This is a genomic window from uncultured Algoriphagus sp. (assembly GCF_963974835.1).
Classification (GTDB): domain Bacteria; phylum Bacteroidota; class Bacteroidia; order Cytophagales; family Cyclobacteriaceae; genus Algoriphagus.
This window is the reverse complement of record NZ_CAXBET010000002.1, coordinates 115,343-173,013: the sequence shown is the minus strand read 5'-3', so window position 1 is coordinate 173,013 and position 57,671 is coordinate 115,343. Positions and strand designations below refer to the sequence as shown.

Sequence of the window (57,671 nt, the reverse complement as noted above, 5' to 3'; positions counted from 1 at the left end):
CATCGGTGATTGTCAGATCAGTCGCATCGCTTTGACCATTGTTGGTCACGGAGATCGTGTAGCTGAATTCACCTCCAGCAAGAACTGTTAAAGCGCTTGCAGTTTTGGTGATAGTCAGATCAACATCTTTCTCTACAGTCACCACTTCAGGATCAGATTCTTTTGGAGAATCAGGATCATCAGGACTGGAGACAATTGCCACGTTGGAGATTTGGGTTCCAGAGGCCACATCTGCATTTACCATTACAGTAAGGGTCAGATCGATGCTCGCTCCAGCTCCTAAAGTTGGAACAGTCCAGCTAATCGTTCCTGCATTATTAACTCCGCCGTTGTCAGCTGAGATAAAGCTCAGACCTACAGGCAATGCATCGGTGATTGTCAGATCAGTCGCATTACTTTGACCGGTATTTGTCACTGAAATTGTGTAGCTGAATTCACCTCCAGCAAGAACAGTCGAAGCACTGGCAGTTTTGGTGATCTCCAAGTCTACATCTTTCTCTACTGTCACCACTTCAGGATCAGATTCCTTCGGAGAATCAGGATCGTCTGGGCTGGAGACAATTGCCACGTTGGAGATTTGGGTTCCAGTGGCCACATCTGCATTTACCATTACAGTAATGGTCAGATCTATGCTTGCTCCTGCAGCCAAGGTTGGAACAGTCCAGCTGATCGTTCCTGCATTATTAACTCCGCCATTATCCGCAGAGATAAAGCTCAGACCAGAAGGCAATGCATCTGTGATTGTCAGATCAGTCGCATCACTTTGACCGGTATTCATTACAGAGATCGTGTAGCTGAATTCACCTCCAGCAAGAACTGTCGAAGCACTTGCAGTTTTGGTGATTTCCAAGTCTACATCTTTCTCTACTGTCACCACTTCAGGATCAGATTCCTTCGGAGAATCAGGATCGTCTGGGCTGGAGACAATTACCACGTTGGAAATCTGAGTTCCAGCGGCCACATCTGCATTTACCATTACAGTAAGGGTCAGATCGATGCTCGCTCCAGCCGCTAAGGTTTGAATAGTCCAGCTAATCGTTCCTGCATTATTAACTCCGCCATTGTCAGCTGAGATAAAGCTTAAACCTGCAGGCAATGCATCGGTGATTGTCAGATCAGCCGCATCACTTTGACCGGTATTTGTCACTGAAATTGTGTAGTTGAATTCACCTCCAGCAAGAACTGTGGAAGCATTGGCAGTTTTGGTGATAGTCAGATCAACATCTTTCTCTACTGTCACCACTTCAGGATCAGATTCTTTCGGAGAATCAGGATCGTCTGGGCTTGAGACAATTGCCACGTTGGAGATTTGGGTTCCAGAGGCCACATCTGCATTTACCATTACAGTAAGGGTCAGATCGATGCTCGCTCCAGCTCCTAAAGTTGGAACAGTCCAGCTAATCGTTCCTGCATTATTAACTCCGCCGTTGTCAGCTGAGATAAAGCTCAGACCTACAGGCAATGCATCGGTGATTGTCAGATCAGTCGCATTACTTTGACCGGTATTTGTCACTGAAATTGTGTAGCTGAATTCACCTCCAGCAAGAACAGTCGAAGCACTGGCAGTTTTGGTGATCTCCAAGTCTACATCTTTCTCTACTGTCACCACTTCAGGATCAGATTCCTTCGGAGAATCAGGATCATCAGGACTGGAGACAATTACCACGTTGGAAATCTGAGTTCCAGCGGCAAGACTTGGCGAAGTAGAAACCAATACGGTAAGTTCAACAATCGAGTTTGCTGCAATTGTAGGAATGTTCCATGTTACTATCCCTGCATCAAACTGGCCAGAGTTACTCGAAGAGACATAAGATAATCTGTTATCTAATTCATCAGTAATTGTTACATCAGCTATATCAGTATTATTGGTATTAGTTATGGAAATAGTGTAAGTGAATGAAGCACCTGCATAAACCACATCATCTTCAGCAAGTTTTTGAATCGTTAATCCATCACCAGTATTACAATCTGTTAAGAATACCATTACAGGTGTTCTTAAAACACTTTCACAGTTGGTAGTTGGATCAGTTTGCGAAGCAAAATAGGTTGCACCATCTACCAACAGCATAGTCGGATTCAATGGAGTGATGCTGTTTTCTGAAGCGTACCAAAGAATTCCTTCACCTTCAATTTCAATCGAGCTCAATGTAGCATTATCAGAAGTACAGAAGCTTTGATTTGGATTGTTGGCAATTGGTGCATCTGTGACATTTACGGTAACAATTACTTCCGCTGCATCGCCAAGAGCGTTTTCACAGACTCCATCGCCACTAACTGTGACATAGTAAGTCGTAGTGGTTGCTGGGTTGACAGTCAGATCCGTGATCTCTGTAGTAAGAGCTTGACTTGTGTAGAATCTGAATATTGGATTCGTTACTGTGCTGCTGGTAGCAGAAAGCGTAAAGCTGTCTCCTTCGCAGATGGTGTCACCAGTTGCTTGAATATCTGTGGCAGCTGCTCTTGGATTGACGATTACCGTTACTTCCGCTGCATCGCCTGGGGCGTTTTCACAAACTCCGTCACCAGATACAGTCACATAGTAAGTCGTCGTGTTTGCTGGACTTACAGTCAGATCCGTTATCTCTGTAGTCAGATCCTGACTTGTATAGAATCTGAATATTGGATTCGTTACCGTGCTGCTGGTAGCAGAAAGTGTAAAAGTGTCTCCTTCGCATATAGTATCACCCGCTGCCTGGATATCTGTTGCTGTTGCTCTTGGATTGACCATAACAATTACTTCCGCAGCATCGCCAGGAGCATTTTCACAAACGCCATCACCACTAACTGTAACATAGTAAGTCGTAGTGGTTGCAGGGCTGACAGTCAGATCCGTGATCTCAGTGGTCAGATCCTGACTGGTGTAGAATCTGAATATTGGATTTGTCACCGTGCTGCTGGTAGCAGAAAGCGTAAAGCTGTCTCCTTCGCAGATGGTGTCACCAGTTGCCTGGATATCTGTAGCAGTTGCTCTTGGATTGACGGTAACCGTTACTTCCGCAGCATCGCCAGGGGCATTTTCACAAACTCCGTCACCACTAACTGTCACATAGTAAGTCGTCGTGGTTGCAGGGCTGACTGTCAGATCCGTGATCTCTGTAGTAAGAGCTTGACTGGTGTAGAATCTGAATATAGGATTCGTTACTGTGCTGCTGGTAGCAGAAAGTATAAAGCTGTCTCCTTCGCAGATGGTATCTCCTATGGCTTGGATATCTGTTGCTGTTGCTCTTGGATTGACGGTAACAGTTACTTCCGCTGCATCGCCAGGAGCGTTTTCACAAACTCTGTCACCACTAACTGTCACATAGTAAGTCGTAGTGGTTGCAGGGCTGACAGTCAGATCCGTGATCTCTGAAGTCAGATCCTGACTGGTGTAGAATCTGAATATTGGATTCGTAACCGTGCCGCTGGTAGCAGAAAGCGTAAAGCTGTCTCCCTCGCAGATGGTGTCACCAGTTGCTTGAATATCTGAGGCAGTTGCTCTTGGATTGACGGTAACAGTTACTTCCGCTGCATCGCCAGGAGCGTTTTCACAGACTCCGTCGCCTGAAACCGTTACATAGTAAGTCGTAGTGGTTGCAGGGCTGACAGTCAGATCCGTGATCTCTGTAGTCAGATCCTGGCTTGTGTAGAATCTGAATATTGGATTAGTCACCGTACTGCTGGTAGCAGAAAGCGTAAAGCTATCTCCTTCACAGATAGTATCACCTGTTGCTTGAATATCTGAGGCAGCTGCTCTTGGATTGACGATTACCGTTACTTCCGCAGCATCGCCTGGGGCATTTTCACAAACTCCGTCACCACTAACTGTCACATAGTAAGTCGTCGTGGTTGCAGGGCTAACTGTCAGATCTGTGATCTCTGTAGTAAGAGCTTGACTTGTGTAGAATCTGAATATTGGATTCGTTACTGTGCTGCTGGTAGCAGAAAGCGTAAAGCTGTCTCCTTCGCAGATGGTGTCACCTGTTGCTTGGATATCTGTGGCAGTTGCACTTGGATTAACAGTCACCGTAACTTCCGCTGCATCACCTGGAGCATTCTCGCAAACGCCATCGCCTGAAACAGTTACATAATAAGTCGTCGTGGTTGCAGGACTGACAGTCAGATCCGTAATCTCAGTGGTCAGATCCTGGCTTGTGTAGAATCTGAATATTGGATTTGTTACTGTGCTGCTGGTAGCAGAAAGCGTAAAGCTATCTCCTTCACAGATAGTATCACCTGTTGCTTGAATATCTGAGGCAGCTGCTCTTGGATTGACCGTAACAATTACTTCCGCTACATCCCCAGGAGCGTTTTCACAGACTCCGTCACCGGATACAGTCACAAAGTAAGTAGTCGTCATTGCCGGACTAACAGTCAAATCCGTAATCTCAGTGGTCAGATCCTGGCTTGTGTAGAATCTGAATACCGGATTTGTTACCGTGTTGCTGATAGCAGAAAGTGTAAAGCTGTCTCCTTCGCAGATGGTGTCACCTGTTGCTTGAATATCTATGGCAGTTGCTCTTGGATTAACGGTAACATTTACAGGGATCCTTACCGGATCCTCACAACCCTCACGCACCACGGCTATATAATAAGTCTTGATTCCCGCAGGTGTTAATGCCGGAGTAGTATAACTATTTCCAGAGGCAAGAAGAGTTCCTCCTGTCTCTACATCATACCATCTTAGGGTAGTCCCTGCTGCTGGTGTTGCTGAAAGTGTGGCAGTATCTCCTTCACATACCTCCTCATTTTCTGTGACAGCAGTTGGACCAGGATAATTGATTTCTGCCTGATAAATCCTCCATCCACTTTCCAAGGCTCCAAGCAATGGTGTATATTCAATCCTAACCCTGTCGAAGGATCCACTGGCTACAAATCTCACTTCTCCTTTGCTATTGCCTCCAATCAGAGATAAACTAACCAAATTATTATCAACTACTCCACCATCTCCATTTGCTGCAGCACCATTATAGGATTCAAAAGAAAGTCCGCTTAATACACCGAGGTCAAGTAGCGAACCTCCCGTTCCCAAAGTAATCACAATTGTATCCCCAGCTGCGCCGGTCTGATTGAAAATCAATTCCTGCCAAACTCCCCCAGTAACTGCAACCGGTGCTACAAATCTTGAATATGTATTAATGTCACCATCAACCGCATTACCAGGGTTTTCTACACTACATAGTACACAAATAGCATACGTACCGTTATTCTGCGCATTCGCTACAGTACAATCTCCATCTGTCGTCACTGGCTCAACAGTAACAGTTACAGCCGTAGTGTCGATTGACAAACAACCTGTGACTGTATTCCTGGTTCCGGCATAATAAGTATAGACTCCAACTGAAAGGATTCCAGTATTATACGACTCTCCTGTCGCTAATTCTGCTCCACCTTCCGCATACCAAACAATTTCCACATCTGCTGGCATTGGATCAATGGATGCCGTAAGCACAGTTCCAAATCCTTCTGAAATCGTAATATCAGAACTTGTAGATGGCACATCTGGAAGCTCGTTGACTGTGATAGAAGTTGTTGCAGCAGGAGTACTGAAACAATAACCTTCTGCTACCACCGTCACATAATAAGTAGTAGAGGCTGTAGGGCTCACTTCGTAATCAGCTCCTGCGAAATACGCTCCTGTCAAACTTGCATCCAGATACCATCTGAATTCAGCATTTGGAATACTGATTCCGTTTAGACTCGCATGCAAAATGGTCGACTCTCCAACACAGATTACACTTTGATCTGCTGTCAAAGTAATATCATCGGCATCTATTGTAGTACAGTCTGTAGGCATGGAATGCTGAGCTGTCTCTGATGCATTTCCTCCAACTTCATCTGTATAAAATGCTTCTGCATTATTTACGATTGGATCTGATCCTGTTACAGCATCCACTTGAACGGTAAAAATAAACTCCTGCATTGCACCAACTGCCAAAGAAGCAATATCAAAAGTCAGAGTTCCAGCACCTGCAGTTCCCCCACCATTATCAACTAGAATTGTATTTGCCGGGATCTGATCTACAACTGAGATATCAGAAAGTAACTTATTGCCAGTGTTTGTGACTGTCAAAGTATAAGTAATGATATCCCCAACAATTGCTTTACCATCAGAATCAGCATTATTACTCAATCCAATTTTATCAAAATCAATCGCATGAACAGGCGTAACATCCAACACTGTCCCAGGATCCGCTGCCGTATCCGGTTCGGTAGGATTACTGTTGTCTATCGGAGGATAGGATTCAATTGGAGCTGGTAAATCTGCGGAATTGGCAACTGCAATATTGATGATTTCATCTATTCCAGTAAGGTCAGCATCTACTGTTGCGGTGAAGGACCCGACGGTAGAAGTAGCTCCTACTGCCAATCCAGGCAATGAGAAGTTAACGTCATTCCCCACTAAAGTGCCCCCAGAAACGTACGTAATTCCATTTGGAAGTGCATCTGCAATTGACAGATCTGTCAAGTCTTGATTACCAGTATTTCTAATAAATATGGTATAGACCAAAGTCTCGCTACCGCTTACTGCTGTGACATTGGCATCGCCATCTACCATTACTGCTTTCCAGATTTCTGCTGAGAAAATAGGATCAACAGGAATATCCGTACCTGTATCTCCACTCTCATCTGGATCCGTTGGGTTTTCATTATCCAATGCCGGATATGTTTCAACTCCAGGGTCTTCAGGAAGAGACTTAACCAGTGCTACATTGGAAATAAATTCTACATCAGTTAGATTTTCATCCACCAAAACAGTGAAACTAACTGTGACTGTTTCTCCAGGAGCAATATTCAGATTTTCAAAAGTGACAACTCCCCCATTTTCAACACCTCCACTTACATAGGTAGTATTAGCTGGAATGGCATCAGTAATCAGGTAATCTGTCATAGGAACAGTCCCTGTATTTCTCACATGGATAGTATAAACTATTGTTTCACCACCTGAAACAGAAGTCAACGAAGGGTCACCATCAATGACATAACTTTCCCAAGCTTGAAAATCAGGAGTTTCACAATCCTGAAGGATATAATACAAGCGTACATTAGGAACAGCAGTGACTGAAACCAATGAAATAAGTCGAACTGCAATTTCATCAACGGCTACACCAGGAGAAATACGGATTTCTTCATTGGCTCCATTGTTAAATAGATCTACCAGATTCACATTCCCTAGAACCGCATTTTCCAGAGTCTCATCGTAAACTTCGACCCCATCCAAGTAACCCACCACTTCGATTCTTCCAAAGACATCTGCATCCAATACTCCGGCTCCAACCCCAAGTTTGATTTTAAATGCCCCTCCTGCAGGAATCGTTTGTCTGAACTGAATATTTTGTTGGATAGAACCGGCTACACCTAGGGTGCCTAAGCTGATTTCGGAGTAATCGTCATTGTTATTATTATCAAGAGCTCGTTCCGCATTGGTAACTCCATAACTACCAATCGAGCCTGCATCAACCGTAATCCCAGAACCATCAAAGGATGTAGTAAACCCTGTTGCACAAGCTTCCGCACCTGTATCGTAGCAAAGACCATAGATATTGATGCTATTATCTTCTCCAAACAATCCTCCATCCGTATGATCTTCTATAGTAATGCTATTGTAAGCTGCATTTGGCGTAATAGCCAAATAGTATCTACCAAGCGCATCCTGAACTACTTTCACCTGATCATTAAATCCAACAAAACTATTGTCGCTGCTAGCGGTGAAGAGTGGCGTCCCACTAGCGTCATTTGCGGAAACTGTGAAATAATGATCTCCAAGGACAACGGTATTCAACAAATCGCTCAAAACTCCGCCTACACTACCACCAAGTAGCGCATCCAGTAAGCTTGCATCTGTATCTATTCTCATGTATGAAGTAGTTCCTGCCGGTACTACTACACCGTCTCCATATCCAAGAGTTAAATGCCCGGAGTATGCTCCAATTCCAGTTAATAAAGCGCCTCCGCTGGAATTGATTGTAGCGAAACTGTTAAAGTTTCCATCAAAAAGATTTGCCAGATTATCGGCAAAAGACGCATCTATCAATTCCTCTGCACAGACTGGGCTTAAATATGGAGGATCAGCTAAATCAGAATCAGGACATCCATCAGAAATGCGGCTGATTCCATACAATCTAATCGGTGCACTGGTATTTATTGCAGCAATAGACTGAAGTCCAAAACTAACCCGATCATACACCACTCCCGGTTCGATCAAAAGCTCCTGAATTCCGCCCGAATTAAGAAGACCAAGTAGATCCAGGTTATTTATCAAGGCATCCTGAAGCGATTCATTGTAAACTTCATCGTTGCCATTGTAAAGAATCAAACGGTATGAACCTGCAAGATCCAAATTCAATATTCCCGGCTCGTTGAGTTGCACTCTGATTCGTAGTGCGTCCGTGGTCTGAGATTTTGTTTTGAAATAAATGTTTTGATAAACAGTTGCCCCTATTCCAGCTATTCCAAGATTGATTATAGAATAATTTGAACTGTTTCCGTCAATGGCATTTTGAGGGTTAAACACTCCTCCTTTTGTGATATCCAATAGGTCAACAGCAATTCCAGATCCATCAAAATCTGTAAAAGTCGCTTGCTCACAAAGATTAAATTCCGTCTCTCTACACATGCTGAACACATGCATGGTAGCAGTATTTTCTGCTCCTATTAAAGCTGTTAAAAAGTGATCAATCCTTACAGATTGGTAAGCCTGATCAGCGGTAAAGGCAATGTAGAATCTACCTGATTCGTCCTGAACAACTCTCACATCCTGGGTACCAAAACCTGCAGCACTGCTTGCAGTATAAATATCCGTTCCTCCGGCAGTTTTTGGAGTTACAGTGAAATAATGGTCACCAAGTGCCACTGACCCCAATAGATCCGCCAAATCTGAACCAAGACTTCCACCTAACAAGGCATTTAACTCATCATTTTCAAATTCTATGCGGACATAGGAAGTTTCTCCAGCAGCTACTGGTGCGGCATATTTTAATTCAATATGGCTACTGTAAGCCCCAAGCCCCAAAGCTGTACCAGCACTGGCAGATAATACGGCGTAGGAATCATTATTTCCATCCACTGCATTCAGTGGGAAATTGGTATTTGACCAATCGACAACTTCCGCCGCACAATCTGATGTATTAAACGGAGGGATAGTTTGAGGTGGATCTGCTAATTCCGGATCTGGACAAGCCGAACTAAATCGTTCGATACTGAATACTTTAACAGGATTCTGGATCACATTGGCACTCACCACAGATTCAATTCCTACAGCAACTTTATCAAATGCCAGACCTGGTCCAAATGGCAAATTGAGGGTACCACCACTTTGAAGTAGTCCCAATAAATCCAATCCTGAAATCAACCCGTCTCTAAGGTCTTGAGAGAACACTTCAGTATCCCCATCAAATGCCTTGATAACGATACTTCCAAGAACTTCTGCCGTCAGGGCATTTTCCCCTTCCATAGCCAGTTTCACTCTGAAGTGATCCGTAGGTGCAGAAAGTGAATGGAAATCCACATATTGATAGATACCCGAACCAAGTCCCGCAGCCCCAATGCTGATTTCAGATGCCGTTGACGGATCACCATCAATTGCAAATCCAGCATCGACTACACCTGCTGCTCCCAATCCAAGAAGATCCAAACTTATGCCTTGCGATTCAGCATAAGTAGCAAAAGCCTGTTCACAAGGCTCAAAACCAGTGGAAGTACAAACATGGTAGACATTCATGCTACGCACTTCACCTAAGCCCGCAACGGCACCCAAAGATTCTGTAATTCGGATGCTCGTATACGGGCTGCTTGGGGTGACAGCAACATAATAGTAATTGTTCTTGTCCTGAACGATTTTGACCGGCTGATTGAAAAAGCCATTATTGCTAGAGCTTTCCAAAACCTGCGATCCGTTATTCTTAACCTCTACCGTGAAGTAGTGATTCCCAAAAAGAACATTGTCTACTACTCCGCCCAGAAGTTGGCCAGCAGTTCCATCCAACAATCCCAAAAGTACTTCCTCATCAAAATCGATTCTAACATAGGAAGTGGTGCCGGCAGCTCGGGAATCGAATCCCAATTCTATAAATCCTTCATAATCTCCAATCCCTAAAGCAACCCCAGAACTGGCGTTTAGGGTGGAATAGGTGTCGTTATTTCCATCTACTGTATTAAGTGGGAAATTGGCATTCTCAAAAGCTAATACCGTCGCATCACAGGTACTATTACTCAGCATTGGATCTGTCGCGGTAGGCAAAGGAATTGGATCCGGATCTGGGCACGTAGCTCCGAAACGCTGCACATCATATAATCTAATCGGAGAATTAGAAAGTGCATTTAAGGAAACAACGGATGTGTATCCTACAGTAACTCTGTCAAATGGTACTCCCGGACCAAAAGGAAGAGTAACGGTACTTCCACTTTGAAGCAAACCAAGAACGTCCAATCCATTTATTAGTCCGCCGGAAAGCTTACGGATATAGACTAAGTCAGAACCATCATAAGCCCGGATTTCTATGCCTCCGATTAAATCTGCGGTCAAAGCTCCTGCATTGGCAACCCCCAATTTCACCTTGAAATAGTCTTCAGGTGAAGATGGGGTTTCATAATAAACCGACTGGTAAATCGCTGCTCCTACACCTAATGTGCCTATACTGATCTCGGAATAAGTGTCCAGATCTGAATCAATCGCATTTTCTGCATCCTCAACTCCTGCGCCTAACAAATCAAGTGAAATGCCCTCACCATCAAACGAAGTAAATCTGAAATCGCCACACGCATCATCTCCTGAGAGATAAAATGCATTGTATACGCCCAGCGTATATTCTACGCCTAATCCTGCAGCTGAGGTAGATCTATTAATCACTCGTATCCGATCGTAAGCAGCCGCTGGTTTGATTGCTAAATAATAGTTTCCAGATCCATTCTGAACCAATCTGACCCTTTCTGTATCAAATCCTTGCGTACTGTTTCTTACTAAAACAGTGGTGCCTCCGGAATTTCTAGCCTGAATCTCAATTTCTTGTTTACCTAAAAGTACTGCTCCTAAAGCATCGCCTAGCAAATCACCGAGGCTTCCACCTAATAAAGCCTGTAAAAGATTCTGATCTGCTCCTATTCTCACGTAAGACCATGTCTCGGCAGGTAAAGTTGCCGGAAATTTCAGTTCAAGTTCACCATCATAGGAAGCCAATCCCAAGGCTAAACCTGGGCTTGCGAAAAGTCTGGAAAATTGATTATTGTCAATTAAAGCATTTGATGGATTGCTAACTGATGCACCGTAGCATGGAAGCAGATTTCCTAATCCACAGCCCGTTACAGAAGTCATTCTGTCATTTGGACTAGTGAAGGTCACTTCATTCGCCAAAGTTTTGATCGCCTGAGCCTGACTATAGTGAAAAGGAATAAAGAGTATACATATAAATAATATTCCAAAATAGAAATTAGATCGTATACTACTAATTATCAATAAATTAAACCCACAGAATGTCTTCATAAGATTCTATTATTATTTTCTACCTGAATGAGTTTATATTTGGCACGGTCTTCAGTATTATTTTGGAATAAAATAAATTGACTGAAATACAAACAGAATAATTCACGCTGAACCTTATAATGAATTATTACATCGTATAAAAAATTAAGCTCAAGCTCTTGGAAAAACAAGCTTATAAAACTTACATCATCTATTCTTTGGAAGAAAAAATTATCAACCTGTCTTCTAAAGAAGATTTTAAGTAAATCAATAAAATAGTAAAAGTATCCGTGCTTCATAAATTTAATTTCAATTGTAAATTCTTTAACTATACCTAAATTATATATTTACTATTCATATGAAATAACATGTTATCAATCTGTTATTTTCATGTACCATTCTGTTATCTAATGGAAATTAAGGATCATTTATAGAGATATCATCCAACACCAAATATTGACATCTACTTATGCGGCTTTCATTTTTTGATCAAATGATATATAAATGACCGGCCATTTTCCTCGATAAGTAAAATATATCTTCCGGGTGAGTGAGCTTCTAATCCTTCGATTAGAATAGAAGTCTGAAGAGATATTTTGGTTGATCCACTTCTTAAAAGAGAGCCCTCACTGGTGAAGAGTGAGTAGGAAATTTTTTTATCGTGAAGTTCCGATGATCTGATGGAGAAAAAGTTTTGGAACTCATTCGGAAACACTACAAACGGCTTATTATCCCTCTCCGAAACAAAGACTCGTCTTAGATCAGAGGTGAATTCAGGTTCTCCATGAAAGTTTCTTACTTCCAATCTGTAATAATTTTCCCCAATCAGAGGGACAGTATCCAAAAAACTAAAATCTACGAATTCAGACTTCCTGTCTGTCCATATATCTTTAAAAATTAGATCATTTCCCGCTCTCTGAACAATCAAATCTAAATCTTGGTCAGGTTTATCGACCGCTAGCTGCCAACTAATTAAGACATTACCTTCGCTTGTGCTATGCGCTTGAAAGTCAAGTAAAGTAACATTAAGTATTCTTACGATAGAGCTTAGATCCAATTCCTTTACCTCATTAGGTCCGCACCCATCCTCTGGCACCCAATTGAGATAAAATTTATAAGGGTCTGTTTCGTCCCTAAACTTTAACCCAGTCATGGTCAGGACTCCCTCTTCCACTTCATATAATACTTCATCTATTACATCCCCATCTTCAAGTGGAATAGTCATATTTTCGTCCAAAAACCATTTAAAATCCCCTTCTCCGTCCCATTCCATCAAGTTTGGATTGAGTGTGACAGGGTTTATGCCTTCTACATACTTATACTTGCCATCTTCATCTATTCCTATTTCCCCAGATGGCTGAATGGAATAGTTTGCAGGAGTTGGAATTGGATTTACTTTAAGTTTAAATCTGGAAGGCTCACTTTCAGAGAAGCATGACGATCCGGTAGATTTTACTAAAAATTCATAGTCTCCAGGAAGAAGATCAATAGGTGGGCTATAAGTAGCAGATGATCCCAATGACATCTCAGAATCAGCCTCTACCCGATACCAATTCAAATTGCCCCCAGCAGTATTATTAGGAGTCACTGTAATAGTCTGTCCACAACAAACTTCGTAGAATCCCTCTTCAGGAACATCGGGAATTTCTGGTCTTACAGGTTCCACTGTAACTCCACTTATCTTCAAACTTCCCTCCAGCAAGCCTGCCCCAACCAAGGAAGATACCCTTATTCCGATTTGATCAATAGCTGAAACATCGCTGCTTATAGGAAACTTGAAAAATTCTCCCGACGCCAATAATCCCAACACATCTAGCTCAAGAAGAGAAGAAGCTGAGGTAACACTTACTACAGATCCATTATTATAAGCCACTAATTCTACATGATTCAAAAGTCCCAAATCCAGTAAGGAAGATCCTGTTGCCATACTAATCAGAACCTCATTGCCTGGCTGAACAGGCGAGTTGAAATAGATCATTTGCTCCACAGTGCCTGCAACTCCCACCACTCCTAATGATATTTCTGAGAACGTATTATCCAAATCGCTATCAATAGCCAGATTTAAGGATTCCACAGCACTATTAGCCTCCAGAACTTCCAAAGAGATCCCACTTCCATCATAGCTGGTAAAAATTGGCTGCCCTCCACAGGGATCAGGCGGATAGTAGAAAGCATGGTAAACATCCAACAGATAAGTTTTATTAAAGCCTGCAACAGAGGAAGCTTTATTGGTAATTCTGATCCGATCATAGGAAGCATTGGGCTTAATGGCTACATAAAAGTTACCGGATTCGTCACTCACTAATCTGACTCTGTTAGTGTCAAAACCATCAATACTTGAGCGTGATAATACTGGGTACGATGATGTACGGGCTTCAATAATTATCTCTTGCTGACCAAATAAGACAGATCCCAAAACTTCAGAAAGTAAATCCCCCAGGCTCCCTCCCAATAAAGATTGAAAAAGACTTTCGTCTCCATTAATTCTTATATATGTAGTAGTGTTGGCTGGAATAGTATGTCCAAACCCTAAATCTAAAACTGACTTATAGCTGCCTAAACCTGCAATTGCACCAGAGTTAGCATACATCCTACTATATAATCCATCATCTGCTTTAGCATTATTAGCATTTTCTACAGTATAATAGCTACAGTTTGATTCTACACACCTTCTATCACTACTTATTCTAGTAGCTGTAATAGGATATACAGGAGTTGAGGCTAAGCAATAGTTCAGCAAACTATTGATACTTATCAATAGTAATAAGAATAAAATTCCCTTAAACACAAAACCATTCCTCATCTTTCAATTCATCTAATTCAGGAAGCTAATTAGTTGAATATAACAATTAGCTTAAGTAATTAGAATTCAATTGAATCTAGGTGAAATAAGAAGTAGTGGGAATCGTTTTTTTATATATAAAAGACATTAATAAGTTAATGACTTGGTAGCTATAAGAGATTTATATAATAACAATGACAGCGTTATGCATTTGGATAACATATTATACCTGTTCCCTTACAACAGCTCATTAAAAAGTAAGATAAGTCAATTAAAAAGCAAATTAGATTGGAATTTGCACTTCTACACGAGTGCCTATATTCACATCAGATTCTATTTTGATGGTACCGCCATGAATTTCCACGAAATTTTTAACTGCCACAAGACCGAAGCCTGTTCCCTCGATACCTCTCACATTAGAGCCTCTGAAAAAGGGAGTAAAAATATAAGCTAATTCTTCTTTTTTGATACCGATTCCACGGTCTGAAACTGTAAATCCAAATTTCTGATCTTCAAAAAACAACCGTAAAGTAGGCTTAGAATCAGAGCCATACTTGATAGCATTTGTCATGATGTTTACCAAACTGGTTTCAATCAAAAACTTATCCAGCATGACCTCAAAACTATGCGAAACTTCCGGAGTGTATTCAATACTATTCAGCAAACCATATTTATTTAAACAATCCTCTATAAAGCCTCTGAAAGAAACTTTGGTTTTTTTTAGTTTAGCACCCTGGTTTGCAAATCGGTTGTAATCTAGGGAATGTGCTATTAACTGATGCAAATTATTAACTTCAGTCTGAATTTTTCTGCAGTGATATCCTATTCTAGGTAGGGAATGACTGGCCGAAGAATCAGATAAGTAATGCTGCGTAATTTCCAGGCTGGACATTATTGTAGCTAGTGGAGTCTTGAATTCATGCGAAACGGTGTTCATGAAATCACTGACAAAAGAATTGAACTCCCGCTCCTTTTTGAGCGATAATTTTAAGTTATCTTCTATCTGAACTTGAACTGAAACATCTCTGATAATCGCTATAAGCTTGTTTTCGTTGTTTTCCTCAATGAGACTTACCATCGATTCTAGCCATATTTTATTTCCCCCTTTTGTTCGAATTTGGAGCCTGGATTGGTAAAGATCTTTGGACACTTTGTACTTTTCCTGAAGGCTTTTTTTCAGTAGAGCGCGTACTTTTCTTGGAATCGCTGAATAAAGAACTCCTTTCTCCAAGAATTTCTCAGCTGCCTTGGAAATATATTCCAGCTCAAAATTCTCGTTCACCATTACGATTAAATCCGGTGAATAATCCGCTACTTTAGAGAGTATAAGAGCCTTCTCAAACGACTCCTTCTCATATTTAATTTTCTCCACTTCAAAGTTAAACGCTTCAATAATCACGGAGTAGGTTGACGCGAATGGTCGAAGGTCCTGAATATCTGATTCAGCAAAACCTCCTTCTTTATTACCAAGGCCAATCAACCCGATGACCTCATCTTTTTTGAAAATAGGAACACCTAGAAAATTGTTGATCTGAGGATGACCTGGAATTTTGTTTCCTTTTGTATGTGGATTGGACGGAGGGTTATTTTCTAAAATCACCTTTGATTCGGTAATGCACGCACCAAAAAGGTTGTCTAAATTCTGAAATAGAAAATCTTCTTTGAGATATTTGTGGTAAAGCTGCGCTGCAATATGTCCATCCGAAGAAATATCTGTAGCGGCATGGATTTTCAAAACTTTTTTGCCTTTATGATCTATTACTTCGCCTATAAATCCAAGGCTAGCTTCTATAACGCTTAGCATATTAGTGAGTAAAAGCTGGTAAGGTTTATCGCCAGATTCCTGAGCCAAAAAGTGCTTCTGGACCTCTACAATTTTGGTGAGTAAATTATTTGACCGCTTAAGTTTCAGCTGATCTGCTTTATCTTTATCAATGTCTTTTAATAAGCACAAAATACAATCCACCTCATCGATTCTTGCTTTAAAAAGATTGATATCAAACCAATTACCATTTTGGTTTTTCAAAAATAACTTTGCCTGAATTGTTAATCTGTTGTTTTTCTGATCATTGCACCAGTTCACCATCTTACTAAAAGCAGCTTTTTCAGCGAAAAAACTGTTTAAGGAAAATCCCTTCACCAACTGTGATATAGGCTGATTTAGTAATTCTATTATAGGTGCATTAGCAATAATTACCTTATTTAAGTCCTTGGTGAATAGAATAGCGGGACCGGGCATTTTATCCACGATTTCAATCATGGACTTTTCCGGAAGCTCAAAAACATTATTTTCAGAAACTAGGAAAATAAAGATATGAAGTGTCAATTCTTCCCTATCTACCCAAACTAATTCATTGAGGTTATAAATCTTATCGTTAAAAAGAATGGTAGACTCCAGTAAGAAATCGTTTCCCTCTCCTAGTTCTTTCCGCTCATATAGCTTATTCCCAACTGTGTATCTTGAAAAAATTTCCTGATATTGGTTTAATGAATTGATGCCATTGAATAGTTGAGAGTCCAGGAAGCCGCTTACTCTTTTATTGATTTTAAGTAATTTCCCAGATTTAAGTGAAAAAACTAAATCTTCATTCTCAAAAGCAGTCATAACTTTTTCAGCATCCATGATAAATAATATTTGGCAATTACTAAGATATATGAAACTTTATATGTAGTTTATCAATAATAATGAATTAACTAATATTTCTTATCAATCGAAAATTAGATTCAAAATGATTACAAAAACCAAAATTCTTTTGGTAGAGGATAATCAGAACCTTTCAGAAAACGTCAAGGAAATGTTGATAATCCAAGGATACGAGGTTTGCGGTATTCTTGATAAGGCTGAAGAAGCCTGTACCAAAATAGAAGCTGTTCTACCGGACCTTATCTTGATGGATATACAGCTCAAGGGGAAGAAAAATGGAATTGACCTGGCAGAGGAATTAAGGCAGACCATAGATGTTCCTATAGTTTTTTTGACATCCTCCTCCGGAAAAGATATTGTCAAAAAAGTAAACCATATCAGACCAGACGGTTTTATAACTAAACCTTTCACTTCCGAATCTATAATTACGAGCATTGAATTGGCTCTTCAGACATTCCGTCAATCAAATGAAAAAGCCTCGAAAATGATCGGTTCTCCTGACAAGCTTGATTCCGAGATTTTCATTAGGGAAAATGGATGGCTGAAAAAAATCATGGTCAATGACATCGAATGGATAAAAGCTGATGGTTCGTATACGCACATTTACGTAATGGGCCGACAGTACACTCTTAGAAATACTGTAAAAGAAGTAATTCTAAAATTGCCAGAAAATCAATTTGTCAGAATACACAAATCCTACATCGTCAATATGAAAAAAGTGGATGCCTTGAGTTCATCTGCTGTGAAAATCGAGGAAACTGAAATCCCAGTGGGAAGGAATTATTACCACAAGCTACTCCAAAACATTAATAAACTTTCGAATTGATCTGATACGCGTCAATCCGAAATTGATCTTTATTCGTAATTCATTTTCAGTTAGTATTGTTCATTTTAACTGTTAATGATATGAATGAGGGCTATTTTTCAGAATACGAAGAAAATTATTCTATTGATCCTTACGCAAAACTGAAATGGTTTCTTGCCACATTTCACCAAGACATATTGAACTTTGTAGATGATGAAAAAACTCAACTGTTCAAAATTTATCCTGAAGAAGCCAACGGTTCATCCAGAACTTTTACATACGGGAAGAACTCAGTTGTAATATTTACTTCTCTTGCTGCAGGCGAGATCATGCTATTTTTAACCTCCCTTTGTAGTCATAAGAACTTTGAGGTTTTGGATTTTCACCAGTCGTTCTTTCAGCAAGATTTATCCGGAGTGGAGAAACTTATAGAAACTGAAGAGGAAATTTTCATCAGAGAAAATGGATGGCTGAAGAAAATACTTGTTAAAAACATCAACTGGATCAAGGTCGAAGGAGTTTACACGCACTTGGCATGTCAGGAGCGGCTACATACACTCAGAATTACAGCGAAAAACCTTTTTCACAAACTTCCTGCAGGACTTTTCTATCAAATTCATAAATCCTATTACGTCAACAGAACTAAAATAGAAGCAATAAACAGCGACTCTGTAAAGATCGGAGGAAATATTTTACCAATTGGTCGGACCTTCCACAAGTCTATAATGAGTGATATTGTGCATGCAAGCTAACATTAGGAAACCTTGCTAGTCATTGAATGATTGGCGGAATTCCAATGGTGACATAGTAGTTTTCTTTTTGAAAAGTGTGCTAAAAGACTGGGAATGCTCAAACCCCAATGCATAAGCGATTTCGCTAATCGACAGATTAGTGGTGGATAGTCTTTCCTTAGCCTTTTCAATCAATTTTTCGTGGATGTGCTGCTGGGTATTTTGGCCAGTGTGCACTCGCAAAAGGTCACTTAGATAATTCGGGGACAGATTCATTTGCTTTGCTACATGCTGAACCGTCAATAGATCAGTTTGCTCATTTTCAAAAAACTTATTTAATAACTCTTCAAAGTTGATCAATAATTGATGATTGTTGTTTTTGCGGGTGATGAACTGACGCTCGTAAAAGCGTTTCGAATAATTCAGCAATAATTCAATTTGGGAAAGGATAATTTCCTGAGTATGCCTGTCGATTGGTGCACATTCTTTATCTATTTTGGTAAGTATGGTAATTAGATCATCTTCCTCTTCGGCAGATAGATGAAGAGCCTCATTGGTGGCGTAGGAGAAAAATCCGTATTTAGTGATGCTTCGGGCAAGAGGGTGCTTCATAAGGAAGTCCGGATGAAAAATCAAAAGATATCCTGAGCCGCATTCTATAGTCTGAAGATCCAAATGCTGAACCTGATTAGGTGCAGTGAAACTCAATACTCCCTTATCGTAATCGTAATGTTGCTGGCCATATTTTATTTTGCCCTTTGCTTCCCGTTTTAATGCCACACAGTAAAATCGATTTACAAAACCTTTCCAAACTTCATCTTCCAGAAAAATGCTTTCTGCAAGGTTAATCACGCTCACCATCGGATGCTTTGGTTCTTGCAAAGAAAGTAAGCGGTGAAATTCTGAGATGGATTTAATTGTATTCATGGTAGTTATCCATAAGGTGAATAATTGAGGAAAATCGGCTGCATTATGAAATGCAGCCGATTACAAAATTTAGTCTATTAGCCCCATGCTGAATTCATCGTATGGAAGGCCCGTATCGGTTCCCAAAGGAACTATACTTTCCAGCTTTGCCAGGTCCTCTTGACTCAGTTCTACGTCTACAGAAGCTATATTTTGCTCTAGGTATTTCCGACGTTTCGTGCCTGGAATTGGCAAGATATCTCGGCTAATAATCCATGCTAACGCGAGTTGCGATGAGGTAATTCCTTTTTCCTCAGCCATCGTTTCTATTAATTTGACCAACTCAATATTCTTATGAAAATGCTCTTCCTGGAAACGTGGGATTGCTCGACGAAAATCATCTTCCGGCAAATCATTTATACTTCGGATGTTTCCGGATAAAAATCCTCTCCCCAGTGGAGAATAAGCGACAAATCCAATTCCAAGATCTATTAAGGTCTGTAATACACCACGTTCCTCTACAGTACGCTCAAATAAGGAATATTCACTTTGAACTGCCGTGATCGGATGAACGGCATGAGCTCTTTTAATTGTTTCGGATGACACTTCAGAAAGTCCCAAATAGCCGACTTTCCCCTCTTCTACCAGTAAGCTCATCGCCGCAACAGTCTCTTCTATGGGAGTATTCTTGTCCAAACGATGCAAGTAATATAAGTCAATGTAATCTGTATTTAGATTTTTCAGAGATCGCTCTACCGCTTTTTTCACATATTCCTTTTTCCCGTTGATCGCCCAAGTCACTTTGTTATTATCATCTATTTCCCAACCAAATTTAGTAGCAATAAGATACTTATCCCGGCTACCTTCGATCGCCTTTGCTATAAGCTGTTCATTTTTCAGCGGCCCGTACAGATCTGCAGTGTCCAGAAAATTCCCTCCCAGTTCTAAAGATCTATGGATCGTTGCTATCGCTTCCTGTTCATCTGATTTTCCATACATATGGCCTTCTTCAAAGCCAGTCATTCCCATACATCCCAAACCAATTTTCGGAACTATAAGTCCCTGACTTCCCAATGCTATTTTTTTGATATCCATAAATCTTTGTTTTAATGATTATACAAATTTCAGGTAATTCGAACTTCGACATGTAATCAAACCCCCGCATCCTGTATGCAAATCAACGATGATGTCGAGCTTCGAATTTTTAGAAAGAATAATTGAGAGACTCTCAAAGTCTATAATTAATAGAGTTTGTCAAAAAGATAGAATGAATAAGGAATCACATCTCATTAAATCCCAGTTAAATACGATTGCCATACCAACAAAATACCTAGGAAGTTCAGCCCAGTATTGTTTGCCTTTTTTCAGACCCTTATTATTATGAACTAAAACATCATCAAGGGTAAGCTGTTTACTAGAAGTGCTTGCCTGATCATTGATCAGCTGAAGTTCTCATGGTTTATTTTAATTTTGAGCACCATTTTGTACTAATGTGGTAAATCCGTTTACCTGATTGGATCTAAATAAAAGTGACCTAAATATTCACTGGATTATTTTACTCAGTAATACGACCAGTGACGTTTACTAAAATCAAACTACTTAAATGATCAAAATAATAGCATTTGATGCGGACGATACACTTTGGGTGAATGAGCCTTTTTTCCGCGAAGCAGAGGAAGAATTCACCGCGTTAATGGAGAATTTTGTTCCGCAACATACTTCTCTTAAGGAGCTCTACCTTACCGAAGTAAGAAATCTGGAATTGTATGGCTACGGGATAAAAGGCTTTATGCTTTCTATGGTTGAAGCTGCAATGCGTATTTCCGACAATAGAATTTCAATCCAATCAATTGATAGAATCCTGGAAATCGGCAGGGATATGCTGGACAAACCTGTTGAATTGCTTCCCGGCGTAGAAGAGGTTTTAGCAGAACTTCAAAATGATTTCCGTCTAGTATTGGCTACCAAAGGCGATTTGGTAGATCAAGAGCGTAAGCTGAAGAAGTCCGGCTTGGATCATTATTTTCACCATATCGAGATCATGAGCGAAAAGAAAGAGGCAGATTTCACAAAACTGATCCGCCATCTTGACGTAACTCCTGAGGAATTTCTGATGATGGGAAACAGCCTAAAATCAGATGTCCTGCCAGTTTTAGGATTGGGTGGGCACGCCATTCACATCCCTTTTCACATTACCTGGGAGCACGAACGAATAGAACATGAAGTAGTCCACGATAATTTCTACCAAGCAGAGCATATTGCCCAGGTCGTCGAGATAATAAAAGGGATTTGATAAGTTGGACTTTCAATTGCGGATTGAGGATTTGCCGCCTTTCAAAATAAACGTTGATTGATAGGTTCCTTCTATTCAACCCACTTTCGCTTTATCCTTCCGGTAAAACTATTTAGTTTTGGTTATGGTATTAATACTAACAACATAGTACTGGAACATCACATTTCCATACTGATTAATTCTGTGTAAAGATCATAAAAACCTATATTCTCGACTGATAGGTATACAATTGAAAATACCTTCCTTCCAAAGCTATTAATTCATCATGTTGGCCTCGCTCCACGATATTGCCTTTCTCCACAACCAAAATTTGGTCTGCCTGGCGAATCGTACTCAACCGGTGAGCAATCACAAAAGTGGTTCGCCCTTTCATCAATTCTTTCAAACTAGCTTGAATCAATGTCTCTGATTCGGTATCCAAATTGGAAGTAGCTTCATCCAAAATCAAAATTCTAGGATCTGCCAAAATTGCTCTAGCTATCGCAATACGCTGTCTCTGTCCGCCGGAAAGCTTAACCCCTCTTTCACCTATTAAGGTATCCAGGCCATCTTCAAATCTATCCGAGAATTCCTGAACATGCGCAGCTACAACCGCTTTTTGTAAATCTTCCAAACTCGCATCAGGTCTAGGGAAAAGAATGTTTTGTTTGATTGTCCCTTCAAATAAGAAATCATCCTGAAGAACCACACCCAATCTAGAGCGAAATGACTCTAAGGTGATCGTCTGAAGATCGCTACCATCTAATGTAATTTTACCAGAATCTGGATTCAGAAAAGTAGCTGCCAATCCTGCAATGGTGGTTTTTCCGGATCCTGATGTTCCCACCAAAGCGGTCACTGAGCCTGCTGGAGCATGGAAGCTAACTCCTTTGATTACTTCTTTATCCTCCTCGTAAGCGAATGAAACATTCTCAAACTTAATATCTCCCCTAAATTCCTTCAATGCTACCGTTCTGGTGCGATCATCAGCTTCAAGTGGCGTATTCATAATTTCTTCGGTACGATCCAATCCAGCGAAAGCTTCCGTCAATTGACTACCTATGTTAGACATCTGTACAATCGGGGCAATCATAAATCCTAAATAAAGAGTGAAAGCCAAAAAGTCACCAAAGGTCATATCACCTTCCATGATCATATATCCACCTATCCCCATAATTCCTGCAGAGGCCAAACCCAATAGCAAAGCTCCCATGGAGGTGACAAAACTTGTGGCAGTCAAACTCGCTTTTACATTCTGAAAAAGCTCATCTACTCCTTTCGCAAACGTATTTATTTCCTGCTGCTCAGCGTTAAATCCTTTGATCACCCTTATTCCTCCCAGAGTTTCAGTGAGTCGTCCGGTTACCTGGGCATTGATTTTCCCACGCTCTCGGAAAATAGGCCGGATTCTCCCAAAAGCCTTTAAAGAAACCAATCCAAAGATCACCACGGGCAACAGCACATATAATGTCATCATTGGACTGATGCTGATCAAAAGAAACAGTGAAATGACTGCCGTCAAAATCCCTCCTATCATTTGAGCGAAGCCTGTTCCTACCAAATTTCTGACTCCTTCTACATCGGTCATAATTCTGGATACTAGCTCTCCCGTTTTTGCATTGTCGAAGAATCGAATCGGAAGTTTAATGATGTGTGCTTGAACCTGCGATCTAAGTTTAGAAATCAGATTTTGGGCTTCTACACTTAATATTTGTGTTAAAGCATATGATGTGACTGACTGCACCACTATTGCTAAAACCACCCCACCAATCAGCCATTTCAATTTGGTTAAATCGTTGGAAGGAATAACTTCATCAATAAGAATTTTGCTCGCCCCAGGAAGCACAAGACTTGCTAAGCGCGAAATAATGATTAAAAATAGACCTAAAAATAAATGCTTTCTTCTCGGCCAGATAATGGTCTGAAAGACCTGACCCATGGTCACTTTACGCTCTGCTTTTTTAGCCATGAAATAGTTTGTTAGGATTGGAGAACCCAATTATTTCCTACACAGTTCCAAATTTACTGCAACTTAAATGTTGGTTCAGATAGTTAATTTATTGCCGGAATATTTTTATTCCATTTTCTCACTCAAATACTTCCAATATCTTTTTGGAACATGTCGAACATGAAGTTTCATGTTTTTTCTAGACTGGATATTGGTGCTTTTGAAATAATCTTTCCACAGCGTTTGAAATTCCAATTCTTCATCCGCAAAATAAGCTGAAGAAGTTTGGGTAGCATTGAAATCCTCGGGGAGGGATAATTGGATAATGTCTACTCTCTCCAAATCGTAAAAAATACCATAATGACGCTTGAGGTCATAGATAAGCCATTTTTGATCCGCATATCTCTTTTCAAAATGTTTAGAAATAAGCGGTACCACGTTGAAGTCTGGGGATATAGTTGCGAAGTAAAATCCTTCTTTTGTCAATCTAAATCTCACAAAGGCTTCCATTCGGTGTTTTTCCCTACCTACACTTTTTGCTATCTGGGTGACTTTCAAAACATCCTCATTGCTGAAATCCGAATCAATCTGAATTTTACTTTTGAAAACATACTGAATGTACCTTAAAAGTAGATTCTCCACATCTGCTGTTTCACTTAAAAAAGCATAATAAAGGCGGGTCTTTCCAGAGGATGAAGTTTTCTTGGAAATACCTTTCCATACTCGATCTGCTTTTATGGGATCAGTGAATACCTCGCGAGTCTTTCCAAATAAGGACTCTTGGGTGATATCGTTTTTACGGATAGAAACCTGATTTAATTTCAATTCATAGACCTCAAAGATGCAGGTCAAAAACCCATCAAAACTTCCGTCATAAATCAATATTGAATCTTGTACATTAATCATTTACACAAACAAATTCATTTGGGAGCTTAGAATCTTTTGATATTTGCTAGTCGAATTTTGAAGAATAAGTGATTTCAACTGAGGCCCAGTTAAATCCCGACGTTCAAAATCATTGGAGGCACATACAAGAAAATATTTAGCTCTATTCAGTGCCACCCCCATTCGCTGAAGATGTTCCCAGTTCAAACTTCGAAAACGTCTGGCCTGAATGATTTTATGGACAGATTTCATTCCCAAGCCAGGAATTCTTGCAAGCATATTTTTATCGGCTTTATTTACATCTACCGGAAAATGCTCTAAGTTTCTTAATGCCCAACCTAACTTTGGATCTACATCCAAATCAAGATTTGGGTGTTCGTTATTTAAAATCTCTTGGACATTGAATCCATAAAACCGCATCAGCCAATCTGTCTGATATAATCTATTCTCCCGAAGCATCGGCACCTCAGTTCCTATTTGCGGAAGACGATTGTCATAACTAATAGGAATATATCCAGAGTAATACACACGCTTTAGATCAAATTTCTTATAGAAGTAATCTGAGGTCCACATGATCTGCTGATCGCTTTCTCCACTGGCACCAATGATCATTTGAGTACTTTGCCCTGCAGGAGCAAACTTCGGGGTGCTCTTGATAAGTTTCTTTTCTGAATTGTACTGAATGATTTCATTCTGGACTTTGATCATCGGTTTAATGAAATCTTCTCGCTTTTTCTCAGGAGCCAATAATTTCAATCCTTCTTTAGTAGGGATTTCAATATTTACGCTTAATCTATCGGCATAGAGTCCAGCTTCTTTCATTAATTCATCTGAGGCTCCAGGGATAGATTTGAGATGAATGTATCCGTTAAAATTCTCCTCCAGCCTCAACTTTTTAGCTACTGCCACCAATCGTTCCATGGTATAATCAGCGCTCTTAAAAATGCCAGAACTCAAAAAGAGACCTTCGATATAATTTCGACGATAAAAATTTATAGTCAAATCCACTACCTCCTGAACCTGAAACGCTGCCCGCTTAATGTCATTACTTTTCCTTGTTACACAATATGCGCAATCGAAAATGCAGTAATTGGTCAGCAAGATTTTCAATAAGGAAACACAACGACCGTCTTCTGTATAAGAATGACAGATTCCCATACCTGTGGCATCTCCAAGTCCTTTGGTAGTATTACTTCTATTGCTCCCGCTGGATGAGCAGGAAACGTCATATTTAGCCGCGTCTGCAAGTATTTTTAATTTCTCCTGTGTGCGTTCAAAGGACATATTCAGAATTTAACTAAGAAATTTCTTTGGGGTGATTCGCTGAAATATTCACAAATTGGATGAAATCAAAGATTGATTTGGGAATGATTTTATTAAAGTGATTTTATCAAATCAATCTTTATAGCTGCGAATAATCAAAACGATAACCTTGTATTTTTGGTTCTATCGAAAGTAAGTCTTCATTTATTTATTGAAGAAATAAGTTACTGATTACGACATAGAATGTCAGGTTTTAAAAACTTATAAAGACCTAAGTTTCCTAGGTGGAAGAAATGCCTTTTTAAAAATTCAATGAGTAGATGATAGTGATCTTTAGCTCATCTGATAATTTCTCTCTGCTTTTATCCTCTAGAGCAACTTCAAAGCGATATTAAGATTTTGAGTAATTCGGATTCAGATCCACAGATATTTTATGGATAGAAAATAAAAAAGCCTCCTGATTTCTCAGGAGGCTTTACTTGGTGGCTCTAACCGGACTATTTTGATTTTGGAAGAACGTTTGAAATCAGAGATACTTTTTCGATTGGTTCTGAAGCATTGGAGTAAACTCTCACCACAGAATTCTGCTTACCCATTTTTCCGGCTGAATTAAATGACACTTTGATTTCCGAAGTTTTACCCGGAGCAATCGGCTCTTTAGGCCAACTTGTAGCAGTACATCCGCAGGTTACGGCTACATTGGAAATCACTAGTGGTGCAGTACCAGTATTAGTGAGTTCGAAGGTATGGGAAACTTTATCTCCTTGGGTAATATCTCCGAAATCAATTGATTTTTCCTTGAAAGTGATCGCAGCACCACTTTGTTCCTGAGCATTGACATTAAATGCAAATACCAAAGCAAAGAAAGTGAATAGTAATCCTAATTTTTTCATATCCTTTTAATTTATTTTTTCAATTGTAACGTAGTCAGTCCCAACCTTACTCCGGGAGATCATCATTAACCATAATCATATTACTTAATGAAGATTCGCCTTAAGCTTGATTGCAGATCAACTATTGTTTCTTATTCAAATATTCAACATTTTGTATCAACTTCAAAATAACGAAGTTTAAAGATTAAGGATGTCATGAAGTGAAAATACCTTGCCAAAAAACTTATTGGAGTAAGATTAATAAGCACTAGAACTCTTTGTCTTCAATCTCCTTAGGCTTAACAAAAAACTTTGGTGCGAAATTCACAAGGTATAATTCCTCCGTGGCCCTAGTCATGGCTGTATAAAGCCAGCGTGTGAAGTCTTTGTTAACCTGATCTTCAGCCAAGTATCCCTGATCTACAAACACCGCTTTCCACTGCCCACCTTGAGCTTTATGACAGGTGAGCGCATAGGCAAACTTGATTTGCAAGGCATTTAAGAAAGGATCCTTTCTAATCAATTCCTTTCGCTCCACCTTACTTGCAACATCGGCGTAATCTTCAGACACCTGTTGATACAAATTCCTGTATTGCTCTCTTGTCAAAGAAGGGCTGGGAGAATAAAGTGTGTCAAGAATTACCTTGGCCTCGAAATGCGGTTCATCAGGATAATCCAACAGGCGAAGCTCCAGCGTAGCAAATCTGAGTCCGTAAAACTCCTCAAATGATCGAATTTTCATCACCTCTGCCATATCGCCATTTGCCAGGAAGTTCACGCGCTCGGACTCTGCCATGTAGGTATAATTATTTTTCACGATCATGAGTAAGTCTCCTGAGCTGATTTCATCATCAAAAAAATGAATAGTTCTTCGGATATAGAGATTGTATTGGACTGCAGCTTTGTTGGAACGGGTGATGATAGTAGTATTTTCAGTTTCATACTTATCGTAAGCGTATCTTAAACCATCCTCCAACCGCTCCCCTGTCATTTTGAACATATCCTTGAACTGACTTGTGCTGATTTGGATCTCTTGTTTTTCCAGCTGCAATTGATGGCGCAGATTGGTTGCGTTGAATAGAATACCGGATTCCAAACGCTGGCGCATGACTTCTGTCAATTCTATATAATCTGCTTCTAATCGAAAATGTCTTAACAGGTAATCAGCTTCCAGAGCAGGACTAAATTCAGAACCTACAGGAGGAAGCTGCGCGGTATCCCCTACCAAGAGTAGTCTGTTATTTTGCCCATGAAAAACAAAACTGATCAGATCTCCCAACAAATTGCCTGACATGCCACCATCGTCTGCCAGCATGGATGATTCATCTATTATAAATACAGTATCCTTGTAATAATTCTTTTGCAGGATAAATCCCCCTCCCAAACTTCCATCTTCTGCCTTAGGCTTATAAATAATTTTATGAATCGTATATGCAGCACGCCCGCTATAATTACTCATTACTTTTGCAGCACGGCCCGTAGGAGCCAGTAATAGTGAGCGCATGGATAATTTGGGAAGTACTTTCACCAGAGCAGAAATAACAGACGTCTTCCCAGTACCGGCATAACCGCGCAAAACGAAGGTTGGCTTTTTCTCAGGCTCCATCAGTAGGAAATAATCCATCTTAGAAAAAAATGCTGACTGACCGGATGTTGGCTCGAAAGGAAAATATTTGGTAAGTAATCCTGATGGCCTCGGCAATGACTCATTATCTTTACTCATACAAACGAATGTAAATGCCAAAAGACAAAATCAGCAAGGAAATCGAAGCAAAGTTTGGAAATCATCTCAGAACACGGGTTAATGGTATCCTGATTGAAGATAAAAAAATCCTGATGATCAAACATTTAATGGGAAATGGGGAGATTTTATGGTCAGTTCCAGGTGGTGGAATGCATTTTGGACAAAGCGCCGAAGAAAATTTAAAACGAGAGTTTTCCGAAGAAACTGGCCTAGATATAGAAGTAATAGCCTATCTTTTCGTTCACGAATACCTAGCAGCACCACTTCACGCAATGGAACATTTCTTTCGCGTGGAAAAAAAAGGAGGAAATTTGACATTGGGTACGGATCCTGAACTATATCCAGATTCACAAATCATAGAAGAGATAAAGTGGATGGGGATAAATGAAATCCGATCATTGCCTAAAGAAGCCCTTCATCAAATCTTTTGGGGAATAAAATCTCTAGAGGACTTAGTATTGTTGCGAGGATATTTTAATTTTGAAAATAATTCTCTAAAATAGCACGATTTATAACCTTCAACCTTACCCAGATTCTTAAAATTTTAGCAAATGAATTTATCAAAAGTACTATCCTTGGTCTTCTTCGTAGTGGCAATTGGTCTTGGCTACCTTCTCTGGAAAGGTGTTGACGACGTAGTTGAGGACGAAAAAAGAATTGCGCTTGTAGAAGCGGCAATCATCGAGAAATTGCAAATGCTCAGAGATGCTGAGTTGGCATTTCAAGCATCAAACGGAAGATATGCCGAGAACTGGAATGAATTGAAGTCATTTATCCAAAATGGTAAAATCTGGCTTATCCAAAGAAAAGAAACTACTAAAGTTCTGGATTACGGAGCGGAAGAAGTTACTGTTACTTTCGATACTCTTGGATCAGTGCCTGTGATAGATTCCTTGTTCAACGAAAGAAAATATCCTGACTTCAAACTTGATGGTCTTGCTGTAGTTCCAGGATCTGGAGGAAAACAATTCGAATTCTTTGCAGATAAAGTAGAAAGAAATGAATACGAAGTATCTGTATTTGAGATTAGAGATCCTGCTCCAATCAATCCAGCTAGAAGATTAAATAACAACGAAAAAGCCTTAAAAGTAGGTTCAAGAACAGACGCCTCAACTGAAGGTAACTGGAAATAAAACCTCCTATTTTGGAAAGCAATCTTAAAGTATTTAAAAGTGATAAGTTTGATGTGGAAGACACAGCAAGCTTATCACTTTTTTTGTATCCTGATTCCTTGTTCATCTTTGCGAAGGATAAGAATCAGACGAATATATGTATTCACGAATACATGAATTTTGATTGGAATTTGTTAGAACATCTGGTTATTTCAGATCATTTATTGAAAGTCGATGTTCCGGCTATTGTATACCTTCACCAAGCTGATTTTAGTCTGGTTCCTGGTGCTTTGTTTCAACCTGGTCAGGAATCAACCTATTTGTCTTTTGCTGGAGAGCAGAAAGATAATTTAAGCTTTTTTAACACACCATTGGACAGCAATAATCTTCAGGTGCTCTCGTCTATTCCCACTAAGATGAAGAAGTCATTGGAAGCTAGATTTTCCGAATTGGCCTTTCATCACGGAAGCGTATCCTTCCTTTCTTACCTTTTCAAAGAAAGATTTAATCTGATTTCACAAGAGATCTTAATCAGCGTTTTTGGAAATCACATTTATGCCGCAGCATTTTCAAATCAAGAGCTTGCCGCATTCAATATCTTTTCAATTGAAGCAAAAGAGGATATTTTGAAGTATGCGTTGATATTATGCGAGCAATTGAAATTTGATCGGAATCACGTACGCATCAGTATATTTGGTGCAGCTGAGGAAAGTGGAATTTCTGACACATGGGGTAAGGAATACTTCTATAACTTCCGCCTGATGGCCCCACATGCAAACCAAAATTATACACACGGATTCAAGCATTTGAAATCAGAAAATCTATTTGAAACCAATTGGCAATTCGATTAATAAAAAGGAATCGAGTTAATTGGAGCGTCTTGTAGATAACTTATTTCTGATCACTTCCATAGTTTATAAGGATGAACATTAAACACCTAATAACATTCAGATGAAAAAAACAGCCATTTTCCCAGGTTCGTTTGATCCTTATACACTTGGACATCATGACATTGTGATGAGAAGTCTCGATTTATTCGATGAAGTGATTATTGGAATTGGCTATAACTCCACTAAAAAATCCAGATACTTTGAGATAGAAGATATGGTCAAGAAGGTGGAAAGCGTATATGAAAATACACCTGGAGTAAAGGTCATTGTGTACAATGAATTGACCTCCACCCTAGCAAAAAAGCACAATGCCCAGTTTCTTATACGAGGATTGAGAAACACTACAGACTTCGAATATGAGAATACGATAAGTCAAATGAACCGTTATCTAAACGAAGAATTGGAAACAGTCTTTCTCATCACTTCACCGAGATACGCGGCTATCAGCTCCACTATTATCAGAGAAGTACATCGCTTTGGTGGAGATGTGACAGAATTTCTTCCTTACAATGTCTGAGGCTTCAAATGAGTTTTAATATACTGTTTGAAGAGATAACGCATGGATGGATATGAATTGATCAAAGCGATTTTTGCATCCGCTTCATAGAACCATCGGATATCCTCAATACCCTCTTCTTCCTGAGGGGTCATCTGCGAATCATTCAAACAAACCATTTCATACCAATAAGTTTTCTTCAGGATACTTTTTCTATTCTGTGAATAGGTATGCCAAGTATTGCAAATATGCTCTCCAGCTTTCACTTTCACAGCGCATTCCTCCTCTACTTCACGAACTGCACATTGCTTTGGGGTCTCCCCTTTTTCAAATTTTCCTTTAGGAAAATCCCACTTTCCAAGACGGTAGATCAGTAGTATTTTATCTTTTTTTGCTACAATTCCTCCTGCAGCTTTAATCGTGGAAAAGCGGCTTTTAACAAATTTCTTCAAAGCCGCTTTGTCCTTACTCACCAAAGTAATCGAATCCAGATCTTTTAGCTTTCGGGTCCGCAGGATATACAGCAAGCGGATAATCAGATCGTGTGAGGGTTCATGGAAGAGAATATCATCTTTCCAAGGCAAGTTCGCCGGTAATTCATCTAGTTGCTGATACACAGCCTCATAAGACTTTGAGGGATTCAATTCCTCGTAGCTTATCAGATCAAATGGTTTGTCATTCACGAAGATTCTCATGGGTGAATCAAAGGTTTGGCATTGTTGGAATTAATCAAAAGTGCATATTTTTTTTACTTGCTACAACCTTAGCCGAAGTTAATCTCTTATTTTTAGCCCATGGAAATTTTAGATGCTAACGTAGCTGCTGAAGTAGCTGACAAATTATTGGAAATCCAAGCGATTAGATTACAGCCTGAAAAACCTTTCACCTGGGCTTCTGGCTGGAAATCACCTATTTACTGTGACAATAGACTTTCCCTGTCTTTTCCTAAAGTCAGAACAATGATTAAAGAACAGTTAGTGAGAAGCATTCAGCATTATTTTCCAAATGTGGAAGCGATCGCCGGAGTAGCTACAGCAGGAATTCCTCAGGGAGCTTTACTTGCTAATGATCTCGATCTACCTTTCATCTACGTTCGCTCCAAAGCTAAAGGTCACGGAATGGAAAACATGATAGAAGGAAAAGTAGTGCCAGGTCAAAAAGTAGTCGTGGTAGAAGATTTAGTTTCTACAGGAGGTAGCTCTCTTAAGGCAACTCAAGACCTATTGGATGCTGGATTTGAGGTGTTAGGTATGGTGGCCATATTCAGTTATGGATTTGAAGTAGCACAGCAAAATTTTGAGAAAGCAGGTGTGAAACTTGTTTGCCTTAGTCACTACGAAGAAATGCTTCCTATGGCAGTAAGAAGAAAATACATCACAGATGATATGCTGGCATCACTTTCAGAGTGGCGAAAAGACCCTGCGGGTTGGAAACAATAAATGACAAAAAAATGGCAGTGATTTTTCACTGCCATTTTTTGTTTTAAAGCCTCTATACTACTTTTCAAAAAGACCAATTGATCCCCCAACCCAGTCTTTGTCCTTGTTAAATTTCACACCGATCATCTCTCCGCGACTTAGCCTTACCAGATTACCCACCAAGGTTGGCTTCTCATCTTTCTCAGGCCATAAAGCCAGTATTCTTACCTCAACTTTTACTTTGCCATCGGGAGATTGGATTACGGGAGCATAGAAAACCTTTTTCTGAAGTATATACAGATCCTTATCCTTCACGCTTTCTATGTCAGCTTTTTTGACATTGAAAATTACTCCTGAACCCGAAAACGAAAACAGAGGCTTCAATACATAATTTTCCAAATCCTCTGCAATTTCCTCCAATTCACTCAGAAGTTTGGTTTCAATAAAATACTTACCCTGAAGATGAGGTAGAATAAACTTGGAAATTCTTGTGTACCAATTAGGATGTCCTGCCCACTCCACATCCAGATTTTCCTCAAAGCTGAATTGCATCTTCAGATCCTTTCGAAGATTCAATTCATCAAATATGACACGATTATAGATGCGTCGAATTCGCACTTTCTCATTGGATTCATTCAAATAAAAAAGCTGATCCCCCTCCTTTATTATCTCCGTCACACATACAATCGGAATACCCAAGTCCCTTCGGCAGTAATAAAAGTCAATCTTCGTATTCTGCTTTTCCGGTTCTATTTCCAGAAGAATTACTTCCGATTCATCATATCCGCTTAGAATCACCTCCTTCAGCTTATTAAGATACTGCTGTTCATTCAAACCCGATAGATAAGGAGTAAGGTCTGATGTGAAAGGATATTGATTTTGAATCTTCTGAAAAAGATTGAATTGAAAATTAAAAACTGAAGGAAATCCCTGAACCTCTATAAGCTTGGGAATTATCTTACCATTTTCTTCACAGATTCCAAAGTCAATTGCCATAAACTGTGTATGTGCATCTTCGTTAGGAACATCAGTATTCAAATCTATTGCACGCTGTGTAATCGCTTTGAAGTTTGGCTTTCTGACAAAATCACAAACCTCTTCGCAAGCTTCTACCAGTTGTTGTTTTAATTCCTGAGGAATAAAAAAAGGAGTTTCAGCAACTCTGAAAGTCGGTAGGTAATTGAAATCCCCAGCTAAATCTTCTAGAAAAGCTTGGTATTTTCCTGAGGAAAATTCGGCATTGAATTGAGCTCTTCGGGATTCAATCATTTGAAATTAGATAAAGGTGAGCGATCGGGAGGTTTTTATTTTTAAAATAGCTTGCTCTAGAAAGTTAGGAATTAAGGTTTCATTCGTCTTATAGATCTTGTCTTCATCCGTCATATATTCCAGCATTTGCCGAAACTTCGTTTTGCCAATAAGCCCGATGATTTTCTCTTTGACTTCTAATTTTTTTAAATGGATCAAAAAGCTGACTGGATCTGCTTCCGGGTGAAATTGCGTCCCGACCATTTCAGGGGAAAAGCGAATAGCCATAATTGCACGTTCGTATTCAACATGATCGCGAATCTTTTCCATGGCAATAATTTTGGCACCCAAAACTTTAAATTTTTTAAGATCTGGTTGAACCACTTGGTAATCCCTAGAATCTACTGCCCAGAAAGGATTTTCCAGATTCTGAAGTAATTTATCCAACTGCCCATCCGCAGTCTTATGCACAGACATCACTCCAAAAGAAGTAGAATTTCGTTTGGTAATTGATCCTAACCCGAAATGCCTACAGGCCATCTGGAAAGAATGACAAATAAAGAGTATGTACTTTTTATGGTTATGGTTTTGATTCCATATCCAAATCTGATCAAGAAAATCAAAATATTTCAAATCCCAATTACCATCCCCATCCATCGGATTTCCAGGTCCTCCGGTAGATATAAACAGATCAAAATCACGGATTTCAGGAATTTCCGCTTTACCTCTCACGTCAAAGATTTTGTAGCTCAACTGGCTATCAAATCTAGCTACGATATCTTTGATACAACGCATTCCCTGGTTTGGCTCACCATCATACATATCCAAGATAGCCAGGTTCAATTTTTTCTTTCCCACGTTGCCTAATTTAAATTTCGCCCACAAAGGTAATGAAAGCCCTTAAATCCCTTCCGTAAACTTTGAAGTGATCATATCCACAACCTTTTTCAGGTCTTGAGTTTTGTCAAATACTGCCAGCTGCTGATCAGCGCCTGTACCATTCTTAAGGATTTGATGCACGTAGTTTATCTCTTCCCTACTGTCCAGTTCATCCACTACATCATCTACAAAATCCAACAGTTCCATGATCAATTCATGGGTGGGAACTTCTATCTTCCTTCCAAAATCAATAAGTTGCCCTTCAATCCCATTCCGCGCAGCTCGGAACTTATTTTCTCTGATTAATGCAATTCTGTAGATATTAAAGCTGGTATTGCTCAGCAAAAGGCGATACAATTTTGCAACTACCGCTTGTATTAAGGCAACTATGCAACTAGTCTCGTCAACCGTGAGGCACATGTCACATATTCGGAATTCTATCGTGCTGAAAAAGGGATGTATTCTCAGATCCCACCATATTTTCTTAGGATTATCTATACAATTGGTTTTCACCAAGGTCTCTAAATAATTATCATATGACTGAACTGAGTCAAAATATTCCGGTAATCCCGTCCTTGGAAATTTGGCAAAGACCTTTGCTCTGAAAGCTTTAAAACCAGTATTTCTTCCTTCCCAAAAAGGTGAGTTGGTCGTCAGTGCATAAATATGGGGTAAAAAATAGCAAGCTTGGTTCATCAGCTGAAGCGCAACTTCTCTATTGTCAATACCTACATGAACATGTAAACCGAAAATCAGGTTGGATCTTGCAATATCCTTAAGCTCATCGACGATTGTATGGTATCTAGGATCATCGGTAATTTCCTGATCCTGCCATCTAGCAAACGGATGTGTACTGGCAGCGCCTACAAGCAAATCCTGATTTCCGGCCAATTCCGCTATTTTATTTCTTAAGTATGAAACTTCCCTACGAGCCTGTGCGACATTTTCACATACGTTAGTCCCCACTTCTACTACTGACTGGTGCATTTCAGCCTTTACCTGCTCCTTCAGCGTGATTTTTCCTCCCTCCACTATTTTAGACATGTGAGAGCGAAGATCTCTAGTCTCTGGATCTATAATCTGATATTCCTCTTCTACACCAAGGGTAAACTTCGGGAGCTTTTTTAAAATTGAAGCCATGGGGTTATTCGTTAAGCTGAAAAATTAAAACCTCTTTGAACTGCCAACTGCATCTCTCATAAATGTACCCCATGTAAGGTTCATTTTACCTGGCTTTTGAGCTTTTGCATAGCTAATTGCCATTTTAGCAGATTCTTCAACAACCCATTCGAAATTTTCCTGTCCCACAGATTTTATATCCGCGTCCGGAGCCGGATTTCCAAAATCAATAGCATAAGGAATTCCATCTCTCACAGCGAATTCTACCGTATTGAAATCATACCCAAGTCCTTTACATAGACGGATGGTATACTCTTTAACTGTTGCCACCAACTTCTTGGATGCAGGCGGGCCATCCACCACATATCTTAGATGATGAGGATTTCTTGGTTCATAAGGCATTATTTTGACCGCTTTCCCTCCCAGGCAATAGACTCTAAAGTATTCTTCAAAGACAATTTCTTCCTGTAGCATCATTACAAGTTGACCAGTCTCAGGATGAGTTCTGAAAAATTCGTGTTTATCCTCAAGACGGTAAACATTTTTCCACCCTCCCCCAGCGTATGGCTTCATATAAGCCGGAAAACCAACATATTCGAAAATTCCGTCCCAATCCAATGGATGTACAAGGTTTCTGAACGATCTGCCTGTAGTATCATCCGGATGCTTTGAAGAGGGTAAAATCACAGTTTTGGGAAGGGGAACTTGTAGTTGATCTGCTAAGGCATTGTTGAAAAACTTATCATCAGCACTCCACCAAAATGGATTGTTGATAACGGCCGTTCCAGTCAGAGCTGCGTTTTTCAAGTAAGCTCTATAGAAAGGTACATCCTGGGATATCCTATCTATAATAACAGCGTACTCTGATAAGTGATTTTGAATTACTTTATCTATCTGCACAGATTCTGCAATTATTCCTTTTTCTCCTTTTTGATTAACCCGGTCAATAAATGCCTGAGGATACGTATCCTCCATTCCGAAAAGTATTCCTATTTTTTTCATAGCTATCTTGATAATAAGTTGACTTAGTTAAACTTGATTCTGCTGAGGTAATGAGGAAACATCTCTCTCCACACATCCCAATCATGCAGACGATTTTGACGAACATCAAACCAGTGATTTACTCCTTTTGCCCGTAATACCTCATGAAGCTTGATATTGGCATCAAAACAGATATCCCAATTAGATGTCCCTAATACAATATCCATTTTCCAAAGCTCCTGATCATTTAGGCCTGGCAGGTAATCAAGTGGATTATTGTAATAAATATCGTCGTGCTGATAGCCATCCATAAAACTTCGGATATCAAATGCTCCTGACATGCTAAACATGTGACTCACATATCCAGGGTGTCTGAAGGCAAAATTTGCAGCATGATATCCTCCAAAGCTGCAACCTGCCATTACTACTTTTGCTACCGGAGTATTGAGACGAATACGCTCCACCAATTCATGGCAAATCATTTTGTCGTATGCGACATGATGCTGAATCCGCTGGTGTGGATGAATACTTTTATTGTAAAAACTATCTGCATCGTTACTTAGCGGACAATAGATTTTAATTAGGCCTTGCTCTATGTACCATTGTGCAGACTTCACCAGTCCCATATCCCGATTTTCATGAAATGATCCTTTGGAAGTTGGAAAAATCACCACCGGATATCCTGCATGTCCAAACACCAACATTTCCACATCCCGTTGGAGAAAGGGAGAAAACCATTTTAAATACTCTTCTTTCATATATAAAATATCAACTAACTGTGAAAAATCAGAGGTTTTCTCTCACTTTCAAATACTAGTCAAAATTTCCTGAAAAGAAAAGGAAGTGGTATTAGCTTATTGATAAAAAATTTGACTTTATATTATCAAATTCATATCTGGTTGATTAATAAAGACATTCTCTAAAAAAATATTGCCAATGCATTAGATGGAAGAAAATAATTAGGACATAAAAGCAACATGATATTATGACAAGAATGTTACTACTAAATTGGAATATGCAGAAGTGAAATCCAGGTGAATGAAAAATCAATTTCAAGTCTGGAACCAGCTTGCGTACATAGGATAGTTTTTGGCTGTTCTGGTTATAACTGCCTCCATTTCCACACCAATATCTTTCACCTTTCTGGCAGGCATTCCTGCATATATCGAATTTGCCTCCACCACAGTATTGGCCAAAACTACTGCTCCCGCCGCAATCACTGCACCTGAATTAACTATCGCCCCATCCATCACGATTGCTCCCATCCCTATCAATACTCTGTCGTGAATGGTGCAGCCGTGGACTATGGCATTGTGGGCTATTGATACTTGATTGCCGATATAGGTTCCCGCTTTTTGGTAGGTACAATGGATCACTGCGCCATCCTGTATATTGGTATCGTTACCGATTCTGATCTCATTTACATCACCCCTGACCACAGCATTAAACCATACAGTGCAATTTTCACCCATTACCACATCACCTACTATGGTAGCATTTGGTGCCAACCAACAGCTTTGCCCAAAAGCAGGTTTTTTATTCTGAACTTCTATTATTAATGCCATATTTTCAAAATTATCTAGATTCCATTTCTCAAATTTTAATAAATAAAGTTTGACATTTTCTTTTTGATATTGAACTTTTTGACAAATTTTGAGTTTCCGTGTATATACATCTAAATTGAAATCAAACTCACAGCAATGAAAACTATCAAACAATCCGGCTTAATATTAGCTGCAGCACTTATGACTTTTGCTTGTAGCAAACCAGCAGAAACGGTAGAAGCCACTGAAGCTCAAGAAGTAGTAGCATCTGAAGGCACTACATTAACGATGGATCCAGCAGCATCTAAAGTATCCTGGATGGGCTATAAGCCAACTGGCCAACACACCGGAATTATTCCTGCTACCTCAGGTACGGTTACTGTAAACGGTACCGAAGTGACTGGTGGTACTTTCTCATTTGACATTACAGCACTTGAAATCCACGATATGGAAGCTGGTACTGAAATGCATGGCAAACTTCAGACTCACCTTCAATCAGAAGATTTCTTTGATGCGGCTAACCACCCAACTGCTACTTTTGAAATTACTTCTGTAGAGCCATTCACAGCTGATGATGTGATTACTGACGAAGAGCAATTTGCTTCTGACAATACTCCAAAAGCAAACAGCGAACTTGCTCCTGAATCCCCTAATTACTGGGTTAGCGGCAACCTGACTATGAGAGGAACTACAAAAAACATTAAATTCCCAGCTGCAATCAACGTAACTGATGGAGCTGTTACCGCAAAAGCTGGTTTCAACATCGACAGAACTGATTGGGGTCTTTCTTATGGCGACGAAGCTACTGCAGTGGATAAAGCAAAAGACAAATTTGTTTACAACAGTGTAGGTTTGGTATTGGATGTAAAAGCCAATTAATCGTAACAAAACTTATTTAAAAGAGGAATCCTGTTAGAATTCCTCTTTTTTTGTGCCATCAATGAAAAGCTCCTCTTACATCTACCCTATTCCGGAATCTAGATGGATCGAAAAACTATGTCGATGGGCAGATAAGAAGTTTGATTTTTTTGCTTTAACTGACGGAAACGATTACAACTATCCTAATGAGCCATTTAAATTCAGGTTTCTGGCAGGAAACAAAAGTATTACACCAAGCGAACTTTGGGATCCGAATCTGAAAATCACTAAGGTCGGCATAGTGGGATATGATTTCAAAAATAACATTGAGAAACTCTCTAGTAAGAATCCAGAATATTTTAAGCTTCCTGAACTTTGCTTTTTCAAGTCTGAGTTTTCATTGGAATTTCATCAGAATAAGATTCATTCCATGTGTCAATTAACTTCTACTTTTTGGGCGGAGGTAGAAGAATGCGCCATTCCCAACTCAGTAAATACTTATTGTGCGATTTCTGCACAAATCACAAAGGAGAAATACCTAAAAAGCGTCGAAACAATCCAAAATCACATCGTAGAAGGTGACACCTACGAAAGTAACTTTTGCCAATCATACTTTGGTTCATTTGAGGTTTGGGATCCAATTGCCGCTTACTTTCGACTGAAAGAACTTTCTCCCATGCCATTTTCTGCATTGTTCAAAGCCAAATCCCAGTGGCTAATATCTGCTTCACCAGAGCGCTATATCAAAAGAATTGGACGCCAAATCATAGCCCAGCCCATCAAAGGAACAATTAGAAGAGGACGTTCTATTTTAGAGGATGATGTGAATAGAGAAAAATTGGCAAATAGTGAAAAGGAGAAAGCAGAAAACCTTATGATCACCGATTTGATGCGTAACGACCTTTCAAAAGTATCAACAACTGGATCAGTTATCGTCAATGAATTATTTGGAATATATCCCCTACCAAGAATTTTTCAGATGATCAGTACGATCGAATCTGAATTGAAACACGGAATAAGCTTCTCGGACATTATACAAGCAACATTTCCAATGGGTAGTATGACAGGCGCTCCAAAAATAAGTACTATGGAAATTATCGACGAATTGGAGAGTTTTAAGAGAGGTTGGTTTTCAGGGGCTTTTGGAATAATTGAAGAAAATGGAGATTTTGATTTCTCTGTGATCATTCGCAGCATAATTGCTGATCTGGAAGTAAAAAAACTCTATTTTGGAGTGGGCAGTGCTATTACCTACGATGCTGATGCATCACAGGAATATGAGGAATGTGCACTAAAAGCCCAGGCAATTCTAGAAGTGCTCAGTGGAAAATGATCAAAATATATCCTCCCCTACTATACGCAAAATAATCCATGTGGACATGGATGCATTCTACGCATCTGTAGAGCAACTAGATCATCCTGAATGGAGAGGAAAACCACTTGTAGTAGGCGGAAATGCAGCGAGAGGAGTAATATCAGCAGCAAGTTATGAAGCGAGAAAATATGGGGTATATTCCGCAATGCCTTCCGTATTGGCTGCCAGAAAGTGCCCCCAGCTAATTTTTGCACCGGCGAGATTTGATAGGTACAGAGAGATTTCCGGTCAAATTCGTGAAATATTTCATGAATACACAGATTTAGTTGAGCCACTATCGCTGGATGAAGCATTTATGGATGTTACGGAAAACAAAATGGGCCTGAAATCAGCAATTTTGATAGCCAAGCAAATCCGCCAAAAAATTAAGGAACGCACCGGGCTGAATGCTTCTGCAGGAGTTTCCTACAATAAGTTCCTAGCAAAAATTGCATCAGATCTCAATAAACCCAACGGCCAGGCAGTAATCCTACCAGAAGAAGCAGAGGAGTTTCTTGAAAAACTTCCTATTAAAAAGTTCTTTGGAATAGGGAAAGTGACTGCTGAAAAAATGAGTGGGCTGGGAATTCACACGGGTAAAGAACTCAAGCAATTTTCCCTGCAATACCTCACCCGAAAGTTTGGCAAATCAGGTATCCACTACTTCAACATTGTCCGGGGAATTCATCTCTCTGCAGTTCAGCCGGATAGAATCCGTAAATCCCTCAGTGCTGAAAACACATTTGCAAATGACCTATCAGCTACAGAAGATTTACTTCTGGCATTGAAGCCTATAAGTGATGAATTAATCAGGCGAATCAAAAAATCAGGAATTAAAGGGCGTACTATTACACTGAAGATAAAGTTTTCCGACTTCACTCAGCAAACTCGCAGTAAAACACAAGAGCAATATCCCGATGAGGAAAATATCTGGGAAATTGCCAAAGAACTTTTGCTGCAGGAGCCTTTTGAAAATTCAATCCGTTTGTTGGGACTTGGAATATCTAACCTTAATAGTGTGGAAGAGCATCAGCATTTTGGAGAACAGTTGAAAATTCCTTTTGAGGAATAAGACAGTTTGTTAGTCTACACTTTTGGACATTTGATCCCTATTGAAGAGCCTAAAGTTATTTAACAAAATAAAGGAAGAGTCTTTCTGCCATTTTGTCCGCATTTTTGTAATTTCGCCATCCGAAAGAAGGAAAGAAGAAGTTACATGAATAATTTAATTACAGACATTGATATCATCTCAAGTGAAGAAGCACGAGCATGTGACTTCAAAACCACTATAGATGAGGATACTGGTAAGAAAAGAAAGCTTTATATCGAGAGCTACGGATGCGCCATGAATTTCGCAGATTCCGAAGTGGTTGCTTCAATCATGAAAGAAGGGGGTTTTGATACCACCTCAGATTTTTATCAGGCTGACGTGATTTTCCTCAATACTTGTTCAATCCGCGAAAAAGCCGAACAAACCGTGAGGAAACGCTTGTCGGATTTCCAAAGAGCTAAGAGAAGTAAGCCAGAAATGACTATTGGAGTTTTAGGATGTATGGCTGAGCGGCTTAAAGAGAAACTTTTGGAAGAAGAAAAAATAGTGGATATAGTAGTAGGCCCAGATGCTTACAGGGATCTTCCAAATCTACTGTCCATAGCAGAAGATGGACAAAAAGCAGTAAACACATTTCTTTCAAGAGAAGAAACATACGCAGATATCTCTCCTGTCCGTTTGAATTCCAATGGTATTACCGCATTCATTTCAATTATGCGGGGATGTGACAATATGTGTTCTTTCTGTGTAGTGCCTTTTACGCGCGGTAGAGAGAGAAGCCGTGATCCACATTCCATTGTTCGGGAGGCAAAAGATCTTTTCTCAAAAGGTTATAAAGAAGTCACCCTTTTAGGTCAAAATGTTGATAGCTACAAGTGGTCGCCAGAAGAGAACAATAAAGCCAGACTTAATAAAAAGGAACAGGAAGTAAGTACTGTCATCAATTTTGCCAACTTACTGGAAATGGTGGCTTTAGTGGATCCAATGCTTAGGGTAAGATTTTCCACTTCTCATCCTAAAGACATTACAGACGATGTCTTGTATACGATGAAGAAGTACGATAATATTTGCAAATACATCCATTTGCCAGCACAAAGCGGTAATTCCCGCGTGCTGGATATGATGAATAGAACCTATGATAGGGAATGGTACTTGGAGCGTGTAGCTAAAATCAGGGAGATTCTTGGCCAGGAGTGCGGCATTTCGTCTGACATGATTACAGGGTTTTGCAGTGAAACTGAGGAAGAACACCTAGAAACACTTTCCTTGATGGATATCGTACAATTTGATTTTTCTTATATGTTCTTCTATTCAGAAAGACCAGGAACATTAGCCGCAAAAAAATATCCTGATGATATTCCTTTGGAGGTGAAAAAAAGAAGACTTTCTGAAGTCATCAAAAAACAAAGTGAAACATCCCTAAACAGAAATAAGCTTGACTTAGGGAAAGAGCAAATTATCTTGGTTGAAGGTGCTTCGAAGAAATCAGCCGATGATTTTAAAGGTAGAAACTCGGCAAATAAAGTAGTGATTGTTCCTGCTGGTAACTTCTCCGGTGGCGATTATTTAAAAGTGAAAATCACGGATTGCACTCCTGCAACGCTTTTTGGTGAAGTGATTGAAATAAACCCGAAACATTAATGATTGAAAATCCGGAAATACAGAGCGTAAAACAACGCTTCGGTATCATAGGTAACAGTCCACTTCTGAATCATGCGATTCAAGTAGCTATGCAAGCAGCACCTACCGATATGACGGTGCTAATTACAGGCGAAAGCGGAAGTGGTAAAGAAAGTTTCTCAAAGATCATCCATTCACTCAGCCTTCGTAAGCATGGTAAATTCATTGCGATCAACTGTGGAGCTATTCCTGAAGGCACAATAGATTCTGAGCTATTCGGGCACGAGAAGGGATCTTTCACTGGTGCCCATGAAGCAAGAAAAGGATATTTCGAAGTCACTGACGGCGGGTCAATCTTTTTGGATGAGATAGGTGAAATGCCTCTGGGTACTCAGGCTCGACTTCTACGGGTTTTGGAAAATGGAGAATTCATCAAAGTGGGTTCCTCGAAAGTTCTCAAAACGAATGTTAGAGTCATCACTGCTACCAATGTTAAGCTTCTTAATGCCGTAGAAAAAGGCAGGTTTAGAGAAGATCTTTATTATAGGCTCAATACTGTTCCCATTTTTGTACCTCCCCTCAGAGAGCGTGGAGAAGACGTGGTTTTACTATTCAGAAAGTTTACATCAGATTTTTCTGAAAAATATAATGTTCGCCCAATTTCCTTGGATCGGGAAGCACAGGCAGCTTTAATGCGTTATTCTTTCCCCGGCAACATCCGCCAGCTGAAAAATATAGCAGAGCAAATTTCACTTTTGGAAAATGAGCGGGAAGTGGACGCGCATACGCTTTCGAAGTATTTACCTTCGGACAATTCCCGCCTTCCTATGGCTCTTCCTAGCATGTCAAAGGGCAGTGATGCTACTGACTTTTCCGAAAGGGATTTGCTGTATAAAGTTCTTTTTGATATGAAGAAAGACATGAATGAGTTGAAGAAACTCGTCTTGGAATCCTATCAAAATGGCGGGCTAAATCAAAACATCATTCAAAAACATCAGGGGCTTTTCGAAGACATGGACAGCGGATTTACTCCAAAAGAAAGTACGGAATCCAACCCTAGTTACGTTCCTTTAGTAATCGATTCTCAAAAATCCTCATCATCCAAAAATGATAATTATGAAGATGATGCCATAGAAGATATTATCCATGAAGAAGACGACAACTCCCTTTCTCTGGAGAAGAAAGAAAAAGAAATGATTCTCAGAGCTTTGCGCAAGCATAACAATAAAAGGAAATATGCTGCAAGTGACCTAGGAATCTCAGAAAGAACGCTTTACCGTAAGATCAAACAATATGAAATTGACCAATAAGCTTAAAACCATTGCACTTGGCTTGGTCATGATCTTTTTCCAAAGCTGCGCGGTAAGATACAGCTTCACAGGTACCAATATTAATTATGATGAGGTAAGTACTTTCACTGTGGAAAATTTCTTCAATGACTCAGGGGGAGGTCCTGCCAATATTGAGCAGAAATTCACTGAAGCTCTTAAAGAATACTATCAGCGTAATACCCAGCTTGAATTAGTAAGGTCAAATGGGGATTTACAATTTATGGGAGCTATCAGTAGATATACTTTGACCCCACAAGCCGCTGTATCCAGCGGTAATGCCAATCTACCAGACAGAGCAGGTAATATGCGTCTGACAATTAGTGTGGATGTAGAATACATCAATATGACCAACGAAGAGGAAAACCTAAAAAGAAGTTTTTCCTTCTTCAAGGATTACGATCCTAGGACTTCTACTTTTTTGGATGTAGAAGATGAGTTGGTTGAGGAGATTTTTACAAGTATAATTCAGGATATATTTACCAATACTGTTGCAAACTGGTAATTTGCCTATATATAAGCTAAAAAAAACATAAGTGAACGCAGTCCAATTTTTAGATATAGTCCATAAAGCCGATGCATTAGATAGCAGTGAAATAACTCAACTGCAAAAAGTGCTGGAGAATTTTCCCTATTTTCAGATTCCGCATGTGCTGATGGCCCGCTATGAATTTTTACAAAACGGAACTCAAAATATTCCTTCCTTAGGATTTGCTGCAATCACCAGTCCTGATAGAATCTGGCTTAAATCATTTATAGAAAAGCCAAAAGAAAGTATTGATTCTCCTATAATTGAACCATTACAGACAGAGGTATATACGGATGAAAAAATAGATATTTCCCCAAGTTCAGTAGAGAGAGAAGACAAAACCGAAGCTGAAAAGCCGAAGCCTAGGAGGAGAAAACTTCCTAAAGATGATCTGATTGAAACTATTAAGAAGAAGGAGAAAAAAGAAATAGTTGATGAGAAGAAAAAAGAACAAATAGACCTCATCAGGGCTTTTAGTAAAAAGTCAATCAAACTAGCCACGATCAAAGAGATCCAAGCAAACCAAAATACAGAAAATCTCGCTGCCTCAAGTACTAAGATCAATGATAATCTGATTTCAGAATCTTATGCAAAAATTCTAGCCAAACAGGGCAAAACGCAATTAGCTGCGGAAATTTATGAGAAGTTGGTATTGAAGTTTCCGGATAAAAGGACTTACTTTGCGGACTTGATCGAAAAACTGAAAGATTAACACCCACATTATATGTTTACTTTATTAATTACAATTATTCTGATTTTAGCTGTATTGCTAATATTGGTTATCCTAGGACAGAATTCTAAAGGTGGAGCTGGTGCAGCATTTGGAGGCAGTGCTTCTCAGATAATGGGTGTGACCCGAACTGGAAATGTCCTTGAAAAAGCAACCTGGGTTTTGGCTATTTCAATCTTGGTATTATCATTGGCATCCTCAGCTTTTTACACAGGGGCGCAGTCAAATCAATTCTCATCTCCAAATATTGAGAATGCTAAGCAGCAAGTAGTAGCACCATCCTTTGGTGAATCTGAAAACTTGCTTCCTGCAGCTACTGAAGAAACTCCAGCAGAGACTACTGATACTACTTCAGGTAACTAAGCAATAGCTAAAGATATTTTAAAGTCTGCTCTAAGAAGGGCAGACTTTTTTATTTTCAGCTTAGTAAAGTTTGATAAAAAGCTTTTTTGAACGAGTAGCTTATACCGAAACAGACTTTAATAAAAGACGCTTGCTTATAGGTATCAGTGTCTCTTCAATAGGAAATTCCTGATGGCTATGGATTCTCCAAGTAGCCGGATTTGGAAGTTCTTTTATTTCCCTGATCAGATCCATTTTGATCTTTTCTAGTGTGTTGACTAAGCTTTTCTGAAAAACACCTACCAACCACATGCTGATGCTACGAAACCTCTCTCCCGCAAACCGAAGTAAGCTTGATTTGTAACGGAACGCATGAACTTCATTTTTTTTCTCTCTAGACAGTAAAATGTAGCCTTCCTGATTATAAATAGGGACGATACCAACAGGTTCAAATTCGAGTTGATCTTCCACATAGTCATAAATTATCTTCCCCTCCTCTATTTGGGATACCAACTTTGGTAAGGCAAACTCTGTAATCAGGGAAAGCTCTTTCATTATTCCGTCATCATCTACCTTAGATTGGTAATTCAATTTTCCTTTTTGAAAGTCAATAGAATCCAATTTCTTCGGAAAGAGCTTAGTCAACTCAGAACTTCCTGATTTCAGATCGTTGAGGTACTTGTAATGATCGATCAATTCGCTGAGAGAGGGATAAAGCTTCATCTCATTGAAATGTTTATTAGTTTCCTGTAAATAGGCCAGCAATTGATACTTTTTGTATTCAAAATCGATGTGACCTTCGGTAATCCAGTTTTTAGGTAGAGATTTCATAGGATATAGGTTTGGAATTAAATTACGAATTTCTGACAATTATGAAGTACCGAAAGTAAAAATGGCAGTCAATCCTGTCAAAAAAATCACAACTATTGCGCATTTCCTTAACTAATAACAGCCGATTTGTCAGCCTTTGGCCTTAAACCTTCCTTGGCACAGGAAGTGCTAATAGGCAAGTACATTTTAATCTAACCTTAAACGAATTTATACTATGTCAAATGTGAACATCAAACCTCTTGCAGACAGAGTTTTGGTACAACCTGCTGCAGCTGAAGAAAAAACAGCTTCCGGTCTATATATCCCGGATACGGCTAAAGAAAAACCACAAAAAGGTACTGTAGTGGCAGTAGGAAATGGCAAAAAAGATGAGCCTTTAACTGTAAAAGTTGGCGATACAGTATTGTACGGCAAATATTCAGGTACTGAATTGAATGTAGAAGGTAGTGACTACCTGATCATGAGAGAGTCAGACATCTTTGCAATCCTTTAATTAATCAACCCTAAACGTTAACCAAAATATTTAACAATATGGCTAAGCAATTATTTTTCAACACAAGTGCAAGAGATCAGCTGAAGAAAGGCGTTGATGCACTTGCTGATGCAGTAAAAGTGACATTGGGTCCTAAAGGACGTAATGTGATTATAGACAAAAAATTTGGCGCACCTACCATCACTAAAGATGGTGTATCTGTAGCTAAAGAAATCGAATTGGCAGAGCCAATCGAAAATATGGGTGCTCAGTTGGTAAAAGAAGTAGCTTCCAAAACTGCTGACAATGCAGGTGACGGTACTACTACTGCAACTGTCCTAGCACAATCTATCTTCAGCGTAGGTATCAAAAACGTAGCTGCTGGAGCTAACCCAATGGATCTTAAAAGAGGTATTGACAAAGCAGTTTCTGCTGTTGTTAAGCAACTTCAAGCTGATTCTAAGCAAATCTCTACATCTAAAGAAATCGCTCAAGTAGCGACTGTATCTGCTAACAATGACGAGGAAATCGGAACAATGATTTCTAACGCAATGGACAAAGTAGGTAAAGACGGTGTGATCACTGTAGAAGAAGCAAAAGGTACTGAAACTGAAGTGAAAACTGTAGAAGGTATGCAGTTTGACAGAGGTTACCTTTCTCCTTACTTCGTGACTAACACGGAGAAAATGGAAGTAGAATTAGAGCAGCCTTACATCTTGATCTACGACAAGAAGATCTCTTCGATGAAAGAATTGCTTCCAGTTCTTGAGCCAGTAGCTCAGTCAGGAAAAGGTCTAGTAATCATTTCTGAAGATGTAGACGGAGAAGCTCTTGCTACTCTTGTAGTAAACAAAATCAGAGGTGCCTTGAAAGTGGCAGCTGTGAAAGCTCCAGGTTTCGGTGACAGAAGAAAAGCTATGTTGGAAGACATCGCTATCCTTACTGGCGGAACAGTAATCTCTGAAGAAAGAGGTTTCAAACTGGAAAATGCTACTATCGACATGCTTGGTAGAGCTGAGAAAATCAACATTGACAAGGACAACACTACTCTTGTGAATGGTGCTGGTGATGCAGCTGCTATCAAAGGCAGAATCGCTGAAATCAAAGCTCAGATTGACAAAACTACTTCAGACTACGACAGAGAGAAATTGCAAGAAAGACTTGCTAAACTTTCTGGTGGTGTAGCTATCCTTTACATAGGTGCTGCTACTGAAGTAGAAATGAAAGAGAAAAAAGACCGTGTTGATGATGCACTTCATGCAACTAGAGCTGCCGTTCAAGAAGGCGTTGTTGTAGGTGGTGGTGTTGCTCTAGTAAGAGCAGCTGAAGCACTTAACGATCTTAAAGGTCTTAATGAAGATGAAGATACTGGTATCAATATCATCAGACAAGCTATCGAATCTCCGTTGAGAACTATCGTTTCCAATGCGGGTGGTGAGCCTTCTGTGGTGATCAACAAGATCAGAGAAAATAAAGGTAATTATGGTTACAATGCAAGAACTGACGTCTACGAAGACTTGTTCAGCGCAGGAGTAATCGATCCTACTAAAGTAACTCGTCTAGCTCTTGAGAATGCAGCTTCCATCGCAGCACTTCTATTGACTACCGAATGTGTAGTAGCTGACGTAAAAGACGAATCTCCTGCAATGCCTCCAATGGGCGGCGGAGGAATGGGTGGCATGATGTAATAGTCACTTTATTAAATAGTATTAAAGGAGATCCGTTGGATCTCCTTTTTTATTGCCTGAATACTAGTCTATCATGGCAATTAAAATAAAAAAGGTAGTTAAACCTTTTTCTTGGATCAGTATTAATTGTATTTTGGCTTAGTCAAAAACACCTTTTTCTACCTTAAATAACTCGATGATCCAATTTGACACCATTTTTCTAGTGGATGATGACCCAATAAATAACCTTATAAATAAAAGGCTGATTGGAAAAGTTGGTATAACTGAGAACATTATAGAATTTCTGGAAGGTGAGGAAGCACTAATTAAATTAAAGGATATTGATCCGAAGCAATCGCTTCTTATTTTTTTGGATATAAATATGCCTGTGTTGAATGGCTGGGAGTTTTTGGATAAGTACCAAAAAATGCACTCCGACAGGTCGGACAAAATTGTAATTCTATCTAGTTCTATAGATTATCAGGACAGATTCAAAGCCCAAGAGTATAGCATAGTTTCAGGATTTTTAGAAAAGCCTCTGACTCTGGATAAAATCAGAATGCAGATGGAAAAGTATATCTAAAAGGGATTTTATTTTATAATCATCCCCCAGAATTTCCTACCAAAAAATGTTGATTAAAATAAAGGTTCAAGAGAATTCTCTCCTGAACCTTCATACTATTAATGTATATAAATAATCAAAGTTTTAGCTTCTACTTAAGTTTACATTTTCTATTCACTACATGAAATTCCAGGACTGAAAATCACATGTTTTATATATTTCTTTATTTATCTGTCAATAGCAAATCATTACTTTCTTAAGGTATCAAGAATAAACTTTCTTACATCTTCACGAAAGAGTTTTGCAGAAGGCAAATCAGTATACATCATATGACCAGCTTCATAATAAGTCATTTTAATTCGATCTGAAGCTGATTTTGGCAGTCCCAAATGCGAGATAGAATGTTCTACGCCATAAAAAACAGTAGCAAGATCATAATATCCATTAAGAATCAAGACCTGCATGTTAGGATCTTTGCTTAATGCGTCAGCCATATCTGGCAATGTAGTAACGGCTCCATCAGTTCCCCAATACTGATTTCCTCTATGCGACCAATCCCACTTAAACCCCTCCTTGCTGTAAGCCGAAGTGGAGTAGTTCAAGTCTTTGCTTACTCCCAAAGTTCCATGAAAATAATCGAGGAATCCCATCGTGTACGCCGGTGAAATTGCATCACTTTGAGGGTCTGTGAATGCATTCATAGACATTGGATCAAGGTTAATGCCCTTATATCTTGAATCAAGACGACCTACAGTCATTCCTTCATCACGAAGCAATTCCTGAAAAAACTCTCCCGCATCCATTTTCAAATCGGCCCGCTTCCAAATAGCCGCGCTGATTCCTGTATAATTCTGCAGCTTTTCTGCGATTGAATTCTTGGAGGATTCAGAAAGATTACTTCCCTTGAAAAGCGCCGGAGAATACTCATTCTCAGTGAACTGCCTCACTTCTTCCACAAATGAAGCTAAATCATCTCCTTTGTTCTGAACTTTATCATGGTACCATGCCGTGGCTGCCATAGTTGGCAAATAGGCCACGTAGGAAATGTCTTCTGTAGGAACGAAGAATAAAGTTCTCAAATCAAATACAGAGGAAACCATGATCACTCCATTCAAAGCATAACCTCTATCCAATAAATAGCTCATCACTCCTGCATTTCTAAAAGTACCATAACTCTCTCCCAAAATATACTTAGGAGAATTAAGGCGATCATGTGCTTTCAAAAACTGCATTATAAATAAACTGACACTTCGAATATCCTGATCCACTCCCCAGAAATCCTTACCCGTAGCCTCTCCTATTGGCACGCTCAAACCTGTTCCTACTGGATCCATCATTACCACATCTGCCACATCCAAAATAGAGAACTCATTATTAGTTAACTCGTATGGTGCACTGGCATTGTAATTTGGATCATCAACCACGATTCTTTTTGGACCCATAATTCCCATATGCAACCAATAGGAAGAACTGCCCGGACCACCATTGTATGAAAATACAATTGGCCGGTTTTTTTCAGGATTTTCTTTAAAATAGGCTGTAAACCCAAACAGAGCTATTGGTTTATTATTCTCATCTTTTAATTCAAAAGTCCCGGCCTCAGCATTAAGATTGATCGTTTTTCCGTCGATCATAACTGACTGCTTGGATTTAAAAACCTGAGCTTTTGGATCCTCCTCTTTTTTCTTTTCGAATTTTTCCTGGGCATTTGCCAGAAATGATATAAAACATAAGACAAGTAGAATTCTGCTTTTCATAATTATTTAATTTGATCGTATTTAAATGGTCTAAAAAATTTTAGAACGTGTACATTCCAAAATGTTAATCTTTGACAACTTTGCCTTCCTTCATAACGAACACCACATTTTTCATCACGGAGATGTCTTGCTCGGGATCTCCAGCTACAGCTATAATATCAGCTAATTTTCCTGCTTCAATAGAACCCAATTTATCCTCTATTCCTAAAAATTGTGCGTTAGTCAGTGTGGCGGATTGAATCACATCCAAATTAGGCATGCCTACTTCAGCCATATAAATGAACTCTCTGTAATTATCCCCGTGCGCGAACACACCGGCATCGGTTCCGAAAGCAATTTTCACTCCTTTCTTATAGGCTTTTCCAAATGTCTCCTGTATCTGTGCTCCTATTCTTTTTGCCTTTTGGGCAACCACCTCCGGATAATAACCGGGGATTTCTGCAAAAGCTGCAGCGGACATCCCAGCAGTGATGGTAGGTACTAGCCAGGTGCCTCTCTCCTTCATCAAATCCATAGTCTCATCGGACATCATCGTACCATGCTCTATCGAAGTAACTCCAGCTCTAATCGCGCGTTGCATTCCCTCATCTCCGTGGGCATGTGCTGCTACCATTATTCCAAAATCCTTTGCAGTAGCTACTATAGCATCCAATTCATCCTGTTGGAACTGAGGAGCTGAACCGTCTCTTGCTACGGACAAAACACCACCTGTGGCAGTTACTTTGATTAAATCAGACCCGTATTTCACCGCTTGCCTTACGGCTTTTCGCGCATCATACGGACCATTTATTACGCCTTGATCAGGTCCCGGATCTCCCATCAAATCTCTCCTTACGCCATTAGTAGGATCTGCATGTCCTCCTGTGGGTGCGATGGACTTACCTGCAGTATAAATACGTGGACCTGTCACCTTTCCAGAATTGATGGCATTTCTCAAGGCAATATTTACTCCCGATCCACCTAAGTCACGGACGGTGGTAAACCCTGCCATGATGGTCTTTTCAGCAAATCCGATGCTGTTAAAAGCTATATCTGCTTCATTATTTCTGAATCCATCCACATACCTTGTCGGGCTAGTTTCTCCTTCTATATGCACATGCATATCCATTAGGCCAGGCATCACTGTGCTATTTTTTAAATCAATCTCAGAATCCTCGGATCCAGGAGTGGAATAACCCGAAACGACAGACAGTATCTTATCATTTTCTACAATAATTGTCTGTTCGCTAAGTGTTTTTTTATTCTTAACATCTATCAGTTTACCTGCATGGATGTATGTTTTTTGAGCGTAAAGGCCGTAAGAAAGCATCACGGCTAGCCCCGATAGTACTATTTTTCTCATATGAAATTTGGTTGGCTGGTTTAATAATTAGCAGTTTAGCGAAAAATCAGCATAGTTTCTCGCCAACCTTCAATTGATAGCAACGCTCATGTAAGTGAAAACCGATTTTTTGGTAAAATCCTGTTGCATTTTCTGCCGAAAATAGAATCAATCTTGCTTCTGGAGCCAAAGTCCTTGCAAATTGCAGCATCCCGCGTCCAATGCCATGACCTTGCTTAGCGGAGATTACAGCCAAATCTGCTACAAAAGTTCTGTAGGAAAAATCAGATAAACCCCGCAACACTCCAACCACTTGTCCTGAATCCCGTGCAACAATCACCATATTAGAATTACGAAGCATTCTTTCTAAATGCTCGGGGTCATTCATTGGCCTTCTCTCTCCCAATCCTGAATCAGTCAGTACATAAATAAAATCCTGTAGAGACAAGTTCTTTTCTATTTCATAAGAAACCATTACTTTAAAATATAATTAGTTGATAATGATAAGAGGAGCCGGCTTTATTTCTTCAGCAAACAAGTCTTCGAAGGAGAATCGAAATCTGGGAAAAATCCGTCCCAAATCATCAAGACCTGATGGGGTTACTCGTGAGAAAAACATGGATAAAGCTGACCTAAAAAGCATTGATGAAAGTATCAAGTACAGAAATAGCAGATATTCTTCTTTCTCTAGGAGCGGATACTTCTTCGCCATCATGGTGATCCTTACCTTGGTATGGCTTATCTGGACACTCTTTTTTTAAAAACTTTAGTTTAAAACATCCTGCAATTCTTCCTTTTTCTTAAACATCGCTTTGGCAAATGGACAAAGCGGGATAACCTTGATTTCCTCCTTACGCACATAATCTACCAGTTCCTTTAGGAGTTTTAGACCTACGCCTTGGCCTTGTAAACTATCATCTACCTCTGTGTGCTCAATGATCATTTTCTTCGGTCCAGCCATCACATAAACCATTTCAGCAAATCGCTTAGCTCCTTCTTCCAAATAGAACGAGCCTCTCTTTCCATCATATTCATGTTGAATTTTTATTTCACTCATAGATTAACTTGTTGTTTTACCTTTTACCATTTCATCATAAAACTCGTCCACTGGCTCCCAAAGCTCTATGCTATGCCCATCCGGATCTAAAATGTGTACAAATTTGCCGTATTCGGTATCATCAATTTCATCGAGAATCGTTACCCCTTCAGCCTTTAATTCCTTCACCAATTCGACCAGGTTTTCCACTCGATAATTGACCATAAAGTCTTTTTCCGAAGGCTTGAAATATTGGGTATCATCTTTCATTGGAGACCACTGAGTGAATCCTTTCTGATTGGCATTGTCAGCAGTTCGCCATTCAAAAGTAGCTCCATAGGCATCTGTATTTAGGCCTAAATGCTCTTGATACCAATCTTTAGTTTTAGCAGGGTCTTTTACTTTGAAAAAAATACCACCGATCCCTGTGACGCGTTTTTTCATTTGATTTCTTGATTGTTTTGATTTATCAAGATAAGGATATTCGCAATTCAAAAAACAGGCAATGGAAGTTCAAGATTAACTATATGCAAATATTAGTACTGAAAACTGATCTCTGAGACTGCCCACTGCATTCTAGTTCGCTTCCTCAATCTTCACCTTCACTTTCTTCACCCGCTCATTTTTCAGTTTGGGCAAAAGTTTCTGAACCAAATTACTTTTCACAGCAACATAAGATGCAAAGTCCATGATGGTAATCAATCCGATCTCAGCACTACTCAGCCCACCTTTTTTAGTCAGCATTCCTACGATATCACCCTTGCTTACTTTATCCTTTTTGCCGGCACTTACATAGAGGCAAGTCCATTCCTGAGTAACTGGCGGCACGAGCTTCTCACCTACTTTAAATTCCTCAATGAATTCATCGATGTAATCTGGTCTTGACTCATCATTTGCCAAAATCAGATAAGACAAACCCTCTGCATGCATTCTGGCTGTTCTTCCATTCCTGTGAATAAACGCATCTTCCTTCGGAGGCAATTGATAGTGAACCACATGCTTGATCTCCGGAATATCCAATCCCCTTGATGCCAAATCAGTTGCAATCAACAGATTGGTGACTTTGCTTCGAAATCTGATCAAATTCTTTTCTCTGTCTATCTGTTCCAAGCCACCGTGCAAAACCGAGTGGTAATAGTCGTAATCCTTTAGCAGGGTGCTAAGTCTATCCACCGCATCCCGGTGATTACAAAAAACGATACAGGACTCATCCTGAAATCCTGCTACCAAACGCATCAGCGTTTCCCCTTTTTCCTTACTTGAACTATGGACAACTTTTAGCTCTAGCTTAGACTCAATCACATCCTTTAAAAAATTAATTGTGCGATGGTCTACGAATGGAAGAAAATCAGGCAATCTCTTTAATACAGTTGCCGAAGTAAGTAAATGTCTTTGTTGTCCATTTAGCGCTGCAAAAATCACCTTTAGTTGCTCATGAAAGCCCATTTGAAGTGATTTATCAAACTCATCCAAGACCACTGTTTGGATGGTTTTAGGATCAAAAGATTCTCTTTCTATATGGTCAGCAAGTCTTCCTGGTGTACCTATAATTACATCCGGTGATTCACCCAAGCTATTTGATTCCAATTTGGATGAGTGGCCTCCGTAAACGGTACTCACTCTAAATGGAGTTCTCATGCCTTTGAAAACCTGCTCGATCTGGATCGCCAATTCCCTGGAAGGCACGATAATCAAGGCCTGTACTTCCCGTACATTTTCTTTCAGGGAATTCAAAAGTGGAATGAGAAAGGCAACTGTCTTTCCTGAACCAGTTGGAGATAAAAGTACGAGATGGGGATTTTTGGCTGCTCTGGAGATAAACTCAGTTTGCATTTCGTTGAGGCTTTCAATCAAAAGGCTTTTGAGATACTGGGCGGTGGAATCTTGTTGTTTTTCTGACACCCCCAAAAGTACCAATTTACTGCGAGGTAAGCGTTCAAATACTTCCTTGGCGCTAAACTTCCTTTCCTTTCACGACCAAATACCAGTCACCTTCTAATGCCAGAAAGCCATAATCATAGCAGTAATGATAGATATTACCCTTTTTGGTTTCGTAGAGATGTGTGAAATATTTGAATTGAAAACCATCACGTAGAAGTCTTTCCCGTGTTGTTTTTGCCATCTCCTCACCTTCAGGAATGATTGATTCCAAAATATTCCGATTCTTTTTCAAGCTGTGATTTACTCTTCGGATGTAATTGGTCGAAAAGGCATTTTGCTGATTGTTGTAGGAATTACGGCATTGATCATCACAGAACTTCTTATCGATTCTGCCTTGGATCACCGCATTACAGTTTAAACAGTATTTTTTCTCCAGTGTCATATGCTAAAAAGTTTGACACAATTTAACCGATTAGTTTGAAAAATTAGCATTCAAACTAATCGGTTAAACTTTTCTTAAGGTCAAACTTTAGTATGTACAAATTGAATGTACTCCCTATTTTAATCGCCTTTTTCGTCACATATTTTAAATAAAGATCTCCATAATAATCGGTACTTGGAATGCTAAAAGGAACTTTCACTCTCCCAAAAAAAAACTTCAGATTGCAGCTTAATTATTTATGAAGTTCAAAAAAATCATATTTTAACATCTTGACATGTAGCATATCAATGTTTGGTTTCGTCTTCTAGTCACATACTTTTATATCACTAAACTAAAGCCAAATGAAATCCTTCTACTCCTCCGCACTTTTCTTGCTGACAGTTTTGATATTTTCCTCCTGTCAGGATGAAATAACTTCCACTTATACCTATCAAACCATGATGCCTGTGTATTATGAAATGAGCGATATCAGGGCAAGAGTAATCACTACTGAGCCAGCTCAGCCTTTGGACAATCCTGGCAAAATTTACATCTATGAGGATTATCTTTTCATCAATGAGCCCACAAAGGGAATTCACATTCTAGATAATGAGGATCCTGCGAACCCAATTAATTTGAGCTTTATACCCATTGCAGGTAACGTGGATATGGCTGTTAATGGCAACATCCTTTACGCGGATAATTATGTGGATCTACTGGCATTTGACATCAGCAAAATTACCAACATTAAACTTATCAAAAGAGTTGAAGATGTCTTCACTCATATGTATTACCATGAAACTGGTGAAATAATCACGTTTAAGGACACAGTACTTACTTCAGAAAACCCCAACTGGCAATTTGAGGGTGGATGGCTTATGGATTCAAGAATGAGTTTTTCTGCTAACTATTCTGCAGCAGCTCAGAGCTACGGTACAGGCGGTTCCATGGCTAGATTCACGCTTAACAATCACCACCTTTACGCAGTTGATGAATCTACGCTACGGGTCTTTGATGTGGAAAATCCAGTTAATCCTTCTTATGTAAAACCAATCGATCTAGGCTGGGGTATAGAAACAATTTTCCCTTTTCAGGATAAGCTATTCATAGGTTCCAATTTTGGCATGCACATTTACGATGCCAGCACACCTAGCTCTCCTACCCGTATGGCTGTTTATGAGCATGTTCAAGCTTGCGATCCCGTAGTAGTTAATGAAGATTTCGCTTTTGTGACCCTTCGAGTTGGAACTGCTTGTAATGGGGTAAATGAACTTCATGTAATCGATATTAAAAATCCCTACAGCCCCACTCTCAAAAAGTCTTATCCCATGCTGCACCCACATGGACTGGGTTTGGCGGGAGATTTTCTTTATATAGCTGAAGGTGTCCACGGCTTAAAAAGCTTCAATGTATCTGATGTGATGTCCATTGATCAAAATCAACTTGAGTTTCTCACCAGTCAGAAATCTGTGGATTTGATCCCTGGACCAAAATCTCTAATCGTAATCGGTCCCGATGGAGTTTGTCAATTTGACTACAGCAACCCAAATAAACTTGAAAAACTTAGCTGTATTCAGGTGAGCAATCCAGTCAACGTATATTGATTACTGATGTTAAATAAAGCATTTACCTTTATTTGCTTAGGTCTTTTTCTGACCTGTATAGACTGCTTGGCTCAGGATAAATTATATTTTGGACAAACTGAAATCGGGCTGTTAGCGGGACGTAGCGCTGAACAATGGGATGGCACTACCGAAAGAAGAACAGATTTCACGCTCATGAGTTTTCATGGTGCAAGAATCAGCAGAAATCATATAGTAGGTTTTTCAGTGGGTTTCGACCAATATGAAACAATTTCTATCATCCCATTTGCCTTTGGATACCGTGGTTTCCTGGGAAAGGAAGGCAAGCCAAAAATCTTTGGTGGTTTAGATT

General features: G+C 39.6%; 47 protein-coding genes (2 of these 47 running past the window's edge). 22 read left to right on the top strand and 25 right to left on the bottom strand.

Annotation, left to right across the window (positions count from 1 at the left end; genetic code table 11):
• From AACZ73_RS06815 to AACZ73_RS06805, 3 genes are all read right to left on the bottom strand, one after another.
• Window positions 1-11,458 carry the 5' portion of a gliding motility-associated C-terminal domain-containing protein gene (locus AACZ73_RS06815; protein WP_339876589.1) on the bottom strand. It extends 2,351 nt beyond the left edge of the window, so only the first 11,458 of its 13,809 coding nucleotides appear in the window; its start codon is at window positions 11,456-11,458; its stop codon lies beyond the left edge, outside the window.
• Window positions 11,459-11,915: 457 nt separating this feature from the next.
• On the bottom strand, window positions 11,916-14,240 hold the full coding sequence (locus AACZ73_RS06810; protein ID WP_339876588.1) for a hypothetical protein: 2,325 nt from the start codon (window positions 14,238-14,240) through the stop codon (window positions 11,916-11,918).
• 262 nt (window positions 14,241-14,502) lie between these two features.
• Complete coding sequence (locus tag AACZ73_RS06805; protein WP_339876587.1) at window positions 14,503-16,842, bottom strand: ATP-binding protein; 2,340 nt, start codon at window positions 16,840-16,842, stop codon at window positions 14,503-14,505.
• Window positions 16,843-16,948: 106 nt separating this feature from the next.
• On the opposite strand from AACZ73_RS06805, the gene AACZ73_RS06800 reads away from it, so the two are divergent.
• Both AACZ73_RS06800 and AACZ73_RS06795 read left to right on the top strand, forming a co-directional pair.
• Window positions 16,949-17,689, top strand: a complete 741-nt coding sequence (locus tag AACZ73_RS06800) for a response regulator (RefSeq protein WP_339876586.1) — start codon at window positions 16,949-16,951, stop codon at window positions 17,687-17,689.
• An 80-nt stretch (window positions 17,690-17,769) separates the two neighbouring features.
• Entirely contained in the window at window positions 17,770-18,420 is a 651-nt protein-coding gene (locus AACZ73_RS06795) for a LytTR family DNA-binding domain-containing protein (RefSeq protein WP_339876584.1), read from the top strand.
• Between the two features lie 15 nt (window positions 18,421-18,435).
• Here the strand turns inward: AACZ73_RS06795 and AACZ73_RS06790 are convergent, their stop codons facing one another.
• Window positions 18,436-19,326 (bottom strand): helix-turn-helix transcriptional regulator, encoded by an 891-nt coding sequence (locus AACZ73_RS06790; RefSeq protein WP_339876583.1) that lies wholly within the window; start codon window positions 19,324-19,326, stop codon window positions 18,436-18,438.
• Window positions 19,327-19,395: 69 nt separating this feature from the next.
• Window positions 19,396-20,400, bottom strand: coding sequence for an aldo/keto reductase (locus tag AACZ73_RS06785; RefSeq protein ID WP_339876582.1), 1,005 nt, complete (start codon window positions 20,398-20,400; stop codon window positions 19,396-19,398).
• A gap of 508 nt (window positions 20,401-20,908) precedes the next feature.
• Here AACZ73_RS06785 and AACZ73_RS06780 point away from each other — a divergent pair.
• The gene (locus tag AACZ73_RS06780) at window positions 20,909-21,598 is read left to right on the top strand and encodes an HAD family hydrolase (protein ID WP_339876580.1); all 690 of its coding nucleotides are present in this window, start codon (window positions 20,909-20,911) and stop codon (window positions 21,596-21,598) included.
• A 202-nt stretch (window positions 21,599-21,800) separates the two neighbouring features.
• On the opposite strand, the gene AACZ73_RS06775 is transcribed toward AACZ73_RS06780, so the two are convergent.
• The 5 genes from AACZ73_RS06775 to AACZ73_RS06755 form a co-directional block, all read right to left on the bottom strand.
• Window positions 21,801-23,546, bottom strand: a complete 1,746-nt coding sequence (locus tag AACZ73_RS06775; protein ID WP_339876578.1) for an ABC transporter ATP-binding protein — start codon at window positions 23,544-23,546, stop codon at window positions 21,801-21,803.
• Window positions 23,547-23,651: 105 nt separating this feature from the next.
• A complete protein-coding gene (locus tag AACZ73_RS06770) occupies window positions 23,652-24,431 on the bottom strand; it encodes a TIGR03915 family putative DNA repair protein (protein WP_339876576.1) in 780 nt (259 codons plus the stop codon).
• Window positions 24,432-25,694 (bottom strand): putative DNA modification/repair radical SAM protein, encoded by a 1,263-nt coding sequence (locus AACZ73_RS06765; RefSeq protein WP_339876575.1) that lies wholly within the window; start codon window positions 25,692-25,694, stop codon window positions 24,432-24,434.
• Window positions 25,695-26,170: 476 nt separating this feature from the next.
• Window positions 26,171-26,566 carry a DUF1573 domain-containing protein gene (locus AACZ73_RS06760; RefSeq protein WP_339876573.1) on the bottom strand — a complete coding sequence of 132 codons (396 nt, stop codon included), beginning with the start codon at window positions 26,564-26,566 and terminating at the stop codon, window positions 26,171-26,173.
• Between the two features lie 247 nt (window positions 26,567-26,813).
• Window positions 26,814-28,268: an AAA family ATPase gene (locus AACZ73_RS06755; protein ID WP_339876571.1), complete on the bottom strand. Its 1,455-nt coding sequence runs from the start codon at window positions 28,266-28,268 to the stop codon at window positions 26,814-26,816.
• Window positions 28,269-28,282: 14 nt separating this feature from the next.
• Here AACZ73_RS06755 and AACZ73_RS06750 point away from each other — a divergent pair, with 14 nt between their 5' ends.
• The 4 genes from AACZ73_RS06750 to coaD all read left to right on the top strand — a co-directional run bounded on the left by AACZ73_RS06750 (window position 28,283) and on the right by coaD (window position 30,808).
• Window positions 28,283-28,792: an NUDIX hydrolase gene (locus AACZ73_RS06750; protein ID WP_339876569.1), complete on the top strand. Its 510-nt coding sequence runs from the start codon at window positions 28,283-28,285 to the stop codon at window positions 28,790-28,792.
• A gap of 48 nt (window positions 28,793-28,840) precedes the next feature.
• Window positions 28,841-29,422, top strand: a complete 582-nt coding sequence (locus AACZ73_RS06745; RefSeq protein ID WP_339876567.1) for a hypothetical protein — start codon at window positions 28,841-28,843, stop codon at window positions 29,420-29,422.
• 11 nt (window positions 29,423-29,433) lie between these two features.
• The gene (locus tag AACZ73_RS06740) at window positions 29,434-30,252 is read left to right on the top strand and encodes a DUF3822 family protein (protein WP_339876566.1); all 819 of its coding nucleotides are present in this window, start codon (window positions 29,434-29,436) and stop codon (window positions 30,250-30,252) included.
• 100 nt (window positions 30,253-30,352) lie between these two features.
• Entirely contained in the window at window positions 30,353-30,808 is a 456-nt protein-coding gene (gene coaD / locus AACZ73_RS06735; protein ID WP_339876564.1) for a pantetheine-phosphate adenylyltransferase, read from the top strand.
• Here coaD and AACZ73_RS06730 read toward each other — a convergent pair.
• Entirely contained in the window at window positions 30,796-31,482 is a 687-nt protein-coding gene (locus AACZ73_RS06730) for an NUDIX hydrolase (RefSeq protein WP_339876562.1), read from the bottom strand. The genes coaD and AACZ73_RS06730 overlap by 13 nt on opposite strands.
• 99 nt (window positions 31,483-31,581) lie before the next feature.
• Between AACZ73_RS06730 and pyrE the strand changes: the two genes are divergently transcribed.
• Window positions 31,582-32,226, top strand: a complete 645-nt coding sequence (gene pyrE / locus AACZ73_RS06725; RefSeq protein ID WP_339876560.1) for an orotate phosphoribosyltransferase — start codon at window positions 31,582-31,584, stop codon at window positions 32,224-32,226.
• 57 nt (window positions 32,227-32,283) lie between these two features.
• Here the strand turns inward: pyrE and AACZ73_RS06720 are convergent, their stop codons facing one another.
• From AACZ73_RS06720 to AACZ73_RS06695, 6 genes are all read right to left on the bottom strand, one after another.
• Window positions 32,284-33,474: a hypothetical protein gene (locus AACZ73_RS06720; RefSeq protein WP_339876558.1), complete on the bottom strand. Its 1,191-nt coding sequence runs from the start codon at window positions 33,472-33,474 to the stop codon at window positions 32,284-32,286.
• 6 nt (window positions 33,475-33,480) lie between these two features.
• Entirely contained in the window at window positions 33,481-34,311 is an 831-nt protein-coding gene (locus AACZ73_RS06715) for a GMP synthase (protein ID WP_339876556.1), read from the bottom strand.
• Between the two features lie 42 nt (window positions 34,312-34,353).
• Window positions 34,354-35,472 carry a carboxylate-amine ligase gene (locus AACZ73_RS06710; RefSeq protein WP_339876554.1) on the bottom strand — a complete coding sequence of 373 codons (1,119 nt, stop codon included), beginning with the start codon at window positions 35,470-35,472 and terminating at the stop codon, window positions 34,354-34,356.
• A 24-nt stretch (window positions 35,473-35,496) separates the two neighbouring features.
• The gene (locus AACZ73_RS06705; protein ID WP_339876553.1) at window positions 35,497-36,453 is read right to left on the bottom strand and encodes a hypothetical protein; all 957 of its coding nucleotides are present in this window, start codon (window positions 36,451-36,453) and stop codon (window positions 35,497-35,499) included.
• A gap of 23 nt (window positions 36,454-36,476) precedes the next feature.
• On the bottom strand, window positions 36,477-37,190 hold the full coding sequence (locus AACZ73_RS06700) for an alpha/beta fold hydrolase (protein WP_339876552.1): 714 nt from the start codon (window positions 37,188-37,190) through the stop codon (window positions 36,477-36,479).
• Between the two features lie 294 nt (window positions 37,191-37,484).
• Window positions 37,485-37,997, bottom strand: a complete 513-nt coding sequence (locus tag AACZ73_RS06695; protein ID WP_339876550.1) for a gamma carbonic anhydrase family protein — start codon at window positions 37,995-37,997, stop codon at window positions 37,485-37,487.
• Window positions 37,998-38,132: 135 nt separating this feature from the next.
• Here AACZ73_RS06695 and AACZ73_RS06690 point away from each other — a divergent pair, with 135 nt between their 5' ends.
• The 8 genes from AACZ73_RS06690 (at window position 38,133) to secG (ending at window position 45,809) form a co-directional block, all read left to right on the top strand.
• Window positions 38,133-38,855, top strand: a complete 723-nt coding sequence (locus AACZ73_RS06690; RefSeq protein ID WP_339876548.1) for a YceI family protein — start codon at window positions 38,133-38,135, stop codon at window positions 38,853-38,855.
• Between the two features lie 61 nt (window positions 38,856-38,916).
• Window positions 38,917-40,167, top strand: coding sequence for an anthranilate synthase component I family protein (locus AACZ73_RS06685; protein WP_339876546.1), 1,251 nt, complete (start codon window positions 38,917-38,919; stop codon window positions 40,165-40,167).
• 7 nt (window positions 40,168-40,174) lie between these two features.
• The gene (dinB, locus tag AACZ73_RS06680; RefSeq protein WP_339876973.1) at window positions 40,175-41,260 is read left to right on the top strand and encodes a DNA polymerase IV; all 1,086 of its coding nucleotides are present in this window, start codon (window positions 40,175-40,177) and stop codon (window positions 41,258-41,260) included.
• Between the two features lie 144 nt (window positions 41,261-41,404).
• Complete coding sequence (miaB, locus tag AACZ73_RS06675) at window positions 41,405-42,880, top strand: tRNA (N6-isopentenyl adenosine(37)-C2)-methylthiotransferase MiaB (protein ID WP_339876545.1); 1,476 nt, start codon at window positions 41,405-41,407, stop codon at window positions 42,878-42,880.
• Complete coding sequence (locus AACZ73_RS06670; RefSeq protein ID WP_339876543.1) at window positions 42,880-44,169, top strand: sigma-54 dependent transcriptional regulator; 1,290 nt, start codon at window positions 42,880-42,882, stop codon at window positions 44,167-44,169. The genes miaB and AACZ73_RS06670 overlap by 1 nt, the downstream gene beginning before the upstream one ends.
• Window positions 44,153-44,692, top strand: a complete 540-nt coding sequence (locus tag AACZ73_RS06665; protein ID WP_339876541.1) for an LptE family protein — start codon at window positions 44,153-44,155, stop codon at window positions 44,690-44,692. The genes AACZ73_RS06670 and AACZ73_RS06665 overlap by 17 nt, the downstream gene beginning before the upstream one ends.
• A 31-nt stretch (window positions 44,693-44,723) precedes the next feature.
• Entirely contained in the window at window positions 44,724-45,428 is a 705-nt protein-coding gene (locus AACZ73_RS06660) for a hypothetical protein (RefSeq protein WP_339876539.1), read from the top strand.
• Between the two features lie 12 nt (window positions 45,429-45,440).
• Entirely contained in the window at window positions 45,441-45,809 is a 369-nt protein-coding gene (gene secG, locus AACZ73_RS06655; RefSeq protein ID WP_339876537.1) for a preprotein translocase subunit SecG, read from the top strand.
• A gap of 99 nt (window positions 45,810-45,908) precedes the next feature.
• On the opposite strand, the gene AACZ73_RS06650 is transcribed toward secG, so the two are convergent.
• Window positions 45,909-46,619, bottom strand: coding sequence for a hypothetical protein (locus AACZ73_RS06650; protein ID WP_339876536.1), 711 nt, complete (start codon window positions 46,617-46,619; stop codon window positions 45,909-45,911).
• Window positions 46,620-46,833: 214 nt separating this feature from the next.
• Between AACZ73_RS06650 and AACZ73_RS06645 the strand changes: the two genes are divergently transcribed.
• The 3 genes from AACZ73_RS06645 to AACZ73_RS06635 all read left to right on the top strand — a co-directional run bounded on the left by AACZ73_RS06645 (window position 46,834) and on the right by AACZ73_RS06635 (window position 49,341).
• A complete protein-coding gene (locus AACZ73_RS06645) occupies window positions 46,834-47,112 on the top strand; it encodes a co-chaperone GroES (protein WP_192349086.1) in 279 nt (92 codons plus the stop codon).
• Window positions 47,113-47,150: 38 nt separating this feature from the next.
• Window positions 47,151-48,779, top strand: coding sequence for a chaperonin GroEL (groL, locus tag AACZ73_RS06640; protein WP_339876534.1), 1,629 nt, complete (start codon window positions 47,151-47,153; stop codon window positions 48,777-48,779).
• Window positions 48,780-48,954: 175 nt separating this feature from the next.
• Entirely contained in the window at window positions 48,955-49,341 is a 387-nt protein-coding gene (locus tag AACZ73_RS06635; RefSeq protein WP_339876532.1) for a response regulator, read from the top strand.
• A gap of 227 nt (window positions 49,342-49,568) precedes the next feature.
• On the opposite strand, the gene AACZ73_RS06630 is transcribed toward AACZ73_RS06635, so the two are convergent.
• The 3 genes from AACZ73_RS06630 to AACZ73_RS06620 form a co-directional block, all read right to left on the bottom strand.
• Window positions 49,569-51,077: a carboxypeptidase gene (locus AACZ73_RS06630; protein ID WP_339876530.1), complete on the bottom strand. Its 1,509-nt coding sequence runs from the start codon at window positions 51,075-51,077 to the stop codon at window positions 49,569-49,571.
• Between the two features lie 64 nt (window positions 51,078-51,141).
• Window positions 51,142-52,419 carry an amidohydrolase family protein gene (locus tag AACZ73_RS06625; RefSeq protein WP_339876527.1) on the bottom strand — a complete coding sequence of 426 codons (1,278 nt, stop codon included), beginning with the start codon at window positions 52,417-52,419 and terminating at the stop codon, window positions 51,142-51,144.
• 46 nt (window positions 52,420-52,465) lie between these two features.
• Window positions 52,466-52,873 (bottom strand): GNAT family N-acetyltransferase, encoded by a 408-nt coding sequence (locus AACZ73_RS06620; RefSeq protein ID WP_339876526.1) that lies wholly within the window; start codon window positions 52,871-52,873, stop codon window positions 52,466-52,468.
• A 25-nt stretch (window positions 52,874-52,898) separates the two neighbouring features.
• Here AACZ73_RS06620 and AACZ73_RS06615 point away from each other — a divergent pair, with 25 nt between their 5' ends.
• Complete coding sequence (locus AACZ73_RS06615) at window positions 52,899-53,159, top strand: hypothetical protein (RefSeq protein ID WP_339876525.1); 261 nt, start codon at window positions 52,899-52,901, stop codon at window positions 53,157-53,159.
• 5 nt (window positions 53,160-53,164) lie between these two features.
• Here the strand turns inward: AACZ73_RS06615 and AACZ73_RS06610 are convergent, their stop codons facing one another.
• The 4 genes from AACZ73_RS06610 to AACZ73_RS06595 all read right to left on the bottom strand — a co-directional run bounded on the left by AACZ73_RS06610 (window position 53,165) and on the right by AACZ73_RS06595 (window position 55,757).
• On the bottom strand, window positions 53,165-53,455 hold the full coding sequence (locus AACZ73_RS06610) for a GNAT family N-acetyltransferase (protein WP_339876523.1): 291 nt from the start codon (window positions 53,453-53,455) through the stop codon (window positions 53,165-53,167).
• 3 nt (window positions 53,456-53,458) lie between these two features.
• Window positions 53,459-53,878, bottom strand: coding sequence for a VOC family protein (locus tag AACZ73_RS06605; RefSeq protein ID WP_339876521.1), 420 nt, complete (start codon window positions 53,876-53,878; stop codon window positions 53,459-53,461).
• Window positions 53,879-54,010: 132 nt separating this feature from the next.
• A complete protein-coding gene (locus AACZ73_RS06600) occupies window positions 54,011-55,336 on the bottom strand; it encodes a DEAD/DEAH box helicase (RefSeq protein WP_339876519.1) in 1,326 nt (441 codons plus the stop codon).
• Between the two features lie 52 nt (window positions 55,337-55,388).
• Window positions 55,389-55,757, bottom strand: coding sequence for a hypothetical protein (locus AACZ73_RS06595; RefSeq protein ID WP_339876517.1), 369 nt, complete (start codon window positions 55,755-55,757; stop codon window positions 55,389-55,391).
• A 341-nt stretch (window positions 55,758-56,098) separates the two neighbouring features.
• On the opposite strand from AACZ73_RS06595, the gene AACZ73_RS06590 reads away from it, so the two are divergent.
• Together AACZ73_RS06590 and AACZ73_RS06585 are read left to right on the top strand one after the other, a co-directional pair.
• Complete coding sequence (locus AACZ73_RS06590; RefSeq protein ID WP_339876516.1) at window positions 56,099-57,340, top strand: hypothetical protein; 1,242 nt, start codon at window positions 56,099-56,101, stop codon at window positions 57,338-57,340.
• A 6-nt stretch (window positions 57,341-57,346) separates the two neighbouring features.
• Window positions 57,347-57,671, top strand: the 5' portion of a protein-coding gene (locus AACZ73_RS06585; RefSeq protein WP_339876514.1) for a hypothetical protein. It continues 302 nt past the right edge of the window; 325 of the gene's 627 nt are visible here — the first part of the coding sequence; its start codon is at window positions 57,347-57,349; the stop codon falls past the right edge of the window.

Coding starts and splice junctions, on each gene's coding strand:
- AACZ73_RS06800 (WP_339876586.1), top strand. CDS start 16,949: ATGATTACAAAAACCAAAATTCTTTTGGTAGAGGATAATCAGAACCTT.
- AACZ73_RS06590 (WP_339876516.1), top strand. CDS start 56,099: ATGAAATCCTTCTACTCCTCCGCACTTTTCTTGCTGACAGTTTTGATA.
- AACZ73_RS06765 (WP_339876575.1), bottom strand. CDS start 25,694: ATGTCCTTTGAACGCACACAGGAGAAATTAAAAATACTTGCAGACGCG.
- AACZ73_RS06665 (WP_339876541.1), top strand. CDS start 44,153: ATGAAATTGACCAATAAGCTTAAAACCATTGCACTTGGCTTGGTCATG.
- AACZ73_RS06705 (WP_339876553.1), bottom strand. CDS start 36,453: ATGAAAAAAATAGGAATACTTTTCGGAATGGAGGATACGTATCCTCAG.
- AACZ73_RS06685 (WP_339876546.1), top strand. CDS start 38,917: ATGAAAAGCTCCTCTTACATCTACCCTATTCCGGAATCTAGATGGATC.
- AACZ73_RS06785 (WP_339876582.1), bottom strand. CDS start 20,400: ATGGATATCAAAAAAATAGCATTGGGAAGTCAGGGACTTATAGTTCCG.
- AACZ73_RS06645 (WP_192349086.1), top strand. CDS start 46,834: ATGTCAAATGTGAACATCAAACCTCTTGCAGACAGAGTTTTGGTACAA.
- AACZ73_RS06595 (WP_339876517.1), bottom strand. CDS start 55,757: ATGACACTGGAGAAAAAATACTGTTTAAACTGTAATGCGGTGATCCAA.
- AACZ73_RS06780 (WP_339876580.1), top strand. CDS start 20,909: ATGATCAAAATAATAGCATTTGATGCGGACGATACACTTTGGGTGAAT.
- AACZ73_RS06720 (WP_339876558.1), bottom strand. CDS start 33,474: ATGATTGAATCCCGAAGAGCTCAATTCAATGCCGAATTTTCCTCAGGA.
- AACZ73_RS06620 (WP_339876526.1), bottom strand. CDS start 52,873: ATGGTTTCTTATGAAATAGAAAAGAACTTGTCTCTACAGGATTTTATT.
- AACZ73_RS06635 (WP_339876532.1), top strand. CDS start 48,955: ATGATCCAATTTGACACCATTTTTCTAGTGGATGATGACCCAATAAAT.
- AACZ73_RS06795 (WP_339876584.1), top strand. CDS start 17,770: ATGAATGAGGGCTATTTTTCAGAATACGAAGAAAATTATTCTATTGAT.
- AACZ73_RS06670 (WP_339876543.1), top strand. CDS start 42,880: ATGATTGAAAATCCGGAAATACAGAGCGTAAAACAACGCTTCGGTATC.
- AACZ73_RS06760 (WP_339876573.1), bottom strand. CDS start 26,566: ATGAAAAAATTAGGATTACTATTCACTTTCTTTGCTTTGGTATTTGCA.
- AACZ73_RS06615 (WP_339876525.1), top strand. CDS start 52,899: ATGATAAGAGGAGCCGGCTTTATTTCTTCAGCAAACAAGTCTTCGAAG.
- AACZ73_RS06805 (WP_339876587.1), bottom strand. CDS start 16,842: ATGGATGCTGAAAAAGTTATGACTGCTTTTGAGAATGAAGATTTAGTT.
- AACZ73_RS06630 (WP_339876530.1), bottom strand. CDS start 51,077: ATGAAAAGCAGAATTCTACTTGTCTTATGTTTTATATCATTTCTGGCA.
- AACZ73_RS06770 (WP_339876576.1), bottom strand. CDS start 24,431: ATGATTAATGTACAAGATTCAATATTGATTTATGACGGAAGTTTTGAT.
- AACZ73_RS06695 (WP_339876550.1), bottom strand. CDS start 37,997: ATGGCATTAATAATAGAAGTTCAGAATAAAAAACCTGCTTTTGGGCAA.
- AACZ73_RS06810 (WP_339876588.1), bottom strand. CDS start 14,240: ATGAGGAATGGTTTTGTGTTTAAGGGAATTTTATTCTTATTACTATTG.
- groL (WP_339876534.1), top strand. CDS start 47,151: ATGGCTAAGCAATTATTTTTCAACACAAGTGCAAGAGATCAGCTGAAG.
- coaD (WP_339876564.1), top strand. CDS start 30,353: ATGAAAAAAACAGCCATTTTCCCAGGTTCGTTTGATCCTTATACACTT.
- AACZ73_RS06690 (WP_339876548.1), top strand. CDS start 38,133: ATGAAAACTATCAAACAATCCGGCTTAATATTAGCTGCAGCACTTATG.
- secG (WP_339876537.1), top strand. CDS start 45,441: ATGTTTACTTTATTAATTACAATTATTCTGATTTTAGCTGTATTGCTA.
- AACZ73_RS06625 (WP_339876527.1), bottom strand. CDS start 52,419: ATGAGAAAAATAGTACTATCGGGGCTAGCCGTGATGCTTTCTTACGGC.
- AACZ73_RS06610 (WP_339876523.1), bottom strand. CDS start 53,455: ATGAGTGAAATAAAAATTCAACATGAATATGATGGAAAGAGAGGCTCG.
- AACZ73_RS06650 (WP_339876536.1), bottom strand. CDS start 46,619: ATGAAATCTCTACCTAAAAACTGGATTACCGAAGGTCACATCGATTTT.
- AACZ73_RS06700 (WP_339876552.1), bottom strand. CDS start 37,190: ATGAAAGAAGAGTATTTAAAATGGTTTTCTCCCTTTCTCCAACGGGAT.
- miaB (WP_339876545.1), top strand. CDS start 41,405: ATGAATAATTTAATTACAGACATTGATATCATCTCAAGTGAAGAAGCA.
- AACZ73_RS06790 (WP_339876583.1), bottom strand. CDS start 19,326: ATGAATACAATTAAATCCATCTCAGAATTTCACCGCTTACTTTCTTTG.
- AACZ73_RS06775 (WP_339876578.1), bottom strand. CDS start 23,546: ATGGCTAAAAAAGCAGAGCGTAAAGTGACCATGGGTCAGGTCTTTCAG.
- AACZ73_RS06605 (WP_339876521.1), bottom strand. CDS start 53,878: ATGAAAAAACGCGTCACAGGGATCGGTGGTATTTTTTTCAAAGTAAAA.
- AACZ73_RS06710 (WP_339876554.1), bottom strand. CDS start 35,472: ATGGCTTCAATTTTAAAAAAGCTCCCGAAGTTTACCCTTGGTGTAGAA.
- AACZ73_RS06750 (WP_339876569.1), top strand. CDS start 28,283: ATGCCAAAAGACAAAATCAGCAAGGAAATCGAAGCAAAGTTTGGAAAT.
- AACZ73_RS06755 (WP_339876571.1), bottom strand. CDS start 28,268: ATGAGTAAAGATAATGAGTCATTGCCGAGGCCATCAGGATTACTTACC.
- pyrE (WP_339876560.1), top strand. CDS start 31,582: ATGGAAATTTTAGATGCTAACGTAGCTGCTGAAGTAGCTGACAAATTA.
- AACZ73_RS06730 (WP_339876562.1), bottom strand. CDS start 31,482: ATGAGAATCTTCGTGAATGACAAACCATTTGATCTGATAAGCTACGAG.
- AACZ73_RS06745 (WP_339876567.1), top strand. CDS start 28,841: ATGAATTTATCAAAAGTACTATCCTTGGTCTTCTTCGTAGTGGCAATT.